The organism is Paraburkholderia phymatum, assembly GCF_038900715.1.
Classification (GTDB): domain Bacteria; phylum Pseudomonadota; class Gammaproteobacteria; order Burkholderiales; family Burkholderiaceae; genus Paraburkholderia; species Paraburkholderia phymatum_A.
This window is the reverse complement of the sequence record NZ_JAYMRZ010000007.1, coordinates 169113-225939: the sequence shown is the minus strand read 5'-3', so window position 1 is coordinate 225939 and position 56827 is coordinate 169113. Positions and strand designations below refer to the sequence as shown.

54 protein-coding genes (1 of these 54 running past the window's edge) are annotated in these 56827 nt (G+C 64.0%); 33 read left to right on the top strand and 21 right to left on the bottom strand.

The window, feature by feature from the left end:
• The first annotated feature begins 29 nt into the window (after positions 1–29).
• Positions 30–1220: a M20 aminoacylase family protein gene (locus VSR68_RS15720; protein ID WP_342940727.1), complete on the top strand. Its 1191-nt coding sequence runs from the start codon at positions 30–32 to the stop codon at positions 1218–1220.
• A 180-nt stretch (positions 1221–1400) separates the two neighbouring features.
• Here VSR68_RS15720 and VSR68_RS15715 read toward each other — a convergent pair whose 3' ends face one another.
• On the bottom strand, positions 1401–2225 hold the full coding sequence (locus tag VSR68_RS15715) for an IclR family transcriptional regulator (protein ID WP_087734747.1): 825 nt from the start codon (positions 2223–2225) through the stop codon (positions 1401–1403).
• Positions 2226–2610: 385 nt separating this feature from the next.
• Here VSR68_RS15715 and pcaF point away from each other — a divergent pair, with 385 nt between their 5' ends.
• Positions 2611–3813, top strand: coding sequence for a 3-oxoadipyl-CoA thiolase (gene pcaF, locus VSR68_RS15710; protein WP_342940726.1), 1203 nt, complete (start codon positions 2611–2613; stop codon positions 3811–3813).
• Positions 3814–3883: 70 nt separating this feature from the next.
• Here pcaF and VSR68_RS15705 read toward each other — a convergent pair whose 3' ends face one another.
• Positions 3884–5347 carry a mechanosensitive ion channel family protein gene (locus VSR68_RS15705; RefSeq protein WP_342940725.1) on the bottom strand — a complete coding sequence of 488 codons (1464 nt, stop codon included), beginning with the start codon at positions 5345–5347 and terminating at the stop codon, positions 3884–3886.
• Between the two features lie 203 nt (positions 5348–5550).
• Between VSR68_RS15705 and VSR68_RS15700 the strand changes: the two genes are divergently transcribed.
• Entirely contained in the window at positions 5551–6195 is a 645-nt protein-coding gene (locus VSR68_RS15700) for a GNAT family N-acetyltransferase (protein WP_342940724.1), read from the top strand.
• Between the two features lie 63 nt (positions 6196–6258).
• On the opposite strand, the gene VSR68_RS15695 is transcribed toward VSR68_RS15700, so the two are convergent.
• The 3 genes from VSR68_RS15695 to VSR68_RS15685 form a co-directional block, all read right to left on the bottom strand.
• The gene (locus VSR68_RS15695) at positions 6259–6618 is read right to left on the bottom strand and encodes a copper resistance CopC family protein (protein ID WP_428983514.1); all 360 of its coding nucleotides are present in this window, start codon (positions 6616–6618) and stop codon (positions 6259–6261) included.
• Positions 6619–6631: 13 nt separating this feature from the next.
• Entirely contained in the window at positions 6632–7513 is an 882-nt protein-coding gene (locus VSR68_RS15690; protein ID WP_342940723.1) for a hypothetical protein, read from the bottom strand.
• Positions 7514–7619: 106 nt separating this feature from the next.
• On the bottom strand, positions 7620–8006 hold the full coding sequence (locus VSR68_RS15685; RefSeq protein WP_342940722.1) for a DUF2946 domain-containing protein: 387 nt from the start codon (positions 8004–8006) through the stop codon (positions 7620–7622).
• A gap of 187 nt (positions 8007–8193) precedes the next feature.
• Here VSR68_RS15685 and VSR68_RS15680 point away from each other — a divergent pair, with 187 nt between their 5' ends.
• Positions 8194–8547, top strand: a complete 354-nt coding sequence (locus tag VSR68_RS15680; protein WP_342940721.1) for a DUF1428 domain-containing protein — start codon at positions 8194–8196, stop codon at positions 8545–8547.
• Positions 8548–8592: 45 nt separating this feature from the next.
• On the opposite strand, the gene VSR68_RS15675 is transcribed toward VSR68_RS15680, so the two are convergent.
• On the bottom strand, positions 8593–9939 hold the full coding sequence (locus VSR68_RS15675) for a metallophosphoesterase (RefSeq protein WP_342940720.1): 1347 nt from the start codon (positions 9937–9939) through the stop codon (positions 8593–8595).
• A 369-nt stretch (positions 9940–10308) separates the two neighbouring features.
• Here VSR68_RS15675 and VSR68_RS15670 point away from each other — a divergent pair, with 369 nt between their 5' ends.
• From VSR68_RS15670 to oxlT, 3 genes are all read left to right on the top strand, one after another.
• Entirely contained in the window at positions 10309–10524 is a 216-nt protein-coding gene (locus VSR68_RS15670) for a hypothetical protein (RefSeq protein ID WP_342940719.1), read from the top strand.
• 204 nt (positions 10525–10728) lie between these two features.
• Positions 10729–11448, top strand: coding sequence for a GntR family transcriptional regulator (locus VSR68_RS15665; RefSeq protein ID WP_090868897.1), 720 nt, complete (start codon positions 10729–10731; stop codon positions 11446–11448).
• Between the two features lie 496 nt (positions 11449–11944).
• Positions 11945–13270: an oxalate/formate MFS antiporter gene (oxlT, locus tag VSR68_RS15660; RefSeq protein WP_342940718.1), complete on the top strand. Its 1326-nt coding sequence runs from the start codon at positions 11945–11947 to the stop codon at positions 13268–13270.
• Between the two features lie 244 nt (positions 13271–13514).
• On the opposite strand, the gene VSR68_RS15655 is transcribed toward oxlT, so the two are convergent.
• Positions 13515–13892, bottom strand: a complete 378-nt coding sequence (locus VSR68_RS15655) for a hypothetical protein (RefSeq protein WP_342940717.1) — start codon at positions 13890–13892, stop codon at positions 13515–13517.
• Positions 13893–14164: 272 nt separating this feature from the next.
• Here VSR68_RS15655 and VSR68_RS15650 point away from each other — a divergent pair, with 272 nt between their 5' ends.
• The 10 genes from VSR68_RS15650 to VSR68_RS15605 all read left to right on the top strand — a co-directional run bounded on the left by VSR68_RS15650 (position 14165) and on the right by VSR68_RS15605 (position 24964).
• Positions 14165–14884: a GntR family transcriptional regulator gene (locus VSR68_RS15650; protein WP_342940716.1), complete on the top strand. Its 720-nt coding sequence runs from the start codon at positions 14165–14167 to the stop codon at positions 14882–14884.
• 219 nt (positions 14885–15103) lie between these two features.
• A complete protein-coding gene (gene oxc, locus VSR68_RS15645) occupies positions 15104–16843 on the top strand; it encodes an oxalyl-CoA decarboxylase (protein WP_342940715.1) in 1740 nt (579 codons plus the stop codon).
• 26 nt (positions 16844–16869) lie between these two features.
• Positions 16870–18120 carry a formyl-CoA transferase gene (gene frc, locus VSR68_RS15640; RefSeq protein ID WP_342940714.1) on the top strand — a complete coding sequence of 417 codons (1251 nt, stop codon included), beginning with the start codon at positions 16870–16872 and terminating at the stop codon, positions 18118–18120.
• A 125-nt stretch (positions 18121–18245) separates the two neighbouring features.
• Positions 18246–18677, top strand: a complete 432-nt coding sequence (locus VSR68_RS15635; RefSeq protein WP_090874101.1) for a PAS domain-containing protein — start codon at positions 18246–18248, stop codon at positions 18675–18677.
• 106 nt (positions 18678–18783) lie between these two features.
• Positions 18784–19020, top strand: a complete 237-nt coding sequence (locus tag VSR68_RS15630; RefSeq protein ID WP_152764233.1) for a hypothetical protein — start codon at positions 18784–18786, stop codon at positions 19018–19020.
• 284 nt (positions 19021–19304) lie between these two features.
• Positions 19305–20552, top strand: a complete 1248-nt coding sequence (frc, locus tag VSR68_RS15625) for a formyl-CoA transferase (RefSeq protein WP_342940713.1) — start codon at positions 19305–19307, stop codon at positions 20550–20552.
• A 92-nt stretch (positions 20553–20644) separates the two neighbouring features.
• Positions 20645–21445 carry a fumarylacetoacetate hydrolase family protein gene (locus tag VSR68_RS15620; protein WP_342940712.1) on the top strand — a complete coding sequence of 267 codons (801 nt, stop codon included), beginning with the start codon at positions 20645–20647 and terminating at the stop codon, positions 21443–21445.
• Between the two features lie 167 nt (positions 21446–21612).
• On the top strand, positions 21613–22635 hold the full coding sequence (locus tag VSR68_RS15615; RefSeq protein WP_342940711.1) for a 2-dehydropantoate 2-reductase: 1023 nt from the start codon (positions 21613–21615) through the stop codon (positions 22633–22635).
• 697 nt (positions 22636–23332) lie between these two features.
• The gene (locus tag VSR68_RS15610; RefSeq protein ID WP_342940710.1) at positions 23333–24121 is read left to right on the top strand and encodes an SDR family oxidoreductase; all 789 of its coding nucleotides are present in this window, start codon (positions 23333–23335) and stop codon (positions 24119–24121) included.
• A gap of 18 nt (positions 24122–24139) precedes the next feature.
• Positions 24140–24964 (top strand): DUF72 domain-containing protein, encoded by an 825-nt coding sequence (locus VSR68_RS15605; protein WP_342940709.1) that lies wholly within the window; start codon positions 24140–24142, stop codon positions 24962–24964.
• A 1-nt stretch (position 24965) separates the two neighbouring features.
• Here VSR68_RS15605 and VSR68_RS15600 read toward each other — a convergent pair whose 3' ends face one another.
• From VSR68_RS15600 to VSR68_RS15585, 4 genes are all read right to left on the bottom strand, one after another.
• Positions 24966–25343 (bottom strand): hypothetical protein, encoded by a 378-nt coding sequence (locus VSR68_RS15600; RefSeq protein WP_342940708.1) that lies wholly within the window; start codon positions 25341–25343, stop codon positions 24966–24968.
• A 389-nt stretch (positions 25344–25732) separates the two neighbouring features.
• Entirely contained in the window at positions 25733–26884 is a 1152-nt protein-coding gene (locus VSR68_RS15595) for a porin (RefSeq protein WP_342940707.1), read from the bottom strand.
• 272 nt (positions 26885–27156) lie between these two features.
• Entirely contained in the window at positions 27157–27603 is a 447-nt protein-coding gene (locus tag VSR68_RS15590) for a hypothetical protein (protein WP_342940706.1), read from the bottom strand.
• A 380-nt stretch (positions 27604–27983) separates the two neighbouring features.
• On the bottom strand, positions 27984–28520 hold the full coding sequence (locus VSR68_RS15585; protein WP_342940705.1) for a cupin domain-containing protein: 537 nt from the start codon (positions 28518–28520) through the stop codon (positions 27984–27986).
• 304 nt (positions 28521–28824) lie between these two features.
• Here VSR68_RS15585 and VSR68_RS15580 point away from each other — a divergent pair, with 304 nt between their 5' ends.
• Positions 28825–31659 (top strand): sensor domain-containing phosphodiesterase, encoded by a 2835-nt coding sequence (locus VSR68_RS15580; RefSeq protein ID WP_342940704.1) that lies wholly within the window; start codon positions 28825–28827, stop codon positions 31657–31659.
• Between the two features lie 6 nt (positions 31660–31665).
• Here the strand turns inward: VSR68_RS15580 and VSR68_RS15575 are convergent, their stop codons facing one another.
• The 3 genes from VSR68_RS15575 to VSR68_RS15565 all read right to left on the bottom strand — a co-directional run bounded on the left by VSR68_RS15575 (position 31666) and on the right by VSR68_RS15565 (position 35463).
• Entirely contained in the window at positions 31666–32250 is a 585-nt protein-coding gene (locus tag VSR68_RS15575) for a peroxidase-related enzyme (protein WP_342940703.1), read from the bottom strand.
• A gap of 903 nt (positions 32251–33153) precedes the next feature.
• Positions 33154–34566 carry an MFS transporter gene (locus tag VSR68_RS15570; protein ID WP_342940702.1) on the bottom strand — a complete coding sequence of 471 codons (1413 nt, stop codon included), beginning with the start codon at positions 34564–34566 and terminating at the stop codon, positions 33154–33156.
• An 84-nt stretch (positions 34567–34650) separates the two neighbouring features.
• Positions 34651–35463, bottom strand: coding sequence for an SDR family oxidoreductase (locus VSR68_RS15565; RefSeq protein WP_342940701.1), 813 nt, complete (start codon positions 35461–35463; stop codon positions 34651–34653).
• Positions 35464–35702: 239 nt separating this feature from the next.
• Here VSR68_RS15565 and VSR68_RS15560 point away from each other — a divergent pair, with 239 nt between their 5' ends.
• Complete coding sequence (locus VSR68_RS15560; protein WP_342940700.1) at positions 35703–36014, top strand: hypothetical protein; 312 nt, start codon at positions 35703–35705, stop codon at positions 36012–36014.
• 184 nt (positions 36015–36198) lie between these two features.
• On the opposite strand, the gene VSR68_RS15555 is transcribed toward VSR68_RS15560, so the two are convergent.
• On the bottom strand, positions 36199–36588 hold the full coding sequence (locus tag VSR68_RS15555; RefSeq protein WP_342940699.1) for a hypothetical protein: 390 nt from the start codon (positions 36586–36588) through the stop codon (positions 36199–36201).
• Positions 36589–36737: 149 nt separating this feature from the next.
• A complete protein-coding gene (locus tag VSR68_RS15550; RefSeq protein WP_342940698.1) occupies positions 36738–37064 on the bottom strand; it encodes a DUF190 domain-containing protein in 327 nt (108 codons plus the stop codon).
• 217 nt (positions 37065–37281) lie between these two features.
• Between VSR68_RS15550 and VSR68_RS15545 the strand changes: the two genes are divergently transcribed.
• Complete coding sequence (locus VSR68_RS15545; protein ID WP_342940697.1) at positions 37282–38067, top strand: class I SAM-dependent methyltransferase; 786 nt, start codon at positions 37282–37284, stop codon at positions 38065–38067.
• A gap of 101 nt (positions 38068–38168) precedes the next feature.
• Here the strand turns inward: VSR68_RS15545 and VSR68_RS15540 are convergent, their stop codons facing one another.
• From VSR68_RS15540 to VSR68_RS15525, 4 genes are all read right to left on the bottom strand, one after another.
• On the bottom strand, positions 38169–38750 hold the full coding sequence (locus VSR68_RS15540; protein WP_342940696.1) for a TetR/AcrR family transcriptional regulator: 582 nt from the start codon (positions 38748–38750) through the stop codon (positions 38169–38171).
• A 102-nt stretch (positions 38751–38852) separates the two neighbouring features.
• Complete coding sequence (locus VSR68_RS15535; protein ID WP_342940695.1) at positions 38853–40544, bottom strand: ATP-dependent DNA ligase; 1692 nt, start codon at positions 40542–40544, stop codon at positions 38853–38855.
• Entirely contained in the window at positions 40541–41644 is a 1104-nt protein-coding gene (locus tag VSR68_RS15530) for a ligase-associated DNA damage response exonuclease (protein ID WP_342940694.1), read from the bottom strand. Before VSR68_RS15530 ends, VSR68_RS15535 begins: the two co-directional genes overlap by 4 nt.
• A 264-nt stretch (positions 41645–41908) precedes the next feature.
• Positions 41909–42310: a hypothetical protein gene (locus VSR68_RS15525; protein ID WP_342940693.1), complete on the bottom strand. Its 402-nt coding sequence runs from the start codon at positions 42308–42310 to the stop codon at positions 41909–41911.
• A gap of 446 nt (positions 42311–42756) precedes the next feature.
• Between VSR68_RS15525 and katE the strand changes: the two genes are divergently transcribed.
• Positions 42757–44865 (top strand): catalase HPII, encoded by a 2109-nt coding sequence (gene katE / locus VSR68_RS15520; RefSeq protein ID WP_342940692.1) that lies wholly within the window; start codon positions 42757–42759, stop codon positions 44863–44865.
• 135 nt (positions 44866–45000) lie between these two features.
• Here the strand turns inward: katE and VSR68_RS15515 are convergent, their stop codons facing one another.
• Entirely contained in the window at positions 45001–45348 is a 348-nt protein-coding gene (locus VSR68_RS15515) for a DUF3564 family protein (RefSeq protein WP_342940691.1), read from the bottom strand.
• A gap of 294 nt (positions 45349–45642) precedes the next feature.
• On the opposite strand from VSR68_RS15515, the gene VSR68_RS15510 reads away from it, so the two are divergent.
• The 12 genes from VSR68_RS15510 to VSR68_RS15455 form a co-directional block, all read left to right on the top strand.
• Entirely contained in the window at positions 45643–46608 is a 966-nt protein-coding gene (locus VSR68_RS15510; protein WP_342940690.1) for a LysR family transcriptional regulator, read from the top strand.
• 159 nt (positions 46609–46767) lie between these two features.
• Positions 46768–47259 carry a hydroxyquinol 1,2-dioxygenase gene (locus VSR68_RS15505; RefSeq protein WP_342940689.1) on the top strand — a complete coding sequence of 164 codons (492 nt, stop codon included), beginning with the start codon at positions 46768–46770 and terminating at the stop codon, positions 47257–47259.
• Between the two features lie 34 nt (positions 47260–47293).
• Complete coding sequence (locus VSR68_RS15500) at positions 47294–48289, top strand: hydroxyquinol 1,2-dioxygenase (protein WP_342940688.1); 996 nt, start codon at positions 47294–47296, stop codon at positions 48287–48289.
• Between the two features lie 96 nt (positions 48290–48385).
• Positions 48386–49849, top strand: coding sequence for an aldehyde dehydrogenase family protein (locus VSR68_RS15495; RefSeq protein WP_342940687.1), 1464 nt, complete (start codon positions 48386–48388; stop codon positions 49847–49849).
• A gap of 22 nt (positions 49850–49871) precedes the next feature.
• The gene (locus VSR68_RS15490) at positions 49872–50930 is read left to right on the top strand and encodes a maleylacetate reductase (protein WP_342940686.1); all 1059 of its coding nucleotides are present in this window, start codon (positions 49872–49874) and stop codon (positions 50928–50930) included.
• Positions 50931–50980: 50 nt separating this feature from the next.
• Positions 50981–52270, top strand: a complete 1290-nt coding sequence (locus VSR68_RS15485; protein ID WP_342940685.1) for an ABC transporter substrate-binding protein — start codon at positions 50981–50983, stop codon at positions 52268–52270.
• 33 nt (positions 52271–52303) lie between these two features.
• Positions 52304–53026: an ABC transporter ATP-binding protein gene (locus VSR68_RS15480; protein ID WP_342940684.1), complete on the top strand. Its 723-nt coding sequence runs from the start codon at positions 52304–52306 to the stop codon at positions 53024–53026.
• A gap of 1 nt (position 53027) precedes the next feature.
• A complete protein-coding gene (locus tag VSR68_RS15475; protein ID WP_342940683.1) occupies positions 53028–53735 on the top strand; it encodes an ABC transporter ATP-binding protein in 708 nt (235 codons plus the stop codon).
• Positions 53732–54595, top strand: coding sequence for a branched-chain amino acid ABC transporter permease (locus VSR68_RS15470; RefSeq protein ID WP_342940682.1), 864 nt, complete (start codon positions 53732–53734; stop codon positions 54593–54595). The genes VSR68_RS15475 and VSR68_RS15470 overlap by 4 nt, the downstream gene beginning before the upstream one ends.
• 10 nt (positions 54596–54605) lie before the next feature.
• On the top strand, positions 54606–55700 hold the full coding sequence (locus VSR68_RS15465; RefSeq protein WP_342940681.1) for a branched-chain amino acid ABC transporter permease: 1095 nt from the start codon (positions 54606–54608) through the stop codon (positions 55698–55700).
• A 7-nt stretch (positions 55701–55707) separates the two neighbouring features.
• Complete coding sequence (locus VSR68_RS15460) at positions 55708–56613, top strand: intradiol ring-cleavage dioxygenase (RefSeq protein ID WP_342940680.1); 906 nt, start codon at positions 55708–55710, stop codon at positions 56611–56613.
• Positions 56613–56827, top strand: the 5' portion of a protein-coding gene (locus VSR68_RS15455) for a Rieske (2Fe-2S) protein (RefSeq protein ID WP_342940831.1). 151 nt of this gene lie beyond the right edge of the window; 215 of the gene's 366 nt are visible here — the first part of the coding sequence; the start codon lies at positions 56613–56615; its stop codon lies off the right edge, out of view. Before VSR68_RS15460 ends, VSR68_RS15455 begins: the two co-directional genes overlap by 1 nt.

Genomic DNA, 56827 nt, shown 5'->3' with positions numbered 1-56827 from the left:
GACCTAGAACAAACCGCGGAGCACCCCTGATGACCGACGCCACCTCCCTGACCGAAATCGCCGAGCTCGAACCCGCCGCCGCTTCACTGCGCGATATCCGCCACCGCATTCACCACCATCCCGAACTCGCGTACGAAGAAGTCGCGACGGCGACACTCGTCGCCGAAAAGCTGGAGGCGTGGGGCTGGACGGTGACGCGCGGGGTCGGCAAGACGGGCGTGGTCGGCACATTGAAGGTCGGCGACGGCACGCGCAGCATCGGGCTGCGCGCGGACATGGACGCACTGCCCATCGTCGAGCAGACGGGGCTGCCGTATGCGAGCGGCACGCACGGCAAGATGCACGCATGCGGCCACGACGGCCACACGACGATGCTGCTCGGCGCGGCCGAGCATCTGGCGAAGACGCGCCGCTTCTCGGGCACAGTGCATCTGTATTTCCAGCCGGCCGAGGAAAGCGGGATCGACAGCGGCGCGAAGAAGATGATCGAAGACGGCCTGTTCGAGCGCTTTCCGTGCGACGCCGTGTTCGGCGTGCACAACCATCCGGGCGCGGAGCCCGGCAAGTTCCTGTTCCGCAAGGGCGCGTTCATGGCGGCGGGCGACAAGGCGACGATCACGATCGAAGGCGTCGGCGGCCACGCGGCGCGTCCGCATCTCACCGTCGATCCCATCGTGATCGCGTCGAGCATCGTGATGGCGCTGCAGACTATCGTCGCGCGCAACGTGAACCCGGCTCAGCCCGCTGTCGTGACGGTCGGCACGATGCACTCGGGCGTCGCGAACAACGTGATTCCGTCGAGCGCGAAACTCGAACTGAGCGTGCGCTCGTTCAGCCCGGAAGTGCGGGCGCTTCTGAAGCAGCGCATCACCGAACTCGCCGAAGCGCAGGCCGCGAGCTATGGCGGCAAGGCGCACGTCGACTACATCGAAGGCTATCCCGTCGTCGTCAATACGGATGCCGAGACGGAGTTTGCGATTCAGGTCGCGCGCGAACTGGTGGGCGCCGAAAACGTCGAGCCGAACGCCGACATCCTGATGGGCAGCGAAGACTTCGCGTTCATGCTCGAACAGCGGCCGGGGTCGTTCCTGCGCCTGGGCAACGGCGTCGGCGAGGACGGCTGCATGGTGCACAACCCGCACTACGATTTCAACGACCGCAATCTGCCGATCGGCGCCGCGTACTGGGCGCGTCTCGTGGAGCGCTATCTGGGGCGTTGATGGGCCGGTGATGAACCGGTGATAGGTCGTTGACGGGCCGGCGCGTTTGAACGGGCGCTCTGTGCGCGGCTTCGCTTTCGCGGTTCGCCGAGGCGAAGCCATTGATGCACGCGTCGCGCGCGCTGTTCACGCTGCGCAAGCAAGCCGCGCGCTATCGCAACCGATCGCGATCAATCGCAATCAGCCGCGCAGCGCAACCATATCCGACACGGATTGCGCCGCTTTTTGCAGCGGCTCGAGAAACGCCTTCACCATCTGCTTCGCGGAATTGCGCTGCGCGTTGCCGCTGATGTTCATCGCCGCGATGATCTGTCCGCGCCGGTTGCGGATCGGCGCGGACAGCGAAATCAGCCCGCCTTCCAGCTCCTGATCGACGACGGCCCAGCCCTGGCTGCGCACTTGCGCGATCGCCTTCTTCAGCTCGTTCCTGTCGGTGATCGTGCGCGGCGTGTGCGCGACGATGGGCGACGCGTCGAGCGTCGCGTCGAGTGTCGCTTCGTCGAGCGACGACAGCAGCACGCGTCCCATCGACGTGCAATACGCGGGCAAACGGCTGCCGATCGACAGATTGATCGTCATGATCTTGTGCGTCGGCACGCGCAGCACGTAGACGATTTCCGTGCGGTCGAGCACGGCCGCCGAACAGCTTTCGTGTACCTGCGCCGACAGTTCTTCCATGAAGGGCTCGGCGAGATTCCAGAACGGCATCGACGTCAGATACGCGAAACCGAGATCGAGAATCTTCGGCGTCAGGCGAAACAGACGCCCTTCGGCCTCGACGTAGCCGAGCGTTTGCAGCGTCAGCAGAATGCGGCGCGCGCCCGCGCGCGTGAGGCCGGTTGCCGATGCGACGTCGGTGAGCGTCTGCTCGGGCCGCTCGGCGTTGAACGCGCGGATCACCGCGAGGCCGCGCGCGAACGACTGCACGTACGAGTCGCCCGGTTTGTCGGGCGCGTCGCCATCGTTGACGGAAACGGCTTGTGACGCTGGTGGGACTTTGCTCATGGGCCTATGCACGATACGTTCAAACGTTGGACAGCCTTCGTTAGCCGGCGGAAAGCCGTGACGATAGCGCAAGCGCCCGGATTCGCCAACTTCGCCGCGGCTTTCCGCTCGCCGCCTGTTGTGCGGCCTGTTCGTGCCGACTTCCTGCCGATCTCCGCCGTTTTCAGCGACACGTCATTGCGGATTTCGTCGCGCACTCGCGCGCCTTCGCGCTTGACAGTCTTTCCGCCACCCGCCTATCATCAAACCTGAATTGTTCGATATATGATCGTTTGTTCGAGTATAGAACAAATATCGGTTCATCGGCATGTTTTTGCGGCGCTCCCCATGCGCCGACGCTGGCGCTTTCCACGATACGCCAGCCTGCCATTACTGGAGACATCTCATGACGGAAGCTTTCCTGTGCGACGCGATTCGCACGCCGATTGGCCGCTATGCGGGTTCGCTGTCGTCGGTGCGCGCCGACGATCTGGGCGCCGTGCCGCTGAAGGCGCTGATGGAGCGCAACAAGGAAGTCGACTGGAACGCGATCGACGACGTGATCTACGGCTGCGCGAACCAGGCCGGCGAGGACAACCGCAACGTCGCGCGCATGTCGCTGCTGCTCGCGGGCCTGCCGAAGGACGTGCCGGGCTCGACGGTCAACCGTTTGTGCGGCTCGGGCATGGATGCCGTCGGCATTGCGGCGCGCGCGATCAAGTCGGGTGAGGCGGGGCTGATGGTCGCGGGCGGCGTCGAGAGCATGAGCCGCGCGCCGTTCGTGATGGGCAAGGCGACGAGCGCGTTTTCGCGTCAGGCCGACATCCATGACACGACGATCGGCTGGCGTTTCGTCAACCCGCTGATGAAGCAGCTCTACGGCGTCGACTCGATGCCGGAGACGGGCGAAAACGTCGCCACCGACTACAACATCAGCCGCGCCGATCAGGACGCGTTCGCGCTGCGCAGCCAGCAGAAGGCGGCGCGCGCGCAGCAGGACGGCACGCTCGCGCAGGAAATCGTCCCGGTGACGATTCCGCAGAAGAAGGGCGATGCGATCGTCGTGTCGAAGGACGAGCATCCGCGCGAGACGAGCCTCGAAGCGCTCGCGAAGCTGAAGGGCGTCGTGCGCCCGGACGGCACGGTGACGGCGGGCAATGCGTCGGGCGTCAACGACGGCGCGGCCGCGCTGCTGCTCGCGAACGCAGAGACCGCGAAGCGCTACGGCCTGACGCCGCGCGCACGCGTGCTCGGCATCGCGACGGCAGGCGTCGATCCGCGCGTGATGGGCATCGGCCCTGCGCCCGCGACGCAAAAGCTGCTTGCGCGCCTGAACATGAGCATCAACCAGTTCGACGTGATCGAGCTGAACGAAGCGTTCGCATCGCAAGGCCTTGCCGTGCTGCGCGCGCTGGGTGTCGCCGATGACGACGCGCGCGTGAATCCGAATGGCGGCGCGATCGCATTGGGCCATCCGCTCGGCATGAGCGGCGCGCGCCTCGTGACGACCGCGATGTATCAGCTGCAACGCACGCAGGGCCGCTTCGCGCTGTGCACGATGTGTATCGGCGTCGGGCAGGGTATTGCGATCGCGATCGAACGCGTTTGATCGCATTCGATCGGCTGTCGTGCGCATCGCGTGGCGAGTTCGCCATGCGATGCGCCGCGCGGCGCTCAGTTCAGAACGTCAGATCGTGCAGCTTGCGCATGCCTTCGAGCAGCCATTGAAAGATCGACTGCTCCGACTGCGCGACGGGTGTCGGCGCGCCGAGCTTGCCTAGCGTGTCCTGGCGGCGCGACAGCAGCCGGCACATCAGCTTTGCGACGTCGGGGTTGTCCTTGAGCAGCGGCGTCACGTCGTCTTTCTTCAACTGATAGACGACGGCATGCGTCAGCGCCGAGATCTTCACACGCGCGGGCATGCCCGCGAGCAGCCCCGCTTCGCCCATTGCATCGCCGGGACCGAGGCGGTTCACTTCGACGGGACCGGAGGCGCTTTCCGCGACGACCGACAGCACGCCCGAATCGACGATGCTCAGATTGTCGGGCACGGTTTCGGGCGTGATCACGATGTCGCCGCGGTCATGTTCGTGGCGCGAAAGCAGCGGCGCGAGCCGCGCCAGATCGTCGGGCGTCAATGCGGCGAACAGCTCGACGCGCCTGAGCAGGCTGATCCTGCGATCGGCCTGTGTCGCGGGCGCTGACGGCCCGTATGGGACACCCAGCGGTCTCAGCTCGACGCCCGCTGCCGCGAGATGCCGGTAGCACAGGTCGTAAAGCTCGTTCGTCACAGCGAGCTTCTTGCTCATGTCGTCGACGTAGGCTGTCGCTTCGTACTGGATCGACGTGACGGTGGTCTTCTTCACGAGCGCATACGGCGCGGGGTCGGCGATCACGGCGCGCACGCCGGCCAGCGCGCGTTCGAGCGCGGCCAGCACGACGCCCGGGCGCGCTTCGGGCGTGATCTCGAGCGTGACGGTCACGCCGTGCAGCGTCGGCGGGCGGCTGCTGTTCGTGATCTTCGCCTTGGCCGCGACGGCGTTCGGCACGATGACGATGTTGCCTTGCGAAGTCAGCAGATGCGTCGCACGCCAGTTCATCTCCAGCACCTTGCCTTCGACGCCGTCGATGGAAACCCAGTTGCCGATGTGATACGGCTCGGTCGTGTTGATCACGATGCCCGCGAACACATCGCTGAGCGTGCTTTGAATCGCGAGGCCCAGCACGATGGCGAGCGCGCCCGATGTCGCGACGAGCCCGCGCACGGGCAATTCGAGCACGAAGCCGAGCGCGGCGACGACGGCGGCCAGAAACACGAGCGCGCCGAACACATCCTGAAAGAGCCGCTGACGGCGCCATGTTTTCGGCAGCAGCAGCGTGTCGAGCGCCATGCTGAGCAGGCGCGCGCCCATCAGCCACCAGATGATTTCGAGCACCTGGCCGATCAGGTGCAGCGGCCGCGAATTCAGATAGGGCGCCTGCGAGAACGGGCTCAGGTTCGAGCTGAACAGCAGCGCGCTAAAGGCCGCATAGATGCAGAGCCGCACCAGCAGCCGCGCGACTTCGTTCCTGGGTATCGCGCAACGCCAGACCACCACATCGAGCGCGACGAGCGCAAAGCCGATAATCAGCGGATTGTTCACGCGCACTCCGTGGCGGGATGGAACGATGAAGAAACATGCGAGCCGGTTGCCGCGACAGTAGCACGGCCTCGTGCAGCGCCGCGCGATGGCCGACGTGATGCCGCGATCGCTACAAGCCCGAGCCCATTTTTTACGACATTTTTTCTTGTTGCGCATTAGAGCCGTCCCTAGACTTCAGGCATCGATCTTTGAACGGAGAGGTCATGCAGAAGCCGCACGCAGTCGTCAGCCGGAACGCGCACTGTTCGGGCATCCGCCACGGAACCGGCAGCATCGTGCGGCGTTTCGATCCCGCGCGCGACTCGTACGCGCAACTTACCGCGATGCTGCATCGCGCGTTCGCGAGGCTCGGGATGATGGGGCTCAACTGCACGTGTGTCGATCAGTCCATCGCGGTGACGCAGCAACGCGCATTGGCCGGCGACTGTTTCGTCGCGGTGTGCAACGGCAGGATCGTGGGCACGATGACGCTCTATGCGCGCGACGCCGAGTCGCCCTGCGAGCTTTATCAGCGCGACGACGTGGCGAGCGTGCGCCAGCTCGGCATCGACCCCATGTGGCAAGGACGCGGCATCGGCAAGTCGATGCTGACGTTCGCCGAGCATTGGGCCGCGACGCGCGGCTTTGCCGAGCTCGCGCTCGATACGCCGGAGCCTGCTGCGCATCTGATCGCGTTCTATCGCGCACAAGGCTTTCGCATCGTCGATACGCATCACTTCGATGGCAAGCGCTACGACAGCGCGATACTCAGCAAGCCGCCCGTTGCCGTGCGCATGATGGCGACGTGGTCGCGGCGTCTGGAATTGCCGCGCGCAATGCCGCGCGTCGCGAACCGGCGCGCGGCGTGAGCGTCATCGGGCGCGTGCGTCGCGGCGCATCGTCATCACTTCGCCTTCGTCTTCGTCACTTCTTCACTTCACGTTGAACGAGTAATCGCCGTGCGTGCGATGGCCGTCCGATGCGACGGCCACCCAATGCACGTTGTACTTGCCGGCGGGCAAAGCGGGCAGCGCGACGGATTCGACGCGCGGCTGCTGCGCGTCGACGGCCGATTTCGCGGTGTTCACCTGCTTGCCCGACGCATCGGTGACGGTCAGAGAACTGAATGCCGGTTCGAGCGGTCCGTCGAATGTGATGACGACCTTGGCCGGTGCTTCGACCGTCGCGCCCGCGCCGGGCTCCTGCTTCTGCGGAAACACATGAGCGTTGGCCGCGAGCGGGCTCAGCGCCAACAGCATGCCGCCTGCGATTGCAATTCGTGTCATGTTCATTGCGATGTCCTCGTTACTGGAAGAGCGGCTTGCCGATCGTCGTCGGCGCGATGTCGTCGAAGAAGATATGCGTCTGCACCAGCACGCCGACATGCGAGCCGCTCGCGCGGTTCACGGGTATCTGCGCTTCGATGCCCAGTTGCCCATAGCGGTTGACCCAGATGAAGCCCGGATTCACCGTGCCCGTCGTTTGCCCCTGGCTGCGCGACAGCGGAATCTCGACGATAGGGATCAGGTTCGCGAGCGGCTGCGGCAAGCCGACATCGCGCACGTGCTGCTGCAGATAGGGCAGGCTGTATTGCACCGTCACGCCGTAGTTGAACGCGTTGGGCTGGCCCGCGCCCGTCGTGAACGCCGGACCGGCTTCGCCCGTGATCGCGATCGGGCGCAGCCACGCGAGCGAATCGGGCAGATCGCCGAAACCCTTGCCCGCGAAGATCGTCGGCGAGATCGTCGAGAAGCTCTCGCCGATCGCGTGACTTCCCGTGCCGCCGAGATCCGCGTCGACGCCGATCGACGTCATGAACTCGTGCGCTTCGTTCACGTACAGCAGGTACTTGAGGCCGACGCTGAAGTTGTCGAAGCCGTGTGCCGTCGGATTGTTCTGCCCGACATAAGCGCCTCCGACCGACACGGCAAGGCGCGGCGTGATCAGCTTGTCGTATTCGAAGCTGAAGGTGTTGATGCTCTGGTTGCCATCGTCGCCGGGCACGCGCTGATGACCGTATTGCAAGTTGAGTTCGTCGCCGACGCCGGGGTCGTCGACGGCCATCGTGGCGGGGAATACGCGATCGCCCGCAATCGCGTGCGCGTGCGAGAGCGCCGGAAAGTACAGGGCCGCGGCAATGCAGCAGGCGAGCGGCAATGTGCCGCGCCTGTCGAGTGCGATGTTCATGGGTCATCCCGAGTATGAACGCGCGCGTGAGCGGCTTGCGCTTCGCGAAGCGGCGCACGCGCGAAAACAGCAGCGCTGTCATGGCGCTGCCGGAACGCGATTCGACTCAGAGATGAACGGGCGGCGCGCGCGGTTGCGCGGCTTGATATGCAGCAGCGAGCGCGACGCTGTCGAAGCGCGCGGCGGCCTGTTGCGTGATGGCCTCGACGGTCAGCGCAAACGTCGATGGCGACGCGGGCAGCACGGGGAAATGCGCGAGCAGGCTGCAATAGCCGCAAGCGTGCCAATGCGAGGCGAGCGTGTGGGCGTCGGTGGGGTCGTCTTCGTGCGTGTCGGCGAGCGTGGCCGTGTGTGTCGAGCAGAGCGCGGCGGCGGGATCGTATGCGCCACGGCTCGCTGCAATCGCCTGCGAGACAGTGGGCGCGAGCGTCGCCATCAGGATCGCGAGCAATCCGAGGAGGCTGCCAATCTTCCGATAGAACCGGCTCGACATGTCAAAAGCGCTGTTGAATGCTGCGCGGATTATGCCATGTGCCGCGCGCAGCGTGGCCGCGTGCGGTCGAATACGAAAATTATCGACGTGCTGTCGATTTGCTGCCGCCTCGCTCGTCGTGTGTGTAGAAGCGGGCAACGGCGCGACATATGCCTGCGTTCTGACGAAACCGCAAATGGAGGCTGCAATGAATTATGTGGACGGATTTGTCGTCGGTGTAAAGGAGGAGAATCGCGAAACTTACCGTAGGCATGCCCAGATTGCCGCGGGTGTTTTCAAGGAATACGGCGCGCTGAATGTCGTCGAATGCTGGGGCGACGATGTGCCCGAAGGCAAGCTCACGTCGTTTCCGATGGCCGTCAAGCTCGAACCCGGCGAGGTGGTGGTGTTCTCGTGGGTCGTGTGGCCTTCGCGCGCGGCACGCGACGAAGGCATGAAGAAAGTGATGGCCGATCCGCGCACGCAGCCCGAGACGCTGCCGATGCCGTTCGACGGCAAGCGTCTGATCTACGGCGGCTTCGAAGTGATCGTCGACGTCTAGCGCGAGACCCACGGCGCGAGACGTTCCGCATTCGGCGCGTTAGAGCTAGAGCGATTCGGTGAACATGGGCGTCGTGCCGTCGGTGCTCTCGTAGTACTCCGCCGACGCTTGCGCTTTCTGCGCGCCTTGTCCGAGCCGGACGATCGTGAAGCCGTGCATGTAGACCTTGTTCGCCTGTTTCAGCAGGACGTTCTGCAGCGCGGGCGGATTGACGACGCGCGTGTCCGGCGCGTTCTCCGGGCCGTTGACGAGCACGGGCACGGCGCCGTGTCCGATGCAACGTCCGCGCGTCAAGTCGAGATACGGCTGATACACGCTCAGGTTGTGCTCATGGCCCCAGAACCATGCGGTGATCGGCTGCTTCGCGGCCTGCGAAAAACGTCGAAAGCTTGCGAGCAGCCGGGGGTTGTACGCGGTGAGCTTGCCGTCCGTCTGCGGCGGCCCGATCTGCGAGAGCGCTGAAAACAGCTGGTGATGCGACAGCAGAATCGTCTTGCCGCTGAATTCGGCGATGCGCTCGACGATCCAGTCTTCTTCGTCCTGCTCCAGAAACGTCACGACGTCAGTCACCGTGAACGGGTTGTAGTCGTGCAAGCCCGTGTCCATCGCGATGAACTGCCAGTCGTCGTTGCGCAGACAGAAGAAGCTGGCGGGCTGAAGGCGCGCGTGATCGTTGAGCGTGTCGATGAGCCCGTAATAGCCGGCGCCGCCCGAGTACATGTCGTGATTGCCGGAGAGCGTATAGACGGGCACGTCCTTCGTATCGCGCGAAAGCACGGCATCGACGATCTTCCTGAAGTTCGCGTCGCATTCCTGCGGCGTGCCCGAGTAGTAGATGTCGCCGAGATGGATCACGACGTCCGGGCTTTGCAGCGCGGCCTGTTTCAGCAGATCGGTGGCGACCTGGGTGCCCGTGCCCCAGTCGGCGATCAGCGCGACCGTGGCGCCCGCTTTCAGCGGAACCGTGACGGGTCCGATCGCGGCCGCGCGCCGGTAGGGAATCGCGGCGCGCTTGCCGTCCGGGCCGAAGTACTGCATGTAGTTTTCGATGACCGTGAACCACGCCGGATCGCAGACGTTGTAGCGAATGTCGTTCTGGATGCTTTCGGCCGTCGCGGTGTCGCCGCGTGCGCGCGCTTCCATCAGATCGAGTCCCATCTTCGCGCACGTCCACGCGTCCTGCGCGATTTCCCCCGGCGCGACGTCCGGCAGCGACGCCTCGCCTTGCGCCTTCAGCTGCGCGATTGTCGCGGCGGCGCTGACGAGCGGATTGTCGAGGCCCGGCCGCGACGAGAGACCCGTGGAAGGCGTCGTGCTGCGCACGACTTCATCGACGGCGGACTGAAACATCGAGACGAACTGATCGCGGAAACTTTCGGGCTCGGTGGCCATGATGCTCTCCCGTTCAAAGCGGATTGGCTTGTTATGCGAAAGGTGCAAGTAAAGTTGCCGTGCGGAAGCTATCGACAGATCTAAGGATCGTTCCGGCAACACCAAGACGATTGGCTCGCCGCAATTTGCACAAAAGGCGCTGCGCGATCGGATGTGGCCGGGCATTTTTCCGGCGGCAATCAACGGGACACTGCGGGGCGCATTTTCAAATGCGCGCGGGCTCAAGCTTTTCGCGGCAATGCCGATATCGTGAGTGGCCATCCCTCTGCAAAGCGTTCACCCACGATGCGTTTGACGAAGCTCGAGTCAGTACTTTTAGCCGTAGCGGTATTCGCCGTCGTGAGTTTCAGCGGATGGCTCCAGCGCGAAATGAAGCACGCAGCGCGCGAGCGCGACCGGCACGACATCGGCACGATCGTCGATGCGGCGTGCGCGAACCTGACGGCCGCCGAACTCGAATCGAACGACAACGGCCGGTTGCAATGCGGCGCGGTGATGCTCGAAGCGCCACACGAAGCGTCGGCGGCAGCGGGTGCATTGACGGCGTCGGTGAACGGCCCCGCGACGAGCGTCCCGAATCCCTAAGCTGCGACAGCACGCCACCTGCGCGCTGCGCCAGACGGGACGCGCCGCCCGTCGACAATACCTCACACACTGATATACTAAATACGTCAACAGTCCGCGTGGCGATGGACGCGCGCGGTACAAGCGCGACACAATACGGGCGCGGCGCATCCGGCCGCTTGAACAACCACGGTGTTCAAGACACCGACCCATCAGAGGCGATGCATGTCGTCAGAACTGGACAGCCAGCCAGCGGCAACGCCGTTCACCCTGTCATTGCAACCTATCGGGACCAGCGCGAGCCTGCGCGACCGCGCATACGCGATGCTGCGTCAGGCGATCGCGGATGCGGACATTTACGCGTCGCGCGAAGAGATCCGTCTCGACGATCGCGCGCTGAGCGAATCGCTCGGCGTGAGCCGCACGCCCGTGCGCGAGGCGATGACGCTGCTCGAACAGGAAGGTTTCGTGCGCACGATTCCGCGCCGGGGCATCTACATCGTGCGCAAGAGCAAGCGCGAGATCGTCGAAATGGTGCAGATGTGGGCCGCGCTCGAAAGCATGGCCGCGCGTCTCGCGACACTGCATGCGACGGACGAAGAGATCGCGCGGCTGCGTCACATGTTCGACCAGTTCCGCGATTCGACGCCGGCAGAACATATCGCCGAGTATTCGGATGCGAACATCGCGTTCCATCAGGCGATTGTCGAGCTGTCGAAGTCGCAGATCATCCTCGACACGATCAAGAACATCTTCATTCATGTGCGCGCAATTCGCCGGATGACGATTTCGCAGAGCGATCGCGCGTCGCGCTCGATCGTCGATCATCTGCGCATCATCGAAGCACTCGAAAAGCGCGACACCGAACTCGCCGAGCGTCTCGTGCGTCAGCACTCGCTCGATCTCGCCGCGTTCATCGAGGCGAACTGCGATTTTCTCGACTGAGCGCAGCGCCTTTTTAACCGTCCGTTCTCTGTTCCCCGGCGGACATCCGTTTGCGGATGTCCGCATCTTCCCTCATTGCCAGCCGGCAAGCTCCTCTGCGCGCCCCCCGCCATCGCTTCCATAAACGATCGTCTATCGATTCGATAAGTAAGTTTAATTATTCGCAATTCGCTACATCCGCTTAGCATGGGTTCGCCCGGAATGAGCCTTTGGGTTAAGGGTTAACGCTTGCTTTCGCGCGTCGACGTGATCGCATAAGGGAAAATCCGCAGCCCATTGGAATAAAAATGAAAAGACCGCAGCCTGTTTGAATGGTTAACTACGCAGGTCTGTCGAAAGTCACCCGACGCCGGGTAGAAGAAAACGAGTAAGGCGCTTGCGGGCGCAACGATCCTGGATCGCGGCAGTCCGCATCGAAAATTAGAACGCAACATTTTGCATGCGACGGAAACAAGCGCTAAAGCGCGAACTGCCGTCGAGAGCGGAGACGATGCACATGAATGGAAACACCCGACAGGCGACGGGAAGCGGTTTCTTTTCGAACCGTTGGTGTCAGCTGATCATCGGCATGCTATGCATGGCGCTGGTGGCGAATCTTCAATATGCGTGGACGCTCTTCGTCGCTCCGATGAACGCGGCGCACCACTGGGGCCAGGCATCGATTCAGCTTGCCTTCTCGATCTTCATTCTCACTGAAACATGGCTCGTGCCCGTCGAAGGATGGCTCGTCGACCGCTTCGGTCCGCGTCCCGTCGTGGCGGGCGGCGCGCTCTGCGCGGGCCTCGCGTGGGTGCTGAATTCATACGCGACGACGCTGCCCGAACTCTACGCGGCGTCCGTCATTGCGGGCATCGGCGCGGGCGGCGTGTACGGCACGTGCGTCGGCAATGCGCTGAAGTTGTTCCCGGACAAGCGCGGCCTCGCCGCGGGTCTGACGGCGGCGGGCTTCGGCGCGGGCGCGGCCGTGACCGTGATCCCGATCGCAAACATGATTACGCGCTCAGGTTATGAGCACACGTTCCTGTTCTTCGGCATCCTGCAAGGCGTGAGCATCTTCGTGCTCGCGCTGCTGCTGAAGAAGCCGGTCGCGCGCGCGACTAGCGGCGTGAAGCGCAAGTTCGCCGTGACCAAGGTCGATTTCACGCCGGGTCAGATGATCAAGGCGCCCGTGTTCTGGGTGATCTATCTGTCGTTCGTCGCGGTAGCGGCGGGCGGCCTGATGGCGACCGCGCAAATCGGGCCGATCGCGAAAGACTGGGGCCTCGCGAAACTTCCGATGACGCTCTTCGGCGCCACGCTGCCGCTGCTCACGATGACGCTGTCGATCGACAACATCTGCAACGGCTTCACGCGTCCGCTGTGCGGTTTCATCTCCGACAAGATCGGCCGCGAGAACACGATGTTCGCGATCTTCATCGGCGAAGGACTCGCGCTGCTCGGGATGATGCAGTACGGCCAGAACCCGTATGCGTTCATGACGTTCGCGGCGCTGATCTTCCTGTTCTGGGGCGAGATCTTCTCGATCTTCCCGGCGATCTGCGCGGATACGTTCGGCAGCAAGTACGCTGCGGCCAACGCCGGCACGCTCTACACGGCGAAGGGCACCGCGGCGCTGCTCGTGCCGCTGGCGTCGGTGCTGTCGGCGGCAGGCGGGTGGAACCTCGTGTTCATCGTGTCGGCCGTGATCACGATCGCGGCGGGCGTGTCGGCGAAATTCATCCTCGCGCCGATGCGCGCGCGCTGGATCGAGACGTCGGGGGCGCGCGCTTCGCTTGCTTCCGCAAGCAGTTCGTCGCCGCTGGGCGTCGGTTCGGGAGACTGACGAAGGGCGCTGCGCAAGCGGCGTCGCGTGATCGAGGCAGAAGAAGCGGTGCATGGCTTGAATCGCCATGCACCGCTTTTTGTTTGGTTATTGCGCCACGTTGCGACGCACCGTTAGCCAATAAACCGATAGCCAATAAAAAAGTCTCCCGAGCATTGAGGCGCGGGAGACTTCGTTCGGCTTGTTTCGTCGGCGGCTTGCCGGCTTGGTGCTGGATTGTTGCTGGCTTGTTGCCGCCAGCGGATCAGGCGCCTGCCAGTGCCGGCAGGCCTGCGTCGTCGGCAAAGTACTGTGCAATCGAGAATCCCGCCGACCGCTGCGCGCGGCCGGTTGATGCCTCGACATGCGTCGGCAGCGCGTCCGGCGTGTGCGCGCGCTTCTTCGCGAGAATCGCGTCGCTCAAAAACTCAGCGCTGTAAGCATTGAGCAAATGCGGCTGCTGGGCCTCGATATACGCGACGACGCGCGCATGTTCGCCGTCGATCGCCGCAAGCGATGTCAGCGTTTGCGCATCCCAGCGAAAGCGCAGCCCCAGGTCGGCGAATGCGCTGTTGAACGCGCACAGCTGCGCATCGACTGCGCGGTCGTAGTCAGTCCGGTGTCCATCGTGTGCGTTGCGCATGATCTCCTCCAATTCATCGATTGCGTGAAGGACAGCATAGGCCGGCCGATCAATTCACGATAGTTAAAGTTTTCTTTGAAAACCATTGATGAATATTTATGGAAAGAGTGCTGCAAACCCAGGGTGCAGGAGAGTTGGTGTCGAATAGATATGTGATATACAGTATTGCACATATACAAAGCGGCCATCGCGAGGCCACAACGACCGCGCCCACCAGGCGCACGGGCCAAGCGGACCACAACCGTTTTCGACAACGAGGAGACACGTCGACCATGTCCACCGACACGCAAGAGAATGTCCGCACGGTCCCGTTGAGCCTGAACCTGACGCCGATCAGCGCGACGGCCTCGCTACGCGACCAGGCGTATGCGCGGCTGAAGCATGCGATCGCGAACACCGACATCTACCACTCGCGTGAAGAAGTGCGTCTGGATGAGAAGGAGCTGACCGAGGCGCTCGGCGTGAGCCGCACGCCGGTTCGCGAGGCGATGACGCTGCTCGAACAGGAAGGCTTTCTGCGCACGATCCCGCGTCGCGGCGTGTACATCCTGCGCAAGACGAAGAAAGAGATCGTCGAGATGATCTGTATGTGGGCCGCGCTCGAAAGTGTGGCGGCGCGTCTTGCGACGCAGCGCGCGTCCAACGAGGACATCGCACGGCTGCGCGCGATGTTCGACCACTTCAACGAGGCCACACCGACCGATCACATCGAGGAGTACTCGGAGGTGAACATCGCGTTTCACCAGGCGCTCGTCGAGCTGTCCGGCTCGCAAATCATCCTCGACACGATCAAGAACATCTTCATGCATGTGCGCGCGATACGCCGCATGACGATCGCGCAGAGCGACCGCGCGTCGCGCTCGATCGAGGACCACATGCGCATCATCGAAGCGCTCGAGGCGCGCGACACCGAGCGCGTCGAAACGCTCGTGCGCCAGCACTCGCTCGATCTCGCGCTGTATGTCGAAGCGCATTGCGATTTTCTGGACTGAGGTCTCGCAAACCACTCGCGCGACCCCAGGACTATCCCGTACGGGCACTTGATGCAGTGCACGATTCAAGCGCCCACACCCTTCAAACACAAAGCTTTAGAGACCTTTTGCGATGCAGCAGCACGAACAGGCAGCCGCAAAAAACCGTTGACTAATATTGTGTTTGGAATATTGTATATCACGAGACGCCACACAACACCCGGCCAAGGAGGAGACGTCATGGCAGATGTACTTGAGATCAGACCGCAGGAATCCGCTGAAGAGAACGCACAACAAATGACGGACGGTTTCCACCTCGTCATCGATGCACTGAAGGCGAACGATATCGACACGATTTTCGGTCTGGTCGGCATTCCTATCACCGACCTTGCGCGCCTCGCGCAAGCCGAAGGAATGCGCTTTATCGGTTTCCGTCACGAGCAGCATGCGGGCAATGCCGCTGCTATCGCTGGCTACATGACCCAAAAGCCCGGCATTTGCCTCACGGTGTCTGCGCCGGGCTTCCTGAACGGCCTCACGGCACTCGCCAACGCAACGACGAACTGCTTCCCGATGATCCTGATCAGCGGATCGAGCGAGCGCGAAATCGTCGACTTGCAGCAGGGCGACTACGAAGAGATGGACCAGCTGAACGCAGCGAAGCCGTACGCGAAGGCTGCGTACCGCGTGCTGCACGCCGAGGACATCGGCATCGGCGTGGCGCGTGCGATCCGCGCGGCCGTGTCGGGCCGTCCGGGCGGCGTGTATCTGGACCTGCCCGCGAAGCTGCTGTCGCAAACCATCGATGCCGTGAAGGCGAAGCAATCGCTCGTGCGCGTGATCGACGCGGCGCCGCGCCAGTTGCCCGCGCCGGATTCGGTGAAGCGCGCCATCGATCTGCTCAAGGGCGCGAAGCGTCCGCTCGTGCTGCTCGGCAAGGGCGCCGCGTATTCGCAGGCCGACAAGGAAATCCGCGCGTTCATCGAGAAGACGGGCATTCCGTATCTGCCGATGTCGATGGCCAAGGGCCTGCTGCCCGACACGCACGAGCAATCGGCCTCGGCCGCGCGTTCGTTCGTGCTCGCCGAATCCGACGTCGTCGTGCTGGTCGGCGCGCGCCTGAACTGGCTGCTGTCGCACGGCAAGGGCAAGACGTGGGGCAACCCGAAGAAGTTCGTGCAGATCGACATCTCGCCGCAGGAAATGGACAGCAACGTCGCGATCGCGGCGCCGCTCGTCGGCGACATCGGTTCGTGCGTGGCCGCGCTCGTCGACCAGGTCGGCGATAACTTCCCGCAGCCGCCGAAGGAATGGCTCGACGCCGTCAACGAGAAGAAGAACAAGAACCTCGAAAAGATGGCGGCGACGCTCGCGAAGAGTCCAACGCCCATGAATTTCCACAGCGCGCTGCGCGTGCTGCGCGACATCGTCAAGCAGAACCCCGATATCAACGTCGTGAACGAAGGCGCGAACACGCTCGACTATGCGCGCGCCATCATCGACATGTACCAGCCGCGCAAGCGCTTCGACTCGGGTACGTGGGGCGTGATGGGCATCGGCATGGGCTTCGCGATCGGCGCGGCTGTGACGAGCGGCAAGCAGGTGCTCGCGATCGAAGGCGATAGCGCATTCGGCTTCAGCGGCATGGAGCTGGAAACGATCTGCCGCTACGAGCTGCCCGTCTGCACGGTGATCTTCAACAACAACGGCGTGTATCGCGGCACCGACGTGAACCCGACGGGCGGCAAGGACGTCGCGCCGACCGTGTTCGTGAAGGACGCGCGCTACGACAAGATGATCGAAGCCTTCGGCGGCATCGGCTACAACGTGACGACACCCGAAGAACTCGAAAAGGCCCTCAAGGAAGCCATCGCATCCGGCAAGCCGACGCTGATCAACGCAGTGATCGACGAGGCGGCCGGTACGGAAAGCGGACGCCTGACCAATCTGAACCCGCAAAGCGCGGCAATGAAAAAGTGACATCAGCCAACCACGGAGATACGAAAGTGACCAAACCCCTTGAAGGCGTCAAGATCATCGACTTCACGCATGTGCAGGCAGGTCCTGCGTGCACGCAGCTGCTCGCCTGGTTCGGCGCGGATGTGATCAAGGTCGAGCGTCCGGGCGCGGGCGATGTGACGCGCAACCAGCTGCGCGACATCCCCGGCGTCGACGCGCTGTACTTCACGATGCTCAACAGCAACAAGCGTTCGCTGACACTCGACACGAAGACGCAGGACGGCAAGGAAGTGCTCGAACGGCTGATCCGCGAATCGGACGTGCTGGTCGAGAACTTCGCGCCGGGCGCGCTGGACCGCATGGGCTTCACGTGGGAGCGCATCAACGAACTGAATCCGAAGATGATCGTCGCGTCGGTCAAGGGCTTCAGCGACGGCCACCACTACGACGACCTGAAGGTGTATGAAAACGTCGCGCAGTGCGCAGGCGGCGCCGCATCGACGACGGGCTTCTGGGACGGCCCGCCGACCGTCAGCGCAGCGGCGCTCGGCGACAGCAACACGGGCATGCACCTCGCGATCGGCATTCTCACGGCGCTGATCGGCCGCGACAAGACGGGCAAGGGCCAGAAGGTGGCCGTGTCGATGCAGGACAGCGTGATCAACCTGTGCCGCGTGAAGCTGCGCGACCAGCAGCGTCTGGACCGCGTCGGCTATCTGGAAGAGTATCCGCAGTATCCGCATGGCGAGTTCACCGATGTCGTGCCGCGCGGCGGCAATGCGGGCGGCGGCGGCCAGCCTGGCTGGGTGCTGAAGTGCAAGGGCTGGGAGACCGACCCGAACGCGTACATCTACTTCACGGTTCAGGGCCACGCGTGGGAGCCGATCTGCCGCGCGATCGGCAAGCCGGAGTGGATCGACGATCCCGCGTACAAGACGGCGGAAGCGCGCCAGCCGCACATCTTCGATATCTTCAACACGATCGAACAGTGGCTCGCCGACAAGACGAAGTTCGAAGCCGTCGACATCCTGCGCAAGTTCGACATTCCGTGCTCGCCCGTTCTGTCGATGAAGGAAATCGCGAACGATCCGTCGCTGCGTGCAAGCGGCACGATCACGGAAGTGCAGCACAAGGCGCGCGGCAGCTATCTGACGGTCGGCAGCCCGATCAAGTTCTCGGACATGAAGCCGGAGATCACGGGTTCGCCGCTGCTCGGCGAGCACACGGAAGAAGTGCTCAAGGGCCTCGGCTACAGCTTCGAGCAGATCGCCAGCATGCGCGAAGCTAAAGTGGTGTAATCGCAGAGGCGTTTCAACGGGCTCCGTATTGCAGCAAAAGCGCAGCAGAAGCGGAGCCCTGTCGAACAGCGCCTTAGCCAGGCGCTGTTTTTCACTGAGCGGCAGCCATATCAACGAGCCCCAATATGCAAGCAGCCATCGATTACGAACAACTGGTCCATGCGATCGGCGATGCCGTCGTCATCTCCGACAAGAGCGGCGCGATCACGCTGTGGAATCCCGCAGCCGAGCGCATGTTCGGATTCACGCAAGAAGAAGCACTCGGCAAATCACTCGATCTGATCATTCCCGAACGTCTGCGCGGGCGTCATTGGGAAGGCTACGAAAAGACCATGGCGACGGGACAGACGCGCTATGGCAACGATGTGCTGCGGGTGCCTTCCGTTCACAAGGACGGCCGCGCGCTGTCCATCGCTTTTACCGTCGCACTGCTGTATTCGGATACGCGCGAACTGACGGGCATCGTTGCCATCATTCGCGACGAAACCGCGCGCTTCCAGGAAGACCGCAATCTGCGCAAGCGCATCGCGGAACTCGAGGCGCGCGTCAGCGCCTGAAGTGTCGTTCCGGGTTGTTGCCCGCGGGCGGCGCGCGCGCCGTCCCGCACTCGCGCAGTCAATATCACGTCGATCGCGGTCGCGGCGATCAGCACGGAGAACATCGATGCGTGTAGAAACGTTCGGGCCGTATCAAGTCGAATTGTCGGCCATGCAGTTCATTCACAACGGCGGCTGGGCTGCATTCGCCGCCGTGCGCAAACTCGACGACGGCGCCGAGGCGCCCGTTCATGTCCTGCCATATCAACAGGTCGCGGACCACACCGTATTCGCCACCGAAGCCGCGGCTATCGCGGCTGCGCGCGGCGCCGCTTTTGCGTTGATCGAGCCGCAGGCTCGCTGAGCGCCGCTTCTTTCCCGTCTCGCTTCCACAATCTGCCGACCGCCACCATCGCATTCGCCTTCAGGCGAAACGCGAGGGCGGGGCGCGTCCGTAGTGGGCGCTGAGTACCGGGGTTGCCCATAAGGGTTTTTCCCCGCCAAAAAACGCCCGAAAAAGCTTGCTCAAATAGCGGGCTGTAAATACGATATATCACATATCAGATGCATTCGAAGCCCGGGCAGGACAGTCCCGATGTGCGCGAACCGCGTCCGCAACGTACAGCAAACAATGATGGGAGACGTAGCATGGGCAAAGCACTCGACGGTGTGCGCATTCTCGATTTCACGCATGTGCAGTCGGGGCCGACGTGCACGCAGCTGCTGGCGTGGTTCGGCGCGGATGTGATCAAGGTGGAGCGTGCGGGCGCGGGCGACATCACGCGCGAGCAGCTGCGCGATGTGCCGGGCGCCGACAGCCTGTACTTCACGATGCTCAACCACAACAAGCGCTCGGTGACGATCGACACGAAGAATCCCGAAGGCAAGCTCGTGCTCGAAGCGCTGATCCAGAAGTGCGACGTGCTGGTGGAGAACTTCGCGCCGGGCGCGCTCGATCGCATGGGCTTCACGTGGGAGCGCATCCAGGAACTCAATCCGCGGATGATCGTCGCGTCGGTGAAGGGCTTCGGTCCGGGGCCGTACGAGGACTGCAAGGTCTACGAGAACGTCGCGCAGTGCGTGGGCGGCGCGGCGTCGACCACCGGCTTCGACGACGGCCCGCCCGTGGTGACGGGCGCGCAGATCGGCGACAGCGGCACGGGTCTGCATCTGGCGCTGGGCATCGTCACGGCGCTCTATCAGCGCACGATGACGGGCCGTGGCCAGAAGGTGCTCGCGGCGATGCAGGACGGCGTGCTGAACCTGTGCCGCGTGAAGCTGCGCGACCAGCAGCGTCTGGAGCGCACGGGCGTGATGAAGGAGTACCCGCAGTATCCGAACGGCACGTTCGGTGAGGCGGTGCCGCGCGCGGGCAATGCATCGGGTGGCGGCCAGCCGGGCTGGATTCTCAAGTGCAAGGGCTGGGAGCACGACCCGAACGCGTACATCTACTTCATTACCCAGGCGCCGGTGTGGGTAAAGATCTGCAACGTGATCGGCAGGGAAGAGTGGGCAACGCATCCGGACTACGCGACGCCGGACGCGCGCCTGCCGCGCCTGAAGGAAATCTTCGCGGAAGTCGAACGCTGGACGATGACGAAGACCAAGTTCGAGGCGATGGAGATTCTGAACAAATACGACATTCCGTGCGGCCCGATCCTGTCGATGAAAGAGATCGCCGAGGACGAATCGCTGCGCAAGACGGGCACGGTCGTCGAAGTCGATCACCCGGTGCGCGGCAAGTATCTGACGGTGGGCAACCCGATCAAGCTGTCGGACAGCCCGACGGAAGTGACGCGCTCGCCGCTGCTCGGCGAGCACACGGACGAAGTGATGGCCGAGCTCGGCTATTCGCCTGCGCAGATCGACGCGCTCAGAACGGCTGGCGCCATTTGAGCCAGGCTGAACGAAAAGACAAACACGCTTCAACTCGTGACGCGGGCGTATTCACCGTGTCGGTCGATAAAAAACATTGTGGAGACGGTTCGATGACATCGTGGATACGCTTTCGGCAGCCGCAAGGCCATATCGGTTTCGGCGTGCTCGATAACGCAAGCATCGCCGAATACGACGGCGACATGTTCAGCGACGCGAAACCCAACGGCAAGCATTGGCCGCTGAATGAAGTCGAGTTGCTGAGTCCGTGCATGCCGACCAAAGTCGTCGCGCTCTGGAACAACTTTCATGCGCTGTCGCAGAAGCTCGGCAAGGCCGCGCCGTCGCATCCTCTCTTTCTGATCAAGCCGCCGATGTCGGTGATCGGCCCGGGTGCGCCGATTCGCCGGCCGAAAGGCTACAGCGGCAAGATCGCATACGAAGGCGAGCTCGGCATCGTGATCGGCAAGCGCTGCACGAACGTCTCGCCCGAAGTCGCCGACGACTACATCTTCGGCTACACGTGCATCAACGACGTCACGGCCGTCGATCTGCTGAACGAAGATCCGAATTTCGCGCAATGGTGCCGCTCGAAAGGCTTCGATACGTTCAGCTGCATCGGTCCCGTCATCGAACGCGAATTCGACTGGCGCAACGCGAGTGTCATCACGCGCCTCGACGATGTCGAACGCCAGAACTATCCGCTCTCGGACATGATCTTCACGCCCGCCGAACAGGTCAGCATGATCTCGCACGACATGACGCTGATGCCCGGCGACGTGATCGCGTGCGGCACGTCGATCGGCGTCGGCTCGATCAAGGACGGCTCGACGGTCGTGGTGTCGATCGAAGGCATCGGCGCCTTGCCGAACCAGCTTGCGGCTGCCCGCCCCGTCGAGGCAGCCTCGCAATAAACGCGCATTGGGTACGCGGACGAGTCGGCCGCGCGTTTCGTCAATATGCCCGTCAACGAGCGGGTGCATGAGTCGGCAACGATGAACCGACGATGACGATCGCGCGCCGCGTCTTTGGACGCCCCGGCTCGAGCTCACTGATCACTTCTTGGAATGGGAGCAGATAGATGAAGATCTGTGTTTATGGAGCCGGCGCGATTGGCGCATATGTCGGCGCACAGTTGGCGCTTGCGGGCGCGGATGTCAGTTTCGTCGCGCGCGGTCCGCACCTGGCCGCGATGCAGCGCAACGGCGTGCGTCTGCTGATCGACGATACCGAGCGTCTCGTCAACGTGCGCTGTTCGTCGGACCCGCGCGAGCTGGGTCCGCAGGACTACGTGATCATCGCGCTGAAGGCGCATTCGGTGCCGGGCGTCGTCGATGCGATCCAGCCGCTGCTCGGACCCAACACGGCGATCGTCACGGCCGTCAACGGCATCCCGTACTGGTACTTCTACAAGCATGGCGGCGAGTTCGCGGGCACGACGCTCGAAAGCATCGACCCTGGCGGCACGCAATGGAAGAAGTTCGGACCGGAGCGCGCGATCGGCTGCGTCGTCTATCCCGCAGCGGAGATCGTCGAGCCGGGCGTGATCAAGCACGTGTACGGCAAGAAGTTTCCGATCGGCGAACCCGACGGCACGCGTTCGCCGCGTGTCGAGGCGCTCTCCGAAATCATGGTTGCAGCGGGACTCGAAGCGCCCATCCGCGACAACATCCGCGACGAAATCTGGCTGAAATTGTGGGGCAATCTGTGCTTCAACCCGATCAGCGCGCTGACGCACGCGACGCTCGATGTCATCACGAGCCACGTCGGCACGCGCGCCGTCGCCAAGACGATGATGCTCGAAGCGAAGTCGGTGGCTGACCGCTTCGGCGTGCATTTCCGTGTGGATGTCGAAAGGCGTATCGACGGCGCGGGCGCCGTGGGCGCGCACAAGACTTCGATGCTGCAGGATCTCGAAGCCGGACGTCCGATGGAGATCGACCCGCTGCTGACCGTCGTGCAGGAGATGGGGCGTCTCGTCAGTCACGACACGCCGACCATCGACACGGTGCTCGCGCTCATCAAGTTGCGCGAGCAGATCGCGCAACAGAAGGACACGGGCGCGACGCACGCTGCAAAGCCGGAACAGGCGAAAGCCGCGTAACGGCATATCGTACCCGAGCACTGGCGCACTCGCACACGCGGGCCGCCTCATCCATGCAAGCGGATGAGGCGGCCCGCGCGCGCTCAGAAGATATGCATCAAGCCGACATACGCGCCCGTCTGCGAATCACCCGGCAACGGGTTCGTGTTCGCGTTGCCCGTCGCATCACGTGAAGTCGCGAGCAGCGAGAAGATTCAGGTACTGGAGGGCCGCCGTCGAGGCGTCCATAGAGCGTCACGCTGTTCTGCGCAAACGCGGCGGGGCTGGCGAGCGCGAGCAGCGCGGCAAGCTGGGTGTGTCGTTTGATTGGCGTCTGCGCGTATCCTTGATCGGGTGGATCGCTTGTTATTCGACATCGGGCTCACGCACTCCCCGCTTTGCATACGAGATTCGCACGCGATGAACCTGCATGCCGACGAGGCCGAGCAAACGTCAGTCGAATGCTAACGCCGTTCGCTTTTTGACGCTGGCGCGTGATCGGCGAAGCAGCGTCGTTCGCCGATATTGCAGCGACTCCGACGCCATCGCGTCGCGACCTTCGCGCGCGATTCATGTCTGTTTTTCTGCACGATTTTTGCCACGGTTCTACACTCGCGAATGCAGCTACGCGATGCGAGCGCATGCGCCATGCCGCACCGCTTGCACGCGATGCATCTTCCGCTCGACTTCAACGCTCGACTTCAAAGGACATCGCCAAATGGATCTCAAGATCAAGGACAAACTCGCCTTCGTGTCCGGCTCGACGAAGGGCATCGGCCACGCGATCGCAGCCGGACTCGCGCGCGAAGGCGTGCAGGTCATCGTCAACGGGCGCTCTCAGCAGTCGGTCGATCAGGCGATCGAAGCGCTGCGCGCGAACGTGCCGGGTGCGAACGTGCAAGGCTTTGCCGGCGACGTGTCCGATCCCGCGCAGGTCGCGCGTCTCGTCGAGCGCTTTGCGCACGTCGACATTCTCGTCAACAACATGGGCATCTTCGACCCGAAGCCGTTCGAAGAGATCTCGAATGAAGAGTGGCAGCGCTTTTTCAACGTCAACGTGCTGTCGGGCGTGCAGTTGTCGCGCGCGTATCTACCGGGCATGAAGAAAAAGAACTGGGGGCGCGTCGTGTTCATCAGCAGCGAAAGCGGCATTCAGATTCCGACCGAGATGATTCACTATGGCTTGACCAAGACCGCGCAGCTCGCGCTGTCGCGTGGCCTTGCGGAAACATGCGCGGGCACGGCCGTGACGGTCAATGCGGTGTTGCCGGGGCCGACGAGTTCGGACGGCGTCGAGGAATTCGTCGCGAAGCTCTCGGGCGGGCAGAGCTTCGAGGACTTCGAGAAGCAGTTCTTCGAAGAAGCGCGGCCCAGCTCGATCCTCAAGCGCTTCACGACGCCCGAGGAAGTGGCGAACATGGTCGTGTATGTGTGCTCGGAGCTGTCGTCGGCGACCAATGGCGCGGCGTTGCGTGTGGACGGCGGCGTTGTGCGCGCTGCGTTCTGATCCATAAAGGCGTTACAGATGGCCACTCGAAAAAAGACTGCAACGCGCATACGCGTCGGTATCGGCGGCTGGACGTTCGAGCCGTGGCGCGGCGTGTTCTATCCGGAAGGGCTCACGCAGAAACGCGAACTGGAATACGCGAGCCAGCAACTGACGACGATCGAAATCAACGGCACGTTCTATGGGTCGCAAAAGCCCGAGACGTTTGCGAAGTGGCACGACGAAACGCCCGACGACTTCGTCTTTTCGCTGAAGGCGCCACGCTTCGCGACACATCGTCGCGTGCTCGCGGAAGCGCGTGATTCCGTCGAACGCTTTCTTGCGAGCGGCGTGCTCGAGCTGAAGAACAAGCTGGGCCCGATCAACTGGCAATTCGCGCCGACCAAGCAGTTCGATGCCGACGACTTCGGCAACTTTCTCGAACTGCTGCCGGCGGAAGTGAACGGGCACGCATTGCGCCACGCGGTCGAAGTGCGGCACGCGAGCTTTTGCGACGAGGCCTTCGTCGCGCTCGCGCGCAAACGCGATGTCGCGATCATCGTCGCGGGCGATTCGAAGTATCCGCAGATCGCCGATCCGACGGCCTCGTTCGTCTATGCGCGCATCATGGGAACGGAAGAGGCGAACCCGCTCGGTTATTCGGACGACGCGCTCGATCGATGGGTCGAGCGCGCGAAAGCGTGGGCCGCAGGCGGCGCGCCCGACGATCTCGACAGCTACGGCCCCGCAGCGGCAAAGAAGGCGCGCGACGTGTATCTGTACGTGATCAGCGGCCACAAGGCGCACAACCCTGCGGCCGCGATGGCGCTGATCGAGCGGATCAAGCAAGGCGCGGGCGAGTGACTCAGCGCTCGGGCGCCTCCAGCGTGCACGACGATTCGTCGTCGCTGGGCGCATCCGACGACGTGCGGAACGACGCGTTCTCGGCGCTGCGTGCGACGGGCGGCTCGAATGCGGCCCACTGCGTCCAGTCGGGCACGGCGCCCGGCGTTCTCAGGCGCAGCGCGCGCGAACCGTCGACGAATACGAGCGATTCGAGATCGAACAGACCGTCAGCGCTGACGTCTCCGAGCGTCACGCGTCCCATTTGATGGGTGAAGTCGAGATTCCCTTCGCGCAGCATATCCAGATAGCTGTCGTGCTGCGAAGTATCGTGCTGCGCGGCGGGCGGTTTGACCGTCCACCGGTTCAACAGTTTCGCGGCGATTTCGGCATCGAACATCGTGATCTCTCCTCGCCTGAGCGCCGCAAGCACGATGACTTGCGGCGGGCTGGCATCCGCGTCGCGGCGGATTCTCCGTCAATAGTTAGCGCTTTCGCGAATGCGAAAGACATGTCCACCCATCACTATAGTCAAAATCATGGTGCAATGCACAAAGGGGCGTCGAGCTGGCGGTCTAATCGTTGTTTTGGCGTCAACGGCATGTGGCGTCGCGGCGTCAAACGTTAGACAACAGCTAACGAAAGCGCGCGGTTTCGCGTGAAATGCGGCGATGCAGCGGATTGTTCGAACAATGCGCGACGAGGCGAAAAAAAAGCCCGCCGCACAATAATGCGGCAGGCCTTGAAAAGCAAAGTCCGGATGATTCGAAGCAGACGATAGCGGAGCGATCAGAAGCGATGGCGCATGCCGATCGTGGCGACCACCTGATTGGCCGTCGACGAAGCGCCGCCCGACGTATTGATGAACGCGACATAGCCGTGGCCGATCGCGTGCTGATACATTGCTTCGGCGTACACGTCCGTGCGCTTCGAGAACGAATAGACGGCTTGCGCATTGACCTGGTTGAACTTCGGATCGGAGCCGAAAGTGCGCGAGCCGCTGGTGTGGCCATCGGTGTACGTGTCCGTCAGGCCGAACGAGATGGCCGGCGTGAACGCGTACTTGGCGTTGAGTTCGTAGTTGTCGAAGTGCATCGAGCCGTTCGTCATGCCGAACGCGGACGACTGCTGATAGTGGCTGTTCGTGTACACGAAGCCGACCACGGCGGGACCGAACGCGTAGTTGATGCCCGCGCCGAACACGCGCTCGACACCCGCGCCGACCTGGAAGCCGCCCGTGCCGTTCGCGGCCGATTCGGCCGTATCGATCGCGCCAGCCGTGTTCGTCGTGCTGTTCGAGCCGTTGATCTGCAGGTAGCCGGCCGCGATGTTCAACGGACCCCACTGATAGCTCGCGCCCGCGCTATACGCGCGGTTCATCGCGAAGTCGGTGCTGTTCGAGAACGCGTACAGCGCGCCGAACTTGAAGCCCGCGTAGTTGTTGCTCGCGTACTTGACCGAGTTGCTCATGCGCACCGAGTGGTTCAGGTTGTCGTTGTCGAACGGGTGCGCAAAGCCCGTGTCGCCGAACGTGCCCGCCGTGCCCGACAGCGGCGCGACGTAGTCGACGAGCGAGTCGTACTGGCGGCCGAGCGTCAGCGTGCCATACGTGCTGCTGCCAAGACCGACATACGCCTGGCGGCCGAACAGACGGCTGTGCTGGCCGAGCGTGCCGTTCTGCACGTTGAAGCCGTTTTCGAGCACGAAGAGCGCCTTGTAGCCGCCGCCCAGATCTTCTGCGCCGCGCACGCCGAAGCGGCTGCCGTTGATGGTGCCGCTCGTCGCCTGCCACAGCGCGCCGCTCGTGCCGCTCTTCTGCACGTTGTTGGTGTACATGAGACCCGCGTCGATGAGGCCATACAGCGTGACCGAGCTTTGCGCGTGTGCAGCCGATGCGGCAAACAGGCCGAGCACCGCGACTGCGGCGGGAATTCTTTTCATGGTTGAGCTCCAGCTAGTCCAGACAGTGAGTGAAAAAACAGCCTGGCGAGTATAGGAAAATGCGGTGCTCGATTTAACGCCGTGTGACTGAAGGAGACCCTTGCACGGCGACGCGGTAATGCGTCATCAAATCGAAACAATCGCGATGAAGAGCCGCACGCGATTGACCCGCAGCGCATGAAATTGCGCGAGAAAGATTAGCGGCCGGGGGGTGGCCGTTTGATGGCAGCGTGCACCATGTGGGGAATTACAACGGTCTCGACTGTCGGCGCTCAGCCGTCGCTGCACACAATCGCCGTGAGGACGAAAGGCAGCACCTGCTTGACGGTCGCGCCGCTGCCCGCCTGCTGCACGCGCACGCGCACCGATTCCGAAGGCCCTGACACGACGGCGCCATAAATCGAATCCGCTTCCGCCTTTCCTTTGCCTTGGCGGAAGATCGCGTCGTCGCGCTGATAGCCGAGTATCGCGTAGACGCGAAAGCCGAATGCCGTGAGATCGCGGCCGTGCAACGGACGAAATGCATTGACGGAGTTCGCCTCGACGCGCATCGGCTTCGGATCGATGTATTGATCGTCGAGCAGGGCCTGGATGAAAGTGTGCGCGTCGGTCTTGCAGACGAGTTGCGCATCGAGTTCGAGCGCGCGCGCGGGTAGCGCGCAGAGTCCCGTTCCCACTGCGGTCAGTACGGCAAGCGAATGGATGATGTCCTTTGTCATGGTACTGGCGCGAGACCCTGACCGGCGAACGTCGTTACGGGATGTTAGCCCGAACCCGTCGCGCGCGTCAGCGAACATCAGCGGACGTCTGTACGGTAGCGATCGTTGCGCGGCGCTGCGCGTCGGCGGATCGGCGGTGCATTGGACACACGTCGGGCACGCATCAGCCGCGCACTGGCCGCACACCCGGGCCGCGCGCGAGGCGGGCGCCGGGCCGCGCCCGCGTCGGGCAAGCCGTGCGCGCGCGAAGCAATGCGCAAGACGAGCAGCCCTCGATCGACGTCGATGTGAGCGTCGCCAAGGCGGAACGAACATTCCGCGCGAGGGCCGCGTGTCGAAGCGCTTGCGAGGGTATTCGGCGGCGCGGACAGCCGCGCGATTCACGCGGCCTTCAACCAGTTCTCCATCAGCGGCCCTTGTGCGCCGAGCACGGGATCGCTGTGCGGAAACGGCAACGCTTCCATCGCGATGCGTTCCTTTTCGGTCAGCGCTTCACGCCGTATGTCCCATTGCTGCCCCGGCGGATAGGCGCCGACGACCAGCAGCGGCCCGCTCGACGATTCGAGGCAATGGCCCGTGCCTGCGGGCAGCAGGATCACGTCGCCGGTTTCCAGATGCACGACGCGCCCGCCCGGCCCGCCGACGATCACATCCGCGGTGCCTCCCGCGATACCGAGCACCTCATGGGCCGAAGAGTGGAAGTGGTGATAGTCGAAGATGCCGTTGCGCCATTTCGGCGGCCAGCCGTTGCGTGCGAACATCGCTTCGAACGTGGCAGCGAGCTTGTCGCCGTCGCCAGGATTGTCCCGCACGTCGCGATACAGGATGACGGGCAGATGCCCGTTGTTCGGCACCCAGTCGCGCGGGCCGAGCCGGAATGCGTCGGCGTGCACCGCGCCCCTCGAATGTGCTTGCATGTCTGCTCCTCGAAACGGTGCGCCGCGCAAGCGAACGGAAAGGATCAGTCGCCTGAGCGGCACGGACGTTAGCTAAACAGCAAGTGCCGTTCCGCAGCAATCAGGGCAAAACCGTATCGCGAGCGTCTTCGTGCAAACGTTTCCGCCTGTGTCGCGGATGTTATTTGCGGGTCAGATACATCAAGTTTGCTTTCGCCTTCGTCGATATAACAGCCTTGAATCGGACGGGAGCAAGCACTGAACAGCGAATTCCCGTCGGCACCAACAAACGAAAAACAATCCTGGACGGCGCGAGGGCTGATTTATGTGGAATGCCGGTCTGTCGGCAAGCGGAACGGAGACGCAATCGATCGACGATGCGGCGAGCGCCGTCGATGCGCTCGGCGCATCGTGGGCGTGGTATCGCGCGGGCCAGCAACTCGAACTGGTGCGCGAGGGCGCGACGCGTTTCGACTGGCCGCGCACGATCGTGCCTTCGATGCTGCACGATGCGTGCGCCGAGTACGGCTGGGTCGCGTGGCCCACGGGGCGCAGCGAGCTTGCGCTCGGCTGGCTGCTCGCGCCTGCCGCATTCGCATCCGATGCGCGGCTCGCCGCGCTCGCGCGCGCGATCGGCGAACAGATGCAGACGGATGCGCTGCTGCGCGCGCAGAACGTGCAGCGCGTGCTGTACGACATCGCGTATCTCGCCAGCTCGATCAGCGAGCGCACCGAATTCCTGCAGGCGATTCACGAGCGGCTCGGCACGCTGATCGACGCGGAGAACTTCTATCTCGCGCTATACGACCGCGAGACGGGCGCCGTCACGTACCCGTACTACGTCGACCTGATCGACACCGAGGCCGTCGACGCGAACCATATGGACATGGTCGATCCCGAGCGGCTGTCGCTGACGGGCTATGTGCTGACCACGGGCCAGCCGCTTCTGATCGACGAGAAGGGCATCGTCGAGGCGGCTGCGGCGGGGCGCTTTCACTGTGTCGGGCATCGGCCGAAGTTCTGGATGGGCGCGCCGCTGAAGAACGCTTCGGACGAAGTGTTCGGCATGTTGACGATGCAGGTCTACGACGCGTCGCGCATCTACAGCGCGGAGGACCGTGCGCTCTTTCTCGTCGTCGCGCGGCATGTGGCGATGGCGCTCGACCGCATTCTGCATCGCGTGGGACTCGAAGCAGAAGTCGCGCGCCGCACGGCCGAGCTGTCGCATCTGAACGACACGCTGCGCGCCGAAATCGCCGAGCGCGAGCGCGCGCAGCACTTGCAGGCGGCGCTCTTTGAAATCGCGGAACTGTCGAGTCAATCCGTCGAGATTGGCAAGTTCTTTCGCAGCCTGCATGAGATCGTCGGCGGGCTGCTGTATGCGAAGAACTTCTATATCGCGCTGTCCGATCCCGCCACGAGTGAAGTGTCGTTTCCGTACTACATCGACGAAACGCTGCGCGACGTGCCCGCGCCGCGCCGTGGCGAGCGCGGCCTCACCGAATATGTGATCCGCCGGCGCGTGCCGTGCCTGTTCGATACCGACGATGCCGTGCGCCTCGTCGATGCGGGCGAGATCAGCCTCGACAGCGAGAACATCCGCTTGCGCTCGTGGCTCGGCGTGCCGATGTTCGACGGCGATGTCGTACGCGGCGTGCTCGTCGTGCAGAGCTATTCGTCGAGCGTGCGCTACGACAGGCGCGATCAGGAACTGCTGACGTTCGTCTCGCGTCACATCGATACGGCGCTGTCGCGGCGGCGTGTCGCGGAAGCGCAGCATGCGGCGAATCTCGAACTCGAAGCGCGCGTGCTTGCGCGCACGCAGGAACTCGACGAGGCCAACGCGCGGCTGCTGCGCGAGAACTATCACGACGCGTTGACGGGCCTGCCGAACCGCACGCATCTGTACGAGCGGCTCGAAGCGGCGTGGCATGGCTACAGCCGGCGCGGCGAGCCGGTGTCGGTGCTCTTCATCGACCTCGATCGCTTCAAGGTCATCAACGACAGTCTCGGCCATCTGTTCGGCGATGCGTTGCTTGTCGAAGTGGCGGCGCGCCTGCGCGAATGTCTGCGGCGCGACGATCTGCTGGCGCGGCTGGGCGGCGACGAGTTCGCCGTCGTCGTGCCGGGCGCGAGCCTGCAAACGGTGCTGTCGCTTGCGGAACGCATTCTCGCGGCATTCGATGCGCCGTTCAACATCGACGAGCAGACGGTGTTCACGTCGTGCAGCGTCGGCGTCGTGAGCGCCGACAGCGCGTTCCATCTGAAGCCCGCCGACCTGTTGCGCGACGCCGATGCCGCGATGTACCGCGTGAAGAATCGTGGTCGCGACAGCTTTGCGATGTTCAACCAGCAGATGCGCCGCGAGCTATCCGATCAGATCGAAACGGAAGGCGCGCTGCGCAACGCGCTCAAGCGCGACGACGAACTGGTGCCGTATTTCCAGCCTATCGTCGATATCGCGACGGGCGAACTCGTCGCGCTCGAAGCGCTGATCCGCTGGCGGCAGCCGAATGGCGAAATCTGGGCGCCCGGCCGCTTTTTGCCCGCCGTGGAAGGGCTCAAGCTGATCGGCCGGCTCGACATGTACATGCTGACGCGCGTGGCCGAGATTCTGGCGCAGCGCGAGCATATCGACTGGCCGCTCGTGCAGGTCAATCTGTCGAGCTACAGCATCACGCGTCCCGAGTTCGCGAACGAGCTGCTCGAATTGCTCAAGCGCTACGACGTACACCCGTCGCGCATCTCGCTAGAGCTGACGGAAGGCGCGCTGATTGCGGAGCCGGACCTTGCGCGCAACACGATGCAAAGCCTCGCGGACAACGGCATGTGCGTCGTGCTCGACGACTTCGGCACGGGCTTTTCGTCGTTGAGCTATGTGCACCAGTACCGCTTCAGCGGCTTGAAGATCGACAAGTCGTTCGTGCTCGAACTGACGCACAGCACGCGCAGCCGCGCGATCGTGCGTGCGATCGTGCGGATGGCGGAATCGCTCGAATTGACGGTGGTCGCCGAGGGCATCGAAGACGAGCCGACGCTCGAACTGCTGCGCACGATCGGCGCCGCGCATGGACAGGGCTATCACCTTGCGCGGCCGATGTCGCTGGACGACCTGATGTCGTCGCCGCTCGCGCCGCGCTCGAAGGCGCTCGAACAGTAGCGCCGTTTATGCGCGAGGGACGCGGCCCATCAGATAGAACTCGTCGTTGGGCCGCATCGAAATCACGTTCGCCATCCGGTTCGACAAGCCGAAGAACGCGGTGATCGCGGCGATGTCCCAGATGTCGGCATTGTTGAAGCCGTGGCCGCGCAGCGTGGCGAAATCGTCGTCGTCCACCGAGGCCGAATCGCGGCACACCTTGACTGCGAAATCGAGCATCGCTTTCTGACGCGGCGTGATGTCGGCCTTGCGATAGTTGACCGCGATCTGATCCGCGAGCAGCGGCGCTTTTTCGTAGATGCGCAGAATGGCGCCGTGCGCGACGACGCAATACAGGCACTCGTTCACGGCGCTCGTCGCGACGACGATCATTTCGCGCTCGGCTTTCGTGAGGCCGCCTTCCTTCAGCATCAACGCATCGTGATAGGCGAAGAACGCGCGGAATTCATCGGGCCGGTGCGCGAGCGTCAGGAACACATTCGGCACGAAGCCGGCCTTGTCCTGAACTTCGAGAATCCGCGCGCGGATGTCGTCGGGCCATTCGGCTGGTGCGGGGACCGGGTAGCGGCTGATGGGGAGTGGGGGTGTCATCGCGTGTCTCCTTTCTGTTCGGTCTGCGACGCTGGTGTTTGCTGTTTGCTGTTTGCTGTTTGCGACACTCTATTGTCGGTGTTTTTGGCCTTGCGCTGGCATCCGCGATTTCGGTTTGTGTCTGCGACGGCTTTTGTTTTGGTCTTTTTGCCTTTGCGCGGGCATCCGCGATGCGCCTCGCGGCGCGGGCGTTGCCCCTGTGCGGGGCGGCACTCACTTTCTTTGCCGCCGCAAAGAAAGTAAGCAAAGAAAGCGGGCTCACACCGCCAATGCTTGACCTCTACCCACGGGCTCTCAACGTCTCCGTGATTCACACGGCTGTGTGCTAACTCATACTCGTTGCCAACGTTCTCGCTAAACGCCTCACCCGCTTCAAGCACGCGTGGCATGGCTAAGGGTATCGAACGTTTCAGCGCCGCATGTCGGTAGTGAACGAGGTTGCAGTGTCGCACTAGGCAACGTCCTCACGTGTCGCCGCATCGCGCAGCGAGGGTGTTCTGTGCGGTGCGAATGCCTACACACAGTTTGCCGCGAAGGGGCCGGGGATATCCGATGTCGCGGGCTGCAACGCGGGTGCATGAAGCGGGTGAGGCGTTCGGATAGTGCGCTGGCAACGAACATGAGCCATGAGTGTTGCCGGTTGAAGGATGAGGACGTTGAGAGCCTGTGGGTAATCGTCAAGCGCGGGCGGCGTTAGCCCGCTTTCTTTTGCCTACTTTTCTTTGCGGCGGCAAAGAAAAGTAGGTGCCGCCCCGCACAGGGGCAACGCCCGCGCCGCGAGGCGCATCGCGGATGCCGGCAGCAAGCCATAAAGACCAAAAACAAAAAGCCGTCGCAGAGAAAAACCATACACGCTGATGCCGGCGGCACGCCAAAAAAACCAACCAGCGTCGCAGACAAAAGTTACGCCTTCGTCGTCACTTCCCGCTTGCCCCGCACGATCTCATCGCCGGCATCCGGCGACAAACGCCTGGTAACGAGAATCGACGCAAACGAACACAACCCGACCACCACGAACGCAGGCCAGAAATCCGGCCATTGCAGCGTCGAATGACCGTGCAGCGCACGCGTGATCTGCAGCACGATGCCCGCAACCGTCACGCCGAGGCCGAGCGAAATCTGCTGCACGACACTGCCGAGGCTCGTCGCGCGGCCCACGTCGCGGCTTTCGATCTCGGCGTAAGTCATCGAATTGAGGCTCGTGAACTGCAGCGCCGGGAAGAAGCCGCCGAGCAGCACGATGACCCAGATGAGCCACGTCGGCGTGCCTGGGAAGAACACGCCGCACGCGGCAATCGCGATGCCCGACCAGGCGGCGTTGTACATCAGCACCGTGCGAAAGCCGTAGCGGCGCAACACGGTGGCCGCGAGCGTGCGCATGAAGATGCCGCCGAACGCCGACGCGCAGGTGATCAGCCCCGACTCGAACGCGCTCATGCCGAGCCCTTCCTGCAACACGAGCGGCAGCAGGAACGGCACGGCGCCAAGTCCGATGCGAAACAGCGATCCGCCGAGCACGCTCGCCTGGAACGTCGGCACGCGGAAAAAACGCAGATCGAGCAGCGGACGCTCGGCACGCCGTGCATACAGCACATAGATGCCGAGCATCGCCGCGCCGACGAGCGTCATCACGACAGCGGTGGTGCCCGTCACGAGTTCGCCGTCGGTGAGCGACAGCCCCAGCAGGAACAGCGACGCGCCGCCCGCCGACAGAATGAAGCCCGTCCAGTCGAGCGGCCCGGGATGCGGCTCGCGCGTGTTCTGGATGTACCTGTTCGTGAGCCAGATGCCGAGAATGCCGACGGGAATGTTGATGAAGAAAATCAGCCGCCAGTGCAGATACGTCGTGATGAAGCCGCCGAGCAGCGGCCCCGCGGCGGGCCCGAGCATCGCGGGTACGCTCAGGTAGTTCATCGCGCGCACGTACTCGGAGCGGTCCACGACGCGGAAGATGATGATGCGCCCGACGGGCACCATCATCGCGCCCCCCACGCCCTGAATGAAGCGCGCCACCGTGAAAGGCGCGAGCGACGTCGACGCCGCGCACAGCAGCGAGCCGACAACGAAGATGCCGATGGCGGTGCGGAACACCGAGCGCGCGCCGAAGCGATCGGCAAGCCATCCGCAGACGGGGATGAACACGCCGAGCCCGAGCACGTAGCTGGTGACGGCGATTTTCAGCGTGACGGGGTCCCGGCCGAACGCGCGCGCCATTTCCGGCAGCGCAGTGACGATGACGTTCGCATCGACGCTCTCCATGAACATCGCGCAGGCGACGATGATGGGAGCGGTAAAAGCCTTGATAGCAGGCGGCACGGGCGGCGAGCGATGTAAGTGACCGCTGATTATTGCATAGCCCGTCCCGCGAGCGCCACGACGTTGTGGCTGCAACGGTGCGGCTTACAACACGGCAAGCCAGCCGCCGTCGACGTAGATGATCTGCCCGTTCACATAGCTCGATGCCGCCGATGCCAGATAGACGGCCGTGCCGACCAGCTCTTCCGGCTTGCCCCAGCGCTGCGCGGGGTTGCTGCTCTTCACCCACGCGTCGAACGATGCATTGGCGACGAGGGGCGCGTTCATGTCGGTGAGGATGTAGCCGGGGCCGATCGCGTTCGCCTGAATGTCGTGCGCGGCCCACTCGGCGCTCATCGCGCGCGTGAGCATCTTGATGCCGCCCTTGGCCGCCGTGTATGCGCCGACCGTCGCGCGCGCCGCTTCGCTCGTCAGCGAGCCGATGTTGATGATCTTGCCGCCCGCGCCGCGCGCGATCATCCGGCGCGCCGCTTCCCTGCCGACGATGAACGCCGCCGTGAGATTCGTGTCGATCACGCGCTGCCAGTCGGCGAGCTTCAGGTCGACGAGCGGCTGGCGGAACTGGATGCCCGCGTTGTTGACGAGAATATCGACGTCGATGCCCTCCTTGTCCCAGTGCTCGAATGCGGCGCTGACGGCGGCTTCATCGGTGACGTCGAATGCGCGGCCGATCGCGGGTGCGTTTGCACGGCCACTCGTGCGGTCATTTGCGCGCTGCGTATCGCGCAGTTTCGCATTGAGCGCGGCGACGGCATCCGCGACGGCCTGCTCGCGCGTGCCGTTGATGATTACGCGCGCGCCCGCCTGCGCGAGTCCTTCGGCGAGTGCAAGGCCGATGCCGCGGGTCGAGCCCGTCACGAGAGCAGTGCGTCCATCGAGATCGAAAAGCGACGGCATGCGGGCTCCTTTCTCCATATGACGATAAGGCGATGTGGCACCGTGGCGATCCCGCAGGATAACGCGATCGCCCGCTGCGATGCAGCGATGCGTGGCATCGGCCTCGCGGCGCGCGCTGGCCTGAACTGGCCCGAACGGCCTGCTGGCATCCCATCATCGGGGATTTTGCGCGGATGTAATGGATCAAACATGGGACGGCGCTGCGCGCGTGGGCTGCCGTGGTCGAGAAAGAGCGCTGATTGATCCTGCAGCGCGGCATCGTCCACCGTGGTGCGCCCGTCGAAGAGGGCGTGAGCCCGGCGGAGTGCATCATGAACAACCTTCGCGAGAAGCGAAACGAGACGCTTGGCATCACCTTGTTTATCGTCGTCGCCGTGTGGATGCTGATTGCGACGATCCTGTACAACTCGATCACCGAAAAGCGTGGGGACAAGCTCGACAATTCCGCTGCTGTGACGGCGTCTGCTGCATCGGCCGTGGCCGCAGCGGCTGCGGCGGCGAACGCGGTAGCCAATGAGGGAGCGAATAGAGCCAAGGGCGCATCGCAGTAAGAACCGTGCAAGATGGAAGGCTTGCGGGAAAGCTGCACGAAGGCATCCGTGCAGTTCATCAGCGCGATGAATTCCGCACGGTATCCCCGTTCGGTGAAGTCGATGATCGACTGTCGAATCGTCTGATGACCCGTGCCGTGCGTTTCGCGCAGCGCATTTCCGGCGAGCGACACGCGATGATCCGCTATGCGCTCGACGCCGTAGCGGACGAGGCCTTGCCGTCCGCATGACCGGTGTGATGCCGCGCGTAGTCGATCGCTTCGATCAGCACAGGTGCGATTTCGCCGACCCGTTCGCGCGGAATCCGTATCTCGACCCATTCGCGCATCGCCGAGCGCCCATACGGCTGGAACGCGAATGCGCGGCCGGCGTTGACGAGCATCGCGGCGCGTTCGGCGGGCAGCTTGATGCCGATCCCGCTGCCGTACACGCAAAACGCCAGATGCGAGCCGACGAACACAGCCGGGCAGCCGAACATCGCGCCCTTGCGCACGGAAGGGTCCTTGTCGTGGACGCATGCGAACACCGCTTCGAACAGTCCGACATCGTGCAAGAGTCTTGGCTCTGTTTTCATCGCGATTCTCCTGATATCGGCGCCGCGCGAAACTGCTGTCGCGCCGCATCGCGTGCCGAAAAGCGTGTGCGTGTTCTGTTCTGTATGTTCGCGTCTGTTTGCACGTCTTCGTGCGGTCCGTGCGCCAGCGTAAAGCAGATTACGCGCTTTCACGGAACGTCGCCGCCGAGCACCTCGAATTCGACTGGGCAGCGCGTGTAGAAGAGCGGCACGCCGCCGTGCCGCAAGCGATCGAGCAGCGCATCGACGCGCGCGTCGTCGCCCGCGAGCGTGACGGCGCGCGGCTGGTCAGCGAGTTCGAGAAAACGCGCGGCGTGATACTTGCCGTGCACGTCGATGCATTCGCTGATTTCGATGACCGTCGCGCCGTGAAGTCCCGCTTGCTGCGCCTCGTCGAGTATCCAGTCGACGCTATTCTTGTGGTGCTTGCACGGGCCGGTGGTAGCCGCGTAGACGGTTAGCTGGCTGCCTTGCATCGCCGACTCCCTGTGCGTCGCGCTGACGGATGCAGACCATTATCGCGCTGCGTGCGCCCGCGCGACAGTCTCGCGAGTGCGATGCCATTGCAGCGATCGACGCATGCAAGCGGATGCCGCAGCGCGTCATCCATCGCGGTGTTCGCCGGCCCGCGCATTTGCTCGTGCGCGAGCGGATCGTTCACAATGAAGCGCTTCGATACTCCGGATTGCCGACATGACCAACGAGAAAACGGATGACGTTCACCAAGCCGCAGCGGAAGGCTATACGAAGGGCGCGGACACTTACGCGAAAGGCCGCCCCGACTATCCGTCCGAACTGGCGGGCTGGCTGACGGGCGATCTCGGGCTCGGGCCTGGCAAGATCGCCGTCGATCTCGGCGCGGGCACGGGCAAGTTCACGCCGCGCCTGATCGAAACGGGCGCGCAGGTGGTGGCCGTCGAGCCCGTCGCGCAGATGCGCGCGCAGCTTGCCGCCGCACTGCCGCAAGCCGACGTGCGCGAAGGCACGGCGCAATCGTTGCCGTTCGACGATGCCAGCGTCGATGCCGTGCTTTGCGCGCAGTCGTTCCACTGGTTCGCGATGCGCGAGGCGCTCGCCGAGATTCGTCGCGTGCTGAAACCCGGCGGTCATCTCGGGCTCGTGTGGAACGTGCGCGATGCGCGCGTCGACTGGGTTGCGCGGCTCGATGCGATCGTCAGCGTGCGCGAGGGCGATGTGCCGCGCTATCACACGGGCAAGTGGCGCAACGCGTTCCCGTTCGAAGGCTTAACGGAACTCGAAGAGCGTCACATGCCGCATGGGCACACGGGCTCCATCGAGGATGTGATCGTGAAGCGCGTGCATTCGACGAGCTTCATTCTCGCGTTGCCGCCCGACGAATGGGCCGACGTGGAAGGCGAGGTGCGCGCGCTGATCGCATCGGAGCCTGCGCTGGCATCACGCGATGTCGTGACCATGCCCTACGTCACCCATGCGTGCCGCGCCACGCGTGTTGATTGAGGGGATCGATGGATAACGCGCGCGCGGGCGGCGCGAAACGCGCTGCCTGATGCACACGAGACGAAGCGAAACGCGCTCCCTGATAAAACGAAACGCAACGCCTAGTGCTTGCGCACGAGCGCATCGACGAGTGCGAACGCGGTCTGCCTGAGTTTCTTCGGATCGCCGTAGATGCGCTCCATCACCGCGATGCCGCGCGTCGTCGTGACGATCAGACTGGCCGCCTGCTGCGGCGGCAGCGTCAGGTGTGCGCGCGCTTCCTTCGTGTCGAGCACGGACAGCAGCGCCGCCTCCAGCGCGTCGAGCATGGTCTGCAAGGCCTCGCGCAGACGCGGCGACTCCGGCTCGATCTCGACGGCCGTCTTCGTCGACAGACAACCGCGCGTCGGCGATCCCTGCGTGATCGAGCGGATTGCGAACGTGAAGAACGACGTCAGCGCATCGTGCAGATCGGGCTTGTCGAGCGCCTTGCGCGCATCGGCGACGAAACGCTCCGCATAGCGCTCGAACACGCGCATGAAGATCTCTTCCTTGTCGCCGTATGCGTTGTACAGCGAACCGCGCTGCACGCCCGTGGCCTCGGCGAGATCCAGCATCGACGTCGCGCGATAGCCCTTGCGCCAGAAGACGTCCAGCGCATGCACGAACGCGTCGTCCTCGTTGAATTGACGAACTCCTGCCATGTTTTCCCTCAGTTTCAGTCGTGGAATGGCTCGAAACGTTATTTTGACACCAATGGCTAGAATGCACAAAAGGCCGCATCCGGCATGCTGCCGTGGACGCGATCAGCGTGCGTGCTCGTCGATGAAGCCTTTTAGCATCGTCAGCGTATCGGCGTCGTCGATGTGCTTGTCGGTGCGCCAGCGCAGCATGCGCGGAAAGCGCACGGCCACGCCCGATTTGTGGCGCGGGCTCGCCTGGATGCCTTCGAAGCCGATCTCGAACACGAGCGTCGGCGTGACGCTGCGCACGGGGCCGAACTTCTCGACCGTCGTTCTGCGGACGATCGCGTCGACCTCGCGCATCTCTTCGTCGGTGAGGCCCGAGTAGGCCTTTGCGAACGGCACGAGTGTGCGCACGCCATCGGCTTCGTCCCATACGGCGAACGTGAAATCCGTGTAGAGGCTCGCGCGCCGTCCGTGCCCGCGCTGCGCGTAGATCAGCACGGCATCGATCGAATACGGATCGATCTTCCACTTCCACCAGGTGCCGGACGCTTTCGTTCGGCCCACGCCATACATCGACGCGCGGTCCTTCAACATCAGCCCTTCGACGCCGCGCTCGCGGCTCTCGTCGCGCAGCGCGGCAAGTGCGCTCCAGTCGCTCGCGACGACGAGAGGCGACACGCGCAGCAGATCCTTCGCGAGCGTATTCGCGAGACGGGCCGCGAGCGCGTCGAGTTGCTCGCGCCGTTGCTGCAACGGCTGCATGCGCCGATCGTCGCGGTTCGCTTCGAGCAGATCGTAGGCGAGGAACGCAGCGGGCGATTCCGCGAGCACGCGCTTCGTCAGCGACTTGCGCGTGATGCGCGGTTGCAGCCGCGCGAACGGCAGCGGCGCGAGCGCGTCCGGTTCCCACGCGAGAATCTCGCCGTCGAGCACATAGCCATCGGGCAACGCTTCGCCCAACGCGACGACTTCGGGGAAGCGGTCGGTGATCAGGTCTTCGCCGCGCGACCAGATCCACACGCGTCCATCGCGCTTCACGACCTGCGCGCGGATGCCGTCCCACTTCCATTCGGCGAACCACGACGAAGGATCGCCGAGCGTCGACGGATCGGCTTGCAACGGATGCGCGAGAAAGAACGGATACGGCAGCCCGCGTTCGCTTTCGTGCAGCACGCGCGCGGTCTCGGTGTCGTCGTGCTTACCGGGCTCGCGCTCGGGCGCGGGCGCAATCAGGCGCAGATAGCGCGCGGCGTCGGGCGCCTGGCTCGAATCGGTCCAGCCGACCATGCGCTGCGCGATCAGCTTGTGATCGACGCCCGCGACATCCGCGAGCGCGCGCACGACGAGCTGACGCGCGACGCCGACGCGAAACCCGCCGCCGATCAGCTTCGTCAACAGAAAGCGGCCGCTCCAGTCGAGCTCGCCCCAGTACGCGGGAAGCCGTTCGCGCAACGTTTCGGGCGACGCGCCGCGCAGCGTCAGAATGCGTTCTTCGATCCATTGCGTGAGGCCGAGCTCGGACGTGCGTTCGGCGGGCGGCAGCACATGCGCGATGGTCTCGGCCAGATCGCCGACGGCCTGATACGACTCTTCGAACAGCCACTCGGGCAAGCCCGCGCGCGTGCGCGCGATCTCGGTGAGCAGGCGCGTCGGCACCGACTGGCGCGGCTTGCCGCCCGCGAGGAAATACGAGGCCCACGCGGCGTCCTCGGGCGGCGCGGCGGAGAAATAGGCGATCAGCGCATCGAGCTTGTCGCGCGTCGATGTGGTCGCGTCGAGCGCCGCATAGAGCGAGGCAAAGCGCTTCATGACGTGTCGCGCTCCGCTGTGTTCGTTGTGCCCGTTGTGCTCGCGACGTCTGCGGTGCCGGCCGTGCCGGCTTCGTTGCCGGCGGCTGCGTCGGCTTCGACTGCGTCGTCGCCGTATTCGGTTGCGAACGCACCCGCTTCGAGGCCCTGTTCGCGCAGCCAGCGCACCATCGGCTCGACCTGTCCGTGCGTGACGAACACGCGGTGCGCGCCCGTCGCGGCGATGGCCGTTTGCAGCGCAGGCCAGTCGGCATGATCGGACAGCACGAAGCCGCGATCGACACCGCGTCGGCGCCGCGTGCCGCGCAGACGCATCCAGCCCGACGCGAACGCATCGCTATAGTCGCCGAAGCGCCGCAGCCACGCGCTGCCTTGCGCCGATGGCGGCGCGATCACGAGCGCCTGGCGGAACACGTCCTTGTTGCGCGCGGGAATCTCGCCGACGAGCCGCACCGGCGGCAACGCAACGCCTGCCGCGCGATACGCGCGATTCAACGGCTCGACGGCGCCGTGGCAGAAGATCGGCCCGATGCCCGCATCGACGCTCGCCAGAATGCGCTGCGCCTTGCCGAACGAATAGCAGAACAGCACGGATGCGCGGCCCGTCGCCGCGTTGTGACGCCACCAGCTATCGATGCCGTCGAATACGGCTTGCGGCGCGTCCCAGCGATAGATGGGCAGACCGAACGTGGATTCGGTGATGAACGTATCGCAACGCACGGCTTCGAACGGCGCGCAGGTCGGATCGGGGTCGAGCTTGTAGTCGCCCGATGCGACCCACACTTCGCCGCGATATTCGACGCGCACCTGTGCCGAGCCCAGCACATGTCCCGCCGGATGCAGCGACACCTGCACGCCGCCGATCGCGATGCGCTCGCCATACGGCAACGTTCGCAGCGAGATGTCGGGCAGGCGCGATAGCAGCACGTGCGCGCCGGGTTCGGCGGCGAGATAGTGCCGATGCCCGGCACGCGCGTGATCCGAATGCGCGTGCGTGATGACCGCGCGCTCGACGGGTTGCCACGGATCGATATGAAAGTCGCCTTGAGGGCAGTACAGGCCCTCGGGACGCGCGACGATCAGATCCGTTGGTTGAGTCAAGGTTGTCTCCGCGTTGTTTCGCCATCGTCCGCGCGAACAGCGAGGCTCGCGTGAGCGAAGGGCGTGCGCGCATTTGCGTCGATCGGCGGACAAGCGCGACTGGGTGTGAGTGCATCGTAGCGCGGTTTGGGTCGCACGATGAGCCGACGGGACCGAGCCAACGGGACACACGCGACACGCCGCTGCAAACGAAGCGCCCCGACATCGTCATGACGTCGGGGCGCCCGTTCGATCCGTCGAGCGTGGATCGCGAATCGATAGCCGTTACTCGCTGCCCTGCGAGCCGTTGCCCGGCTGCTGCATCGTGCCCGGCTGGGACATCGTGCCGTTGCTCGACGAGCCGTTGTACGAACGGTTCATGCCCGAGCCTTGCGGCGATGCGCCCGTGCCGGTGCCCGTGCCGCCGCCTGTGCCCGTCACGCCTGGCGAGCCGTAGCCGCTTTCGTTGGTGGTGCCGCGCGGTATGCTGTTGACGCCCGCGCCCGGTGTCGCGACGCCGCCTGCGCCGCCCGCGTTGCCGCCGCCCGCGCCGACGCCGTTGCCGGCCGCGCCGCCGCCTGCACCCGCGCTTCCGTTACCGCCACCGCCGCCTGCCTGCGCATACACGCCGCCGGATAGGGCCATGATCAGGGCAGTAGCAAGTACCTTCTTCGTCGTGGTTTTCATCGTCTAACCTCCAGAGGTTGGATTGATCATTCCGAGTCGGTGCTGTCGACCCGCCCGTACCTTTGATTGCGCAAACCCTGTGCCGCGCAGTGCCGTTGCGCATGCGCGTATCGCGTGCCACATGCACGCGGCGTCGTCGACGAAAGATCAAACGAAAGGCTCGATGACGAGCCGATGAAAGGGCCAATGAAAGGGCCGATGAAAGGGCCGATGAAAGGGCCAATGAAAGGGCCAATGAAAGGGCCAATGAAAGGGCCAATGAAAGGGCCAATGAAAGGGCCGATGAAAGGGCCGATGAAAGGGCCGATGAACACCCAATGAACACCCAATGAACACCCGATGAAGGCCCCACCACTCCCAGGAACATTGCTTGCGCGACTCGATTGCTGATGCGCGCGCACGCCGAGCCGTCGCCGCGCGATTCACTCATGCAAGGAGTCAGACCGATGACAAGCAAGTCCACGAGCAAGCCGCGCAACGGACAGCCCTCGGGGCCGGCGGCAGACCGGAAGTCGCAGGACCTCGAACGCTCGCGCGCGCGGCCGCAGAACGAAGCGCTGCGCACGAACCAGGGCGTCAAGATCGCGGATAACCAGAACACGTTGCGCGCGGGCGCGCGTGGTCCGTCCCTGCTCGAAGATTTCATCATGCGTGAAAAAATCACGCACTTCGATCACGAGCGCATTCCGGAGCGTATCGTGCACGCGCGCGGGTCGGCGGCGCATGGCGTGTTTCAGGTCTACGAGTCGATGGCCGAATACACGAAAGCGGCCTTTTTGCAGGACCCGTCTGTGCAAACGCCCGTGTATGTGCGCTTTTCCACGGTGCAGGGGCCGCGCGGTTCCGCCGATACCGTGCGCGACGTGCGCGGCTTCGCGACGAAGTTCTACACGTCGGAAGGCGTCTACGATCTCGTCGGCAACAACATGCCCGTGTTCTTCATTCAGGATGCGATCAAGTTTCCCGACTTCGTGCACGCGGTGAAGCCGGAAGCGCCGAATGAAATGCCGACGGGCGGATCGGCGCACGATACGTTCTGGGACTTCGTATCGCTCGTGCCCGAGTCCACGCACATGGTGCTGTGGACGATGTCCGATCGCGCGATTCCACGCAGCCTGCGGACGATGGAAGGCTTCGGCGTGCATACGTTCCGCTTCGTCAACGCGAAGGGCGTGATGCGTCTCGTGAAGCTGCATTGGCGCCCTGTGCTCGGCTCGTATTCGCTGCTGTGGGACGAAGCGCAAAAGCTCGCGGGCAAGGACCCGGACTTTCATCGGCGCGATCTGTGGGAAGCGATCGAGCGCGGCGACTATCCGGAGTTCGAGCTCGGCGTGCAGATCATCGAAGAGAAGGATCAGGATTCGTTCGGCTTCGATCTGCTCGACCCGACCAAGATCGTGCCCGAGGAAATCGTACCCGTGAAGATCATCGGCAAGATGACGCTGAACCGGAACCCGGACAACTTCTTCGCCGAAACCGAACAGGTCGCGTTTCATCCTGGCCACATCGTGCCGGGCATCGATTTCACGAACGACCCGCTGCTGCAAGGGCGCCTCTTCTCATACACCGATACGCAGATCAGCCGCCTGGGCGGCCCGAACTTCCACGAGATTCCGATCAACCGTCCCATCAGCCCGAACGTGAACAACCAGCGCGACGGCATGCATCGGCAGACGATCAACGTCGGACAGGCGTCGTATCAGCCCAACTCGCTGAACGACGATTGGCCCGTCGAAACGAAGCCATCCGTGGCCGACGGCGGCTTCGAGAGCTTTCCCGAACCGATGGAAGGCACGAAGATCCGCGTGCGCAGCGAGTCGTTCGCCGATCACTTCTCGCAGGCCGCGCTCTTTTATCAAAGCATGAGCGACGTCGAGAAAGAACATATCGCGCTCGCGTACCAGTTCGAACTCGGCAAGGTGACGAAGCCCGAGATTCGCGCGCGCGTCGTCAACGAAATCCTCGCGAATTTCGATGCGGATCTCGCGGCGACGGTGGCCGAAGGTCTCGGTCTGCCGAAGCCGGGCAAGGGCGCGCGTGCGGCCGGCAAGCAGACGCCTTCGCCTGCGTTGAGCCTGCTCAATCGCGTGAAGCCCGGCGTCAAGACGCGCAAGATCGCCATGGTCGCCGCGGCGGGCAGCGACGGCGCGGCCATCAAGAGCGTGCAGTCCGCGTTGAAGGCGCAAGGCGCGACGCCGCTCTTGATCGCGCCGACGCTCGCCGCAATCGACGGCATGAACCCCGATGCGACGATCGCCGGCATGCCGTCGGTCATGTTCGACGGCGTCGTGATCTGCGGCGGCGAGCAGGGCGCGAAGACGCTCACGCAATCGGGCGACGCGCGCCACTTCGTGCTCGAAGCGTTCAGGCATCTGAAGGCGATCGCGGCGCTCGGCGCGGGCAAGGAACTGCTGAACGCAGCGCATCTGCCTGACAAGGCCGATGGCGTGTCGATGGGCGATGACGTCGATGCAGTGCTCAAGCCGTTCATCGATGCGGTCGGCCAACATCGCGTGTGGTCGCGCAGAAAGCTGGCGGAATCGGTGCCGGCTTGATGGACATCGGCGCGGTTTGAGCGCGCGTTCGAAGTAACGCGCCGTTGCTGTGACTGTTGCAGCAACGGCGCTCCGATTTTCAATCAACGGTATTCGTATCCGGCAGACGCGCGATCCGACACACGCGCGCGAGCACTACCGGCGCGTTGCGCGCGACTGCTCTCGCTCGACGGCCTGCAAGCGCCAGAAGCCCGCGACGGGATCGGCGCGCGGGTGTGAGATCCACGTCGCCTGGCCTTGCGCCGACGTCATGTTGCCGTGCCGGTCGACGCGCACGCCGTACAGCGTCACGAGCGGCTGGTCCGCGCCGCGCGCGCACAGCGAGACGATGTGCCCGTCCTCGCGCATCTCGCCCGACGACGGCAACTCGACGCCGCGCCGATCGTGCGACGTCCACGCGTGGCTCAGCGTATCGAGCCACAGCACCGCGTAGTCGTGGTTGACGGTCGGGTCGGACGTATTGATCAGGATCGACAGACGCATGTAGCCTCCTGTCAAGCCAATGGCTTTCGCCGTTTCAAGCAACGCCTGTTCCAGGAAGCGGATGACGCATGCGATTGCGTTGCAGCAAGGCTGCGCGGCACGGCGTGCCGGATGGCGCGCGCGTCGCATCTGTACAAAGTGCAAGCGCCGTGATCGTTTTTACGCGGCGCCTTGAACCGGGCACCTCAGGCGATCCGTTGCGCAAAAAAACGTACACTTTGTCTATCAGAAAGGGTGGGCCGTCGTGCATCGCAGCAATGGAGCGACGGTCTGGCCATAAGGTCAGGAGACAGCATGGATCTTTTCATGTCGATGGAGGCGTTCGTGCGGGCCGCCGAGGCCCAGAGTTTCGCGAGCGCCGCGCGCCAGCTCGGCGTGGCGAAATCCGTCGTCACCTCGCGCGTGAAGCAACTCGAAGAGCACTTCGGCGTGCCGCTCTTTCATCGCTCGACGCGCGCCGTGCGTCTGTCGGAGATCGGCGAGACGTACTATCGCGAGTGCGCCGAACTCGTCAACAAGGTCCACGATCTGTCGGGCCGCTCGATCGAGCAGCACGAGTCGCTCGCGGGCACGCTCAATGTCCACGTGCTGCCCGGCTTCGCGCTCGGGCATTTCTCGCAGGCGCTGATCGAGTTTCGCGAGAAGCATCCGCGCATCGAGTTCGTCGTGACCGTCAACGACCGCGTGATCGACCCCGTGCAGGAAGGCTTCGATCTCGCGTTGCAGATCTATCCGCCCGCATCGAACCTGCTCGTCGAAAGAAGGCTCTTTCCCGTGCGAGGCGTGCTGTGCGCGGCGCCCGGCTACCTGAAGGAAGAGCCCGTGATCGAGACGCCGCTCGATCTGCTGCGGCACGACTTCGCGCGCTACTCGTACTATCCGTGGGGCGACAAGTGGCCGCTGATGAAGGGCAACGAATGCTTCGAGATCGCGCTGAATCCGGTGCTGAAAACGAATAGCGTGCATCTGCTGCTGGAGTTCGCGCGCGCGGGCGCGGGCGTCGTCTATCTGCCGACGATGGTCGCCGCAGCCGATCTGCTCGAGCGCCGGCTCGAACGCGTGTTGCCCGACTACGCGGCGCCGCCGTTGTGGCTGTCGGCCGTGTACCCCGCGTCGCATCGCTCGACCGCGAAGGTGAAGGCGTTCGTCGACTTCCTGCGCGCGCGTTATCTGCGCGAGCCGCAATGGGACAGGGCGCTCGGCATCGTCCCCGATGACGACGACATCAAGAGCGTCGGCGAAGAACTGGCCGACCAATAGAGGATACCCAGGTACTTCCCCTGGGGTCCGTTGCCCGCACCCGGCGTTCTGATTTGCCGAACCTCGGATCATTGCTGTTGCGCTTTCCGGCACTTACTCTTGCGTCCATGGAAACACGCACGACGTGTCGAAGATCAACGGAGATCCAAGGAGGCAATCATGCAGCAGACCTGGTTGGCGAGTCTCGACAGCTACCGTAAAGGCTCGATCGAAATCATCAAGGGCAAGCCCGAACACTATGCGATGTCGAATGTGTTCGAAGTCGCGAGCCACGCCGCGCCGTACGAGAAGATCGTCGTCGGCAAGAACCTCAAGTATGTGATCGAGACGCTGCGCGCCGAAGGCACGTCGCCGTGGTTCACGGCCTCGCACGACGAGTTCTGCGTCGTGATGGACGGCGAGCTCGACGTGCACTTCATCAAGCCTTCGGACGGTCCGCTCGTCGATGCAGAGACGGAAGGCAGCGTGCGCCTCGACGGCACGCCGTCCGGCAAGAGCATGGGCTTCGTGCGGCTGCGCCGCGGCCATCAGGCGCTGCTGCCCGCAGGCGCCGCGTACCGTTTCGAAACGGCAGGAAAGGGCGTGCTGCTGATGCAGACCATTCTGGGCCGCTACTCGGTCGAGAAATGGCAGGACATCTGCATTCAATAACCCGTCACGCACATTCTCTTTTCTGGAGCAGCTCATGAGCACCGTCAACACACTGCAAAACATCTGCGCGAGCGAGCCGGATGGCGTCACGGGTTATCGCACGTTCAAGCTCGGCGATTTCGAGTTCTCGCGCGACGCGTATTTCGTCACCCTCAAGTGGCCCGCGAAAGGCCAGCAGCGCTCGCATCAGATGCACGCCGACGACTTCCTGCGCGCGATGATGCGCGACGTCGCGTGGGGCTTCTTCTACGGCTGGGTCAACTTCGACGAAGTGATCGGCACGCGCAATCACTACGGCAAGGTCGACATGTATGCGGGCGCCTATAACGCGAGCTTCCGCGACGCAGGCGTCGATCATGTGCAGCAGTTCGACACGCCCGTCATCATGGCGACGTTCAAGGCGATCCTGAAGGACTGGGTCAACGAAGGCTTCGATCCGTTCGCGGCCCCCGAAGAAACGGGCTCCGCATTCGGCGCGAAGCATGGCGACAACGTGGCCGCGATCGAGCGCACCCGCATCGCGACGAAGCGCATGCCCGGACTCGAAGGCGATTCGCCGCTGCGCGACGATTTCCCCATCAACCGCCAGTTCGCCGACGTCGTGCAGGACGAGCCCGAGATTCACGCCGCACCGGGCTTCGAAAAGGAACTGCACGCGTTCAATCTCTTCAAGTATTTGTCGCGTTCGGATGTCACGTGGAATCCATCCGTCACGTCGGTGTGCAAGCAGAGCCTCTTCTGCCCGACCACGGAAGAATTCGTGCTGCCCGTGTTTCATGGCAACGATCGCGTCGAGTGGTTCCTGCAACTGTCCGATCAGATCGTCTGGGATGTGGCCGACAAGGACACGGGCGAGCCGCGCGCGCGCATCACGATGAACGCCGGCGACATCGCCGCGATGCCCGCCGACATCCGTCACAAGGGCTACTCGCAGAAGCGTTCGATGCTGCTCGTGTGGGAGAACGCGACGCCCGATCTGCCGAAGCGGTACGAGAGCGGCGAACTGCCGCCTTACCCGATCCAGTTCTAAGCACTTCCGGTTGTTCCCGATCATGCAACGCACGGCGCCAGACAGCTGGCGCCGCGGGGACGCTCACGCCCAAACGTCTCATCGAGCAGGACTGACATGCAAACGCAACTCTTCATCGACGGCCGCTTCGTACCATCGCTCAGCGGCGAAACCCTCGCGACGCTCAACCCTCACGACAACTCCGTGATCGCGGAAGTGTCGATGGCGAATCACGCCGACATCGATCGCGCAGTGGCCGCGGCGAAAGCGGCGTTCCCGAAATGGAGCAACCTCGCGGCGGCCGAGCGCGGCCGTCTGCTGCTGAAGCTCGCCGATGCGATCGAAGCGAACGCGGACAGGCTCGCGCATCTCGAATCGATCGACACCGGTCATCCGATTCGCGACACGCGCTATCTCGACGTGCCGCGCACGGCCGCGACGTTCCGCTATTTCGGCGGCATGGCCGACAAGTTCGAGGGCTCGGTGATTCCCGTCGAGCAGGGCTTTCTGAACTACCTGACGCGCGAGCCCGTCGGCATCGTCGGACAGGTGGTGCCGTGGAATTTCCCGCTGATGTTCACGAGCTGGAAGATGGCGCCCGCGCTCGCCGCCGGCAACTGCGTGATCATGAAGCCCGCCGAACTCACGCCGCTGTCGAGTCTCGCAATCGCGGAACTGATGGCCGAAGTGGGCTTTCCCGCAGGCGTCGTCAACATTCTGCCGGGGCTCGGGCACGTGGCGGGGCAGTACATCGCCGAGCATCCGGAGATCGGCAAAGTCGCGTTCACGGGCTCGACGGCTGTGGGGCGCAAGATCGTGCAGGCGTCGAGCGGCAACCTGAAGAAAGTGCAGCTCGAACTGGGCGGCAAGGGCGCCAACATCGTGTTCGGCGACGCAAATGTCGATGCCGTCGTGCAGGGCTCCGCGTTCGGCATCTTCCACAACCAGGGCCAGGCGTGCATCGCCGCGTCGCGAATGATCGTGCACGAATCGATCGCGGACGAAGTGCTCGAAAAGTTCGTCGCGCTCGCGCGCTCGATCCGCATCGGCGATCCGCTCGATCCGACGACGGAAATGGGCCCGCTCACGTCGCGTCAGCATCGCGACCGCGTGCTGTCGTATGTGGACGTCGCGCGCGAGCAGGGCGGACGCGTTCTGTCGGGCGGCAAGTCGCCGGATGGCGCGGCGCTCGCGAACGGCTGCTATGTCGAGCCGACCATCGTCGAAGCGAAGCCGACCGACCGCGTGTCGCAGGAAGAAGTGTTCGGCCCGTTCATGACGGTGACGACGTTCCGCACCGACGAAGAAGCGCTCGCGATTGCGAACGGCACCGAATACGGCCTCGGCGCGGGCCTGTGGACGCGCGATCTGCAACGTGCGCATCGGGTCGCGCGCGAGATTCACAGCGGCATGGTGTGGGTCAACTGCTACAAGCGCGTGAGCCCGGGCTCGCCGTTCGGCGGCGTCGGCGCGAGCGGCTATGGACGCGAGATGGGCTTCGAAGCGATGCGCGAATACACGCAGGCCAAGTCGGTGTGGGTCAACGTGGATGCGCAGATTCCCCCTCATTTCCCGCGCTAAAGCGCACACACACGCACACGCCATGAAACCGTTCGTCTATCAGGGCTTGCCTTCGCGCGTCGTGTTCGGCGTGGGCAGCCTGGATCAACTGGATCGCGAGATCGAACTGCTCGGCGCGAAACGCGCGCTCGTGCTCGCGACGCCGCAACAGCGCGCGCAGGCCGAAGAGCTTGCCGCGCGCATCGGGTCGCACGCAGCGGGCGTGTACGCGGAAGCCGTGATGCACGTGCCCGTCGAAACGGCGCGCGCCGCACGCGACGTCGCGGCGCGACTCGGCGCCGATTGCGCGATCGCGATCGGCGGCGGCTCGACGACGGGCCTCGGCAAGGCGATCGCGCTCGAAACGGCGCTGCCCATCATCGCGATTCCGACCACTTATGCCGGCTCGGAGATGACGCCGATCTACGGCCTCACGGACGGCGGCGTGAAGAAGACGGGCCGCGACCTGCGCGTGCTGCCGAAGACGGTGATCTACGATCCGTCGCTGACCGTGTCGTTGCCGCCCGCGCTTTCGCTGACGAGCGGCATCAACGCGATTGCGCACGCCGCCGAAGGACTCTATGCGCAAGACGCGAATCCCATCGCGAGCCTGATGGCGGAGGAGGGCATCCGCGCACTGGGCGATGGGCTGCCGGGCGTGATCGGCAAGCCCGACGATCTCGATGCACGCGCCGCGTGCCTGTATGGCGCGTGGCTGTGCGGCGCGGTGCTGGGCAGCGTCGGCATGTCGCTGCATCACAAGCTGTGCCATACGCTCGGCGGGACGTTCAACCTGCCGCACGCGGAGACGCACACGATCGTCTTGCCGCACGCGCTCGCATACAACCGCGACGCGGCGCCTCACGCGATGCAGCGAATCGCGCGCGCACTGCATGCGGACGATGCCGCGCAAGCCGTCTTCGATCTCGCGCGCGATCACGGCGCGCCGACCGCGCTGAAGGACATCGGCCTGAAGGAGGCGGATATCGACGTTGCGCTGGATCTTGCATTGACGAGTCCCTACTGGAATCCGCGCCCGGTGCAACGCGAGCCGCTTCGCGCGTTGCTGCGCGATGCATTCGAAGGACGCAGGCCCGGATAGCGCTGCGATACGCAAAACGATACGCACACATATAAAAGCAGGAGACAGCAATGAACGGAGATCTCATCGACGGAGGTAGACGCCGGTTCGTGCGCCTCGCCGCGAGCGGCGCGCTCGCCGCTACAGCGCCGATATTCTCGCCGCTCGTGTTCGCGGCGGGCACGCGCACGCTGAAGATCGGCTATGTGTCGCCGCAGACGGGGCCGCTTGCGCCGTTCGGCGAGGCGGACCGCTTCACGATCCAGCAGATGCAGGGCGCGCTGAAGAACGGCGTGACGATAGGCGGCAAGACGTACCCCGTGTCGATCGTCGTGAAGGACAGCCAGTCGAATCCGAATCGCGCGAGCGAAGTGGCGAACGATCTGATCCTGAAGGACAAGGTCGACATCATGCTCGTCTCGGGCACGCCCGAAACGGCGAACCCCGTCAGCGACACGTGCGAGCTGAACGAGACGCCGTGCGTGTCGACGGTCGTGCCGTGGCAGCCGTGGTTCTTCGGACGCAAGGGCGATCCGAAGAAGGGCTTCGGCTACACATATCACTTCTTCTGGGGCCTCGAAGACGTGATCGCCGTGTACACGGGCATGTGGCAGTCGGTGCAGACGAACAAGAGCGTCGGCGGCCTCTTTCCGAACGACGGCGACGGCAACGCATGGGGCGACGCGAAGCTCGGCTTTCCGCCCGTGCTCGCGCAAAAGGGCTTCGCATTGAAAGACCCGGGCCGCTTTCAGAGCATGACGCAGGACTTCTCCGCGCAGATCTCCGCGTTCAGGCAGTCGAACGCGCAGATCGTGACGGGCGTCGTGATTCCGCCCGACGCAAAGAACTTTCTCGTGCAGGCGCGTCAGCAGGGTTTGAAGCCGAAGGTCATTTCGATCGGCAAGGCACTGCTCTTTCCGACGTCGATCGAAGCACTCGGCGATCTCGGCGAAGGGCTGTCGACGGAAGTGTGGTGGTCGCCTTCGCATCCGTTCAGATCGTCGCTGACGGGGCAGAACGCGCGCCAGGTCGCCGACGAATACGAACGCGTCACGTCGAAGCAATGGACGCAGCCGGTCGGCTTCGCACACGCGCTCTTCGAAATCGCGATCGACTCGTTCAAACGCGCGAAGGACATCGACTCGAACGAAGCGATCCGCGATGCGGTCGCGTCGACGAAGCTCGACACGCTCGTCGGTCACGTGGCGTGGGGCAATGGGCCCGTGAAGAACGTCGCGAAGACGCCGCTCGTCGGCGGGCAGTGGATGAAGGGGCAGAAGCACCGCTTCGATCTCGCCATCGTCAACAACCAGCTTGCGCCTGCCGTGCCCGTCAGCGGGCCGCTCAGGCTGATCGTGTGACGGCGCATCAGCAGCATCACGAGGAGAGTTGCGATGAGCGCATTGCTCAGACTCACGAACGTATCGAAGCGCTATGGCGCGCTGACGGTGACAGACGCGATCAGCTTCGAAGTCGGGCGCGGCGAGACGTACGGCATTCTCGGGCCGAACGGCGCGGGCAAGACGACGCTGTTCAATCTCGTCAGCGGCGACGCGAGGCCCGATGAGGGCACGGTCGAGTTCGACGGCGCCGACGTCGGGCATCTCGCGCCGCATCGTCGCTGCGCGGCGGGCATCGGCCGCTCGTATCAGGTGCCGCGTCCGTTCAGCGGCATGACGGTGTTCGAGAACCTGCTGGTCGGCGCGCGTTTCGGCGGCGAACTCGACGAACGCGCGGCCTGTGACGTGTGCGTCGACGTGCTGGAGCGCACGGGCCTCAAGCGCCGCGCGAACCAGCTTGCGGGCACGCTCGCGCTGCTCGATCGCAAGCGGCTCGAACTCGCTCGCGCGCTCGCGACGCAGCCGCAATTGCTGCTGCTCGACGAAATCGCGGGCGGCCTGACACAGGGCGAGACGCATGAACTCGTCGACGAGATCCGCCGCGTGAAGGAGCACGGCGTGACGATCGTGTGGATCGAGCATGTCGTGCATGCGCTGCTCGCGGTGGCCGATCGCCTCCTCGTCATCAACTTCGGCCGCAAGCTGGCCGAGGGGCAGCCCGCTGCCGTGATGGACGACCCCGAAGTGCGGCGCGTTTATCTCGGACTGGAGGCGTGACATGGCGGCACTACTGCAAACGCATGGGCTCACTGCGTCCTACGGCGATTTTCAGGCGCTGTTCGGCGTCGACATCGACGTGCAGCCCGGCGAAATCGTCGCGCTGATCGGCTCGAACGGCGCGGGTAAATCGACGTTTCTGAAGGCGCTCGCGGGGCTGACAAAAGCGAAGCGCGAGCAGATCGTCTATCGCGGCGAAGCGATCGGCGGGATGCCGGCGGCGAGCATCGTGGGCAAGGGCATTGCGCTCGTGCCCGAGGGGCGCAGGCTCTTCGCGAGTCTTTCCGTCGAGGAGAACCTGCTGCTCGGCGCGTATAGCGGGCGGCCCGGACGCTGGAACCTCGAAGCCGTCTACGCGCTCTTTCCGGCGCTGCGCGAGCGGCGGCATCATGCGGCCACGGCGCTTTCCGGCGGACAGCAGCAGATGGTCGCGATCGGCCGCGCGCTGATGAGCAATCCCGATCTGCTGATGTGCGATGAGCTGTCGCTGGGGCTCGCGCCCGTGATCGTCCGTGAGATTTACGCGGCGCTGCCCGATATCGTGTCGGACGGCATGAGCGCGATCGTCGTCGAGCAGGACGTGCAGCTCGCGCGGCGCGTGTCGTCGCGTTTCTATTGCTTCCAGGAAGGGCGCATATCGCTGTCGGGCGTGTCCGCCGATGTCTCCGACGAAGCGATCACGCAAGCCTATTTCGGAGTGGCCGCATGAATACGCTCGCCAATGTCGTCGTGCAAGGCGTGCTGCTCGGCGCGCTGTATGGTCTGTTCGCGATGGGGCAGTCGCTCGTGTTCGGCGTGATGCGGCTCACGAATACCGCGCACGGCGACTTCATCGTGTTGCTCGTGTTCGTGCTGTTCGCGCTGACGAGCCTGCTGCATGTGCCGCTCGCGCTGTCGCTCGTGCTGTTGCTCGTGATCGCGTTCGGCGCGGGCTACGCGGTGCAGTACACGGTGCTCAACCGTGTGAGCAGCCGCGATCCGCTGCCTTCGCTGATCGTCACGTTCGGGCTGTCGATCGTCATTCAGAACGTGTTGCAGCAGTTGTTCTCCGCCGATCCGCGCTCGATCGCGACGGGCAGCTTCGAAGCGCAGAGCGTGACGTTCGCGGGCATCACGGCCGGCTATCTGCCGCTCGTGACGCTCGGCGCAACGGTGGCGCTCGCGTTCGCGATGCAGTGGCTCTTCGGGCGCACGCCGCTTGGCCGCGCCTTTCGCGCAACCTCCGACGACCGCGAGATCGTTCAACTGATGGGCGTGTCGTACCGGCGCACTTACGCGCTTGCGATGGGCATCGCGTTCGTGCTGATCGCGGTCGCGGCGGCGCTGTATTCGATGCGCACGGCCGTCTCGCCGACCGATGGTCCCGCGTTGCTGCTGTTCGCATTCGAGGCCGTGATCATCGGCGGCATGGGGTCGTTCTGGGGCACGTTCGCGGGCGGCATGGCGCTCGGCATCGCGCAGCAGGTGGGCTTCTATTTCGATCCGGGCTGGGGCATCTGGTTCGGCCATATCGTGTTCCTGTGCGTGCTGGTCGTGCGGCCGCAAGGCCTGTTGCCGAAGACGGCGTGAGAGGGTTGTCATGACGATGCATCTGAATCAGGCGCGCGCGTTCGAAGTCCATTGCGCGACGCGCGCGAGCAAGGTCACGCTGTTCACGCTGCTGGCATTTGCCGTCGCGGCCGCGAGCGCGCCGTGGTGGGCGGGGCGCGAAGCGTTGCACGATTTCGTGCAGCTCGCCGCGTACATGGTGTTCGCGATGATGTGGAATCTGCTCGCGGGCTATGGCGGCATGGTGTCGATCGGGCAGCAGGCGTTCTTCGGCCTGGGCGGCTACGCGATGCTCGTGCTCGCGAACTACTGCGGCGTGTCGCCGTTTCTCGCGGTGCCGCTCGGCGCGCTGATCGCGACGGTGGCCGCCGTGCCCGTGTCGATGATCGCGTTTCGTCTTGAAGGCGGCTACTTCGCGATCGGCACATGGGTGATCGCGGAAGTGTTCAGGCTCACGTTTGCGAATATCAGCGCGCTCGGCGGCGGCTCGGGCACGAGCCTGATTGCGCTGCGCGGCATTCCGCGCGCGCTGCGCGAATCGCTGACGCTGTGGCTCGCGCTTGGGATCGTCGCGGCGGCGATCGGTCTGCTGTATCTGTTTCTGCGCTCGCGAGCGGGCCTTGCGCTGACGGCGATGCGCGACAACGCGGTGGCGGCGAGCAGTCAGGGCGTCGACGTGAAGCGCGCGCGGCTCATCGTCTATCTGGTGTCCGCGTGCGGCGCGGCGCTCGCGGGCGGCCTGTACTTCGTCGGCAATCTGCGCATCTCGCCGGATGCGGCGTTCTCCGTCAACTGGACGGCGTTCGGCATCTTCATCGTGCTGATCGGCGGGCTCGGCACGCTCGAAGGGCCGATTGTCGGCGCGCTGATTTTCTTTGTGCTGAACAAGTTTTTGTCGGACTATGGCACCTGGTATCTGATCGGTCTCGGCGCGTTGGCCATCGTCGTGACGATATGTTTTCCGCAGGGATTGTGGGGCTACGTGTCGCAACGCCTGCATCTGCAGTTGTTTCCCGTCGGGCGGCGCGTCGTGTTCCGCGAAGCCGCCGTGCCGAGTCAGCAACACCAGGCGGACGAGATCGCACAGGCGCTCGATCCGCATTCGACCAACGCCCATCGAGCGTGAGGACATCATGAGCGAGACAACCACTCAGCGCGCGGGCGATCGCGCGCTTCATCCCGTCACCGAAACGGTGCTGGCAACGCTTTCCGGTTGCGGCGATGCGCGCATCAAGGAAATCATGTCGGCGCTGATCCGGCATGTGCACGCGTTCGCCGAGGAAGTGCAGCTGACAGGCGACGAATGGCGGCGCGGCATCGAGTTCCTGACGCGCACGGGCAAGAAGTGCGACGGCATTCGTCAGGAGTTCATTCTGCTGTCGGACACACTGGGCCTGTCGATCATGCTCGACGCGATACATCGCAAGCAGGATGTGACGGAGTCGGCGGCGACGGAGAACAGCCTGCTGGGGCCGTTCTACCGCGAAGGCGCGCGCGACGAAGCATACGGCGCGAACATCGCGCGCACGGAAGGCGAGCCGGCGCTGTTTCGCGGGCGGCTCGTCGACGAGGCGGGCAAGCCGGTGCCGGATGCGCTGATCGAAGTATGGGAGACGGCCAACAACGGCATGTACGAAGGCCAGGACCCGAACCAGCCGGAGAGCAATCTGCGCGGCCGTTTCCGCTCAGGACCGAACGGCGAATACGCGTTCCGCTCGATCAAGCCGACGCCGTATCCGATTCCGACGGACGGCCCCGTCGGGCAGATGCTGCTCGCCGTCGGCCGTCATCCGATGCGGCCCGCGCACGTCCACTTCCTGATTCAGGCGCCGGGCTACGAGACCGTCACGACGGCGCTCTTCAGCTCCGACGATCCTTACGTCGAATCGGATGCCGTGTTCGGCGTGAAGGCATCGCTGGTCGTCGAGTACGTGAAGAACGAAAGCGCGTCCGACGCGAAGGAGTGGGACTTGCCTCGCCCGTTCTTCGACGTGCAGCGCGACTTCGTGCTGGTGCGCTCGCAGGAAGCGGCGCGATGATGACGGCCACGGTGTTGTGTCCGCTCGATGACATTCCCGATGGCGGCGGCAAGGAAATCGCATGCAGCGCCGCCGACGAACGCGCGGGCAAGCCCGCGATCGTCGTGCTGCGGCGCGGCGACGACGTATGGGCATATCGCAACGTGTGCCCGCATTTCTCGATCCCGCTCAACTACGAAGCCGACACGTTCTGGACATACGAAGCCGAGCATCT

Bases quoted from the DNA above. Each gene is read 5' to 3' on its own strand.
- VSR68_RS15630 (WP_152764233.1), top strand. From the start codon at position 18,784: ATGCGTGTAGAAACGTTCGGGCCGTATCAAGTCGAATTGTCGGCCATG.
- VSR68_RS15605 (WP_342940709.1), top strand. From the start codon at position 24,140: ATGGCCACTCGAAAAAAGACTGCAACGCGCATACGCGTCGGTATCGGC.
- VSR68_RS15610 (WP_342940710.1), top strand. From the start codon at position 23,333: ATGGATCTCAAGATCAAGGACAAACTCGCCTTCGTGTCCGGCTCGACG.
- VSR68_RS15655 (WP_342940717.1), bottom strand. From the start codon at position 13,892: ATGCGCAACGCACACGATGGACACCGGACTGACTACGACCGCGCAGTC.
- VSR68_RS15685 (WP_342940722.1), bottom strand. From the start codon at position 8,006: ATGTCGAGCCGGTTCTATCGGAAGATTGGCAGCCTCCTCGGATTGCTC.
- VSR68_RS15540 (WP_342940696.1), bottom strand. From the start codon at position 38,750: ATGGCAGGAGTTCGTCAATTCAACGAGGACGACGCGTTCGTGCATGCG.
- VSR68_RS15510 (WP_342940690.1), top strand. From the start codon at position 45,643: ATGGATCTTTTCATGTCGATGGAGGCGTTCGTGCGGGCCGCCGAGGCC.
- VSR68_RS15470 (WP_342940682.1), top strand. From the start codon at position 53,732: ATGAATACGCTCGCCAATGTCGTCGTGCAAGGCGTGCTGCTCGGCGCG.
- VSR68_RS15690 (WP_342940723.1), bottom strand. From the start codon at position 7,513: ATGAACATCGCACTCGACAGGCGCGGCACATTGCCGCTCGCCTGCTGC.
- VSR68_RS15490 (WP_342940686.1), top strand. From the start codon at position 49,872: ATGAAACCGTTCGTCTATCAGGGCTTGCCTTCGCGCGTCGTGTTCGGC.
- VSR68_RS15715 (WP_087734747.1), bottom strand. From the start codon at position 2,225: ATGAGCAAAGTCCCACCAGCGTCACAAGCCGTTTCCGTCAACGATGGC.
- VSR68_RS15550 (WP_342940698.1), bottom strand. From the start codon at position 37,064: ATGCAAGGCAGCCAGCTAACCGTCTACGCGGCTACCACCGGCCCGTGC.
- VSR68_RS15700 (WP_342940724.1), top strand. From the start codon at position 5,551: ATGCAGAAGCCGCACGCAGTCGTCAGCCGGAACGCGCACTGTTCGGGC.
- VSR68_RS15515 (WP_342940691.1), bottom strand. From the start codon at position 45,348: ATGCGTCTGTCGATCCTGATCAATACGTCCGACCCGACCGTCAACCAC.
- VSR68_RS15565 (WP_342940701.1), bottom strand. From the start codon at position 35,463: ATGCCGTCGCTTTTCGATCTCGATGGACGCACTGCTCTCGTGACGGGC.
- VSR68_RS15585 (WP_342940705.1), bottom strand. From the start codon at position 28,520: ATGCAAGCACATTCGAGGGGCGCGGTGCACGCCGACGCATTCCGGCTC.
- katE (WP_342940692.1), top strand. From the start codon at position 42,757: ATGACAAGCAAGTCCACGAGCAAGCCGCGCAACGGACAGCCCTCGGGG.
- VSR68_RS15475 (WP_342940683.1), top strand. From the start codon at position 53,028: ATGGCGGCACTACTGCAAACGCATGGGCTCACTGCGTCCTACGGCGAT.
- VSR68_RS15600 (WP_342940708.1), bottom strand. From the start codon at position 25,343: ATGTTCGATGCCGAAATCGCCGCGAAACTGTTGAACCGGTGGACGGTC.
- VSR68_RS15535 (WP_342940695.1), bottom strand. From the start codon at position 40,544: ATGAAGCGCTTTGCCTCGCTCTATGCGGCGCTCGACGCGACCACATCG.
- VSR68_RS15545 (WP_342940697.1), top strand. From the start codon at position 37,282: ATGACCAACGAGAAAACGGATGACGTTCACCAAGCCGCAGCGGAAGGC.
- VSR68_RS15665 (WP_090868897.1), top strand. From the start codon at position 10,729: ATGTCGTCAGAACTGGACAGCCAGCCAGCGGCAACGCCGTTCACCCTG.
- VSR68_RS15485 (WP_342940685.1), top strand. From the start codon at position 50,981: ATGAACGGAGATCTCATCGACGGAGGTAGACGCCGGTTCGTGCGCCTC.
- VSR68_RS15620 (WP_342940712.1), top strand. From the start codon at position 20,645: ATGACATCGTGGATACGCTTTCGGCAGCCGCAAGGCCATATCGGTTTC.
- VSR68_RS15500 (WP_342940688.1), top strand. From the start codon at position 47,294: ATGAGCACCGTCAACACACTGCAAAACATCTGCGCGAGCGAGCCGGAT.
- pcaF (WP_342940726.1), top strand. From the start codon at position 2,611: ATGACGGAAGCTTTCCTGTGCGACGCGATTCGCACGCCGATTGGCCGC.
- VSR68_RS15615 (WP_342940711.1), top strand. From the start codon at position 21,613: ATGAAGATCTGTGTTTATGGAGCCGGCGCGATTGGCGCATATGTCGGC.
- VSR68_RS15680 (WP_342940721.1), top strand. From the start codon at position 8,194: ATGAATTATGTGGACGGATTTGTCGTCGGTGTAAAGGAGGAGAATCGC.
- VSR68_RS15590 (WP_342940706.1), bottom strand. From the start codon at position 27,603: ATGACAAAGGACATCATCCATTCGCTTGCCGTACTGACCGCAGTGGGA.
- VSR68_RS15720 (WP_342940727.1), top strand. From the start codon at position 30: ATGACCGACGCCACCTCCCTGACCGAAATCGCCGAGCTCGAACCCGCC.
- VSR68_RS15525 (WP_342940693.1), bottom strand. From the start codon at position 42,310: ATGAAAACCACGACGAAGAAGGTACTTGCTACTGCCCTGATCATGGCC.
- VSR68_RS15460 (WP_342940680.1), top strand. From the start codon at position 55,708: ATGAGCGAGACAACCACTCAGCGCGCGGGCGATCGCGCGCTTCATCCC.
- VSR68_RS15695 (WP_428983514.1), bottom strand. From the start codon at position 6,618: ATGAACATGACACGAATTGCAATCGCAGGCGGCATGCTGTTGGCGCTG.
- VSR68_RS15555 (WP_342940699.1), bottom strand. From the start codon at position 36,588: ATGAAAACAGAGCCAAGACTCTTGCACGATGTCGGACTGTTCGAAGCG.
- VSR68_RS15580 (WP_342940704.1), top strand. From the start codon at position 28,825: ATGTGGAATGCCGGTCTGTCGGCAAGCGGAACGGAGACGCAATCGATC.
- VSR68_RS15480 (WP_342940684.1), top strand. From the start codon at position 52,304: ATGAGCGCATTGCTCAGACTCACGAACGTATCGAAGCGCTATGGCGCG.
- VSR68_RS15465 (WP_342940681.1), top strand. From the start codon at position 54,606: ATGACGATGCATCTGAATCAGGCGCGCGCGTTCGAAGTCCATTGCGCG.
- oxlT (WP_342940718.1), top strand. From the start codon at position 11,945: ATGAATGGAAACACCCGACAGGCGACGGGAAGCGGTTTCTTTTCGAAC.
- VSR68_RS15635 (WP_090874101.1), top strand. From the start codon at position 18,246: ATGCAAGCAGCCATCGATTACGAACAACTGGTCCATGCGATCGGCGAT.
- VSR68_RS15650 (WP_342940716.1), top strand. From the start codon at position 14,165: ATGTCCACCGACACGCAAGAGAATGTCCGCACGGTCCCGTTGAGCCTG.
- VSR68_RS15505 (WP_342940689.1), top strand. From the start codon at position 46,768: ATGCAGCAGACCTGGTTGGCGAGTCTCGACAGCTACCGTAAAGGCTCG.
- VSR68_RS15670 (WP_342940719.1), top strand. From the start codon at position 10,309: ATGAAGCACGCAGCGCGCGAGCGCGACCGGCACGACATCGGCACGATC.
- VSR68_RS15575 (WP_342940703.1), bottom strand. From the start codon at position 32,250: ATGACACCCCCACTCCCCATCAGCCGCTACCCGGTCCCCGCACCAGCC.
- VSR68_RS15675 (WP_342940720.1), bottom strand. From the start codon at position 9,939: ATGGCCACCGAGCCCGAAAGTTTCCGCGATCAGTTCGTCTCGATGTTT.
- oxc (WP_342940715.1), top strand. From the start codon at position 15,104: ATGGCAGATGTACTTGAGATCAGACCGCAGGAATCCGCTGAAGAGAAC.
- frc (WP_342940713.1), top strand. From the start codon at position 19,305: ATGGGCAAAGCACTCGACGGTGTGCGCATTCTCGATTTCACGCATGTG.
- VSR68_RS15495 (WP_342940687.1), top strand. From the start codon at position 48,386: ATGCAAACGCAACTCTTCATCGACGGCCGCTTCGTACCATCGCTCAGC.
- VSR68_RS15595 (WP_342940707.1), bottom strand. From the start codon at position 26,884: ATGAAAAGAATTCCCGCCGCAGTCGCGGTGCTCGGCCTGTTTGCCGCA.